Genomic DNA, 44,771 nt, shown 5'->3' with positions numbered 1-44,771 from the left:
GGCCGGGCTCGGCCTGCTCCGCGGTGGCGCCGGCGAGCTGGCCGCCTTCTACGTGGCGCCGGAGCACCAGGGCCGGGGCGTGGGGTCGGCCCTGTGGCAGCGGTCGCTGGCCGAGCTGCGCCTGCGGGGCTGTGCGCGAATGGAGGTGTGGACGCTGGTGCAGGCGAGCGCCCGCCGCTTCTACGAGGCGCGCGGCTGTATCGCCTTCGGCGGGGGCAGATTCACTGTAGGGGGCCATGGGGAGCCCACCGTCGGCTACGCCCTGGACATCTCCGACGAGCCGGTGCGAGCCCTCTCGGAGTCGATCCCCACCCTGTAGCCGATCCGCTGGATCTCCTTGGACGCGGTCGGGTCGGGGAGCGCGTAGCCGTCGAAGAGGGTCGCCGGGATCTCCTGCCAGACCACCCTGCGCTCGGCGCGAGCGCGGTTGAACGAGTGGAGGACGTGGTCGAGACGGAGCAGAACCATGGCGGCGATGGCGCTGACCAGGGGCACGAGCGCGATCTTGAGACCGGCCGCGGTGTACAGCCCGCTGGCTGCGATCGCCACGCCTTCGACGAGCAGGATCACGCGCCGGCTGCCAGCGCGAAGACGTCCCAGGCGGAAAACGAGCGCGCCCTCGAAGACGGCGGCGGCGATCACCCAGAGCGCGGCGCCGCTCCATGTCGCGGCCCCGGGCAGCACGAGATGACCGAGGCCGGGAACAGCGAGGGCGGTGGGGACGGCGGACGAACCGGCGAGAAGCACCAGCCCGACTCCGAAGGTGATCCGGAAGAGCAGGCAGAGTTGAGCGACGCGCACCGCTGCGGGCGGGACGAACCTGCGTCGCGGCGCGCGCGGTGCGCCAAGCGGACGAATAGCCGGTGGGATCGACCTGTTCACTGCATTCGCAGCCTAGATGCACGAACCGCGGCCGTCGTGGCGAGTGTGTGACGTCCGGTTCACGAGACGCCCATCGCGCCCGGCGAACGCCACCGTTTCGTGACCTGCACCACGAGATGTTACGTTGGCCTCGCGATGGCAGAGCAGATGCACGCGGTCAACAGCGCCGGCTTCGCGGCGCCGGCAGGGCTCAATGCTCTCCCGGTGGTCCTTGCACCGGTCGCCGGCACGCTGCACGTGCTCCTGGTCCGGCGCGAAGAGGAGCCGCACGCCGGGATGTGGTCACTTCCCGGCGGCTTCATGAGCGGCGACGAGCGGCCCGAGGAGACAGCGCAGCGCAAGCTCACCGAGAAGACCGGTGTCGGCGCCGTCTACATGGAGCAGCTGCAGACCTACGGGGATCCCGCCCGCGATCCGCGCGGATGGATCCCGTCGGTGGCCTACCTTGGCCTCATCGACGCCGCCGTACTCCGCGAGGAGGAGTCGGCTGCTCGATGGTTTCCCGTCGACGCGCTCCCGCGGCTGGCCTTCGATCACGCCGCCGTGATCGCCGACGGCGTCGAGCGGCTGCGCGGCAAGGTGTGGTGGTCGAACATCGCTGTCGGGCTCCTCCCCGAGCGCTTCACGATGCCCCAGGCGCGGCGGGTGTTCGAAGCGATCAGCGGGGTGACCTACGAACCGTCCAACTTCCGCCGCGGTCTGGAGCAGTCCGGGCTGGTGCGCCCCACCGGCCGCGTCGTCAAGAACGGACCCGGGCGTCCGGCCGCCCTGTACGAGTTCGCCGATCGTCAGCCGGCGTGGAGCACACGTCGCTCGCGCGTCCCGGCCACCGTGCGAACCCGAGGCGGCGCCTGACCAGCGGTTAGGTTTTCGGCCGTTCCTCGAGCGTGGCGTGCAGCGTCAACGTCTGCGTGCCTCGCCGCACCGTGCAGGTGATCGTGTCGCCGACTTTGTGCGGCTGGATGAGCCCGCCGAGGGTCTGGCCCTTGTCCAGGGCGACGCCGTCGATGGCCACGAGGATGTCGTTGGGCTGAAAGGCCGCCTGAGCTGCCGGCGTTCCCGGGCTCACGGTGCGGACGAGGACGCCGGGGCCGCTGAACGGCGTGCCCTGCTCGATCGCCTGGATGCTCGTGTAGTAGCCGACCCCGAGGAAGGGGTGCTGCACCTTCTTGTGCGCGATCAGCGTCTCGGCGACGTATCGCGCCAGGTCGGCGGGGATGCTGAAGCCGATGTTGGTCGCGTTCCCGGCGGTGGCGACGTTGACGCCGACGACGTTGCCGGCGGTGTCGGCGAGCGGGCCGCCGCTGTTGCCGGGGTTGATCGAGGCGTCGGTCTGGAGCACGTCCTCGAGCGTCTCTGACGACGAGCCGGCCTGGCCGCTGGCGGTGATGGTGCGGTGCAGCGCGCTGATCACACCGACGGTCACCGAGCCCTGGTCGCCGAGCGGCGAACCGATGGCGATCACCGGCTGGCCGGCGGTGAGGCTCTGTGAGGTTCCGAACGTCGCCTGGGGCAGCCCGGTGCTCGGCACGCTGACGACCGCGATGTCGTCGAGGCTGTCCGCGCCCACAAGCTTGGCGGCGAACTGCTGGCCGTCGGGCATGACCACGTGCAGGCTGGTGGCCCCGGAGACGACGTGGTTGTTGGTCACGAGGTAGCTCAGCGAGGAATCCTTGGCGATCACGAAGCCGCTGCCGAGTCCCGACGAGCCGGTGAGGGTGGCGATGATGGTGCCCACGGCCGGGCCGAGCCGGTTGGCGACGTCGACGGCAGCGACGGTGGGCACCTTCGCCGGGCTTCCGTTGACCTGCACCTCGGCCACGCTGGCGCCGCCGCGGTCGTGCAGGGCGGCAAAAGCGACCCCTGCGCCGATGAGCAGGCCGACCAGCAGCAGTGCGATCGAGCCGAGCCAGCCGCGGCGGCGCGACGGCGATGCGGTGGGGGGGGCCCCAAACTCGGCCTGGCCGTACGCGTAGGCCGGCGCCTGAGCGCGCCAACCGGAGGGCGGGGGTGGTGGCGCAGGCGGGAACAATCCCTCAATCTCGTCGATGGCGCCTATTGTGGCCCGCGCATGCCGGCCAGCGCCCTCTCGATCGGGACACAATGACCCGCCTCGTGTGCGCGCTCGGACCTGACTCCGCGGGAACACTGCTGCACCGCTTCATCGAGTCGTCGGCGTCGCGGCTCGATGTCGCTGTGTACGAGGCCGGACCGAGCTACGGCTGGATCTTTCCGCGCGCGGTGGAGCGCGGCGTGCGCGTGCGCTTGCTTCTCGACGGCCACACCGGTGCCAACCGCGGATGTCTCGACGCGCTGCGCGCGGCCGCCGAGCGCGGCGTTATCGTTCCCTGCCGGCTGCGCCGCCACCAGGGCATGCGCGAAGCGCACTGGAAGCTGCTCGTCGCCGACAGCGATCGACTCGCCGTCGGCACCGGCAACCTGATCCAGCGGGACGCGCCCGCCGATCGCCATGGCAGGCTGCCCCCGGACGCGGCTCCGCTGGCCGGGACCCGGGAGTGGTGGGTCTTCGTCGACGGAGCTCCCACCCTGGCGGCGACCGCGCGGTCGAGGATCGGCGCGGTCTGGCGAGAGGGGGCGCCCCCCCCGCCGGTCTGGGCGGTCGAGCACGTCGCGGAGGTGCCCCCCGTGGGCACACCACACCCGGCCGTAGCTCCGCTGGAGGTGGAGGTGTCGCCGCGCCGTCTGCAGCTGACCACCGACGCTCGAGCGGTGCGCACCGCCATCGAGAGCCTGCTCGAGCCGCCCAGTCGCAGGTGCCTGATCACCGTCCCCTACGTCCACACCTGGGCCCACGAGGTGCGCCCGCTGCTGCAGCGTTGTATGGAGCTGAGCGCCCAGGGCGCCGACGTGCGGCTGCTCCTTGGGAGCGTGCCGGCGGACGGCGACGTCGCCGCGCTGCGCGATCGCGGCCTGCGCACCCGTGTCATGGACCCGCAGCGGTGCACGACCGGTCACGCCAAGGGGATGGTGGTCGACCGCGCCACCCTGGTGATGTCCTCGAACTGGAGCGCCGCCGGCCTGGGGACGTCTCTCGAAGCCGCGTTGCGCATCGATCACGCTGCCGCCAGCGACTACTTCGCCGACGCCTTCGAACGCGATTGGGCGGTGGCCGATCCCGCCTGGAACGGCCGAGGTTGAAGCCACCGCGCCCGGGTATCCTCGTTTGGTGACCAGCGCTCCTGACCCCGCGCCCGAACAGGAGCAAACCCGGCTCCCTGTCGTGCCCCTGCGCGACAACGTGGTCTTCCCGCACCAGCTGGCCCCCCTGGCCGCCGGCCGGCCCCGCTCAGTCGCAGGGCTGCAGGCCGCGGTCAACGCGGACGCCCGGGTCATCCTGGCCGTCCAGCGGGACGCCGAGCCGGACGATGTGGGCTTCGACGACCTGCACGAGATCGCCGTGGTGGCCACGGTGGGCGCCCTACGTCTCATCCCCGGCGCGGGTGCGCATGCGTTGGTCGAAGGACAGCAACGGGTGCGGCTGCGCAGCTTTGACACCGACGGTGAGCACTGGTCGGCGGCATACGACCTCGTCGAGGACATCGAGGTCACCGGCACGGAAGCGGACGCGCTGGCCGGCAGCGTCCGCCAGCTCTACGCGGATTACGTCACCGCCGGCGGGCAGGTCTCACCGGAGGTCGCCGCGGCGATGGCGCGCGCCACCGAGGCCGCCCGCGTCGCGGACATCGCCTCGGCCGCGCCCGACCTGACCGTCGTGGAGCGCGTCGAGCTGCTCCAGGCGCTGGACGTCGTCGAGCGCCTCCGCCGGCTGGCGCCGTTGCTCGGCAGGCAGGTCGAGGTGGCGTCGATGCGCACCCGCATCCACGAGGATGTGCAGCGCACCATCAACAAGTCGCAGCGCGAGCACATCCTTCGCGAGCAGCTGCGCGCGGTGCGCAAGGAGCTCGCCGAGCTCGACGGTGAGGGCGACGAGGGAGAAGACCTGGTCGCGCGCATCGAGGCGCTGGGCATGCCGGCTGACGTGAAGGCGCGCGCTCTCAAGGAGGTGTCGCGCCTCGAGCAGATCCCCGGCGCGTCGCCGGAGATGGGCATGGTGCGCACCTGGGTCGACTGGCTCCTCGACCTCCCCTGGGGAGAGCGACCCGTCGAGCACATCGACATCGAACGCGCCGCTGCCATCCTCGACGAGGACCACTACGGGCTGGCCAAGGTGAAGGACCGCATCCTCGAGTGGATGGCGGTTCGCGACCGCGCCCAGCGCCGCGCCGCCGCGCTCGCGGCAGCTGCGGAGGTGGACGCGCCGGCGTCCGTCACCAACGATGCTCAGAGAGGGTCCGCTGAGGTGCCGGTGGAGGAGACCGCGGCCGATCCGATGGTCGAGGCCACCACCCGACCGCGGCGGGTCCTACAGACACCGATCCTCTGCCTCGTCGGCCCCCCCGGTGTCGGCAAGACGTCGCTCGGTCGGAGCATCGCTCGCGCCATGGGCCGCCGGTTCGTACGCCTGTCGCTCGGTGGGATCCGCGACGAGGCCGAGATCCGCGGTCACCGCCGCACCTACATCGGCGCCTTGCCGGGCCGCATCATCCAGTCGATGAAGCAGGCCGGCACGGTGAACCCGGTGATCATGCTCGACGAAATTGACAAGGTTGGCACGGACTTCCGAGGCGATCCCTCGGCGGCCCTGCTCGAGGTGCTCGACCCCGAGCAGAACCGCGAGTTCAGCGATCACTACCTCGAGGTGCCGTACGACCTCAGCAACGTGCTCTTCATCACCACCGCCAACATGGTTGACACCATCAGCCCTGCGTTGCGCGATCGTATGGAGCTGATCCGCATCAGCGGCTACACCGAAGCCGAGAAGCTGGGCATCGCCGAGGGCCACCTGCTGCCGCGCCAGCTCGAGCAGCACGGCCTCGAGGACGGCGAGCTGACCATTCCCCACCAGACGCTGGTGGCCATCCTGCATGGCTACACGCGCGAGGCGGGGGTGCGCCAGCTGGACCGCACCATCGCCGAGATCGCGCGCAAGGTGCCACGCCGGCTGGCGGCCGGCGCCGGGTCCGTCGTGGTCGAGCCGGACCAGCTGGGCGAGTTCCTCGGGCCGCAGCGCTTCGACTACGGCGAGGCCCAGGACGTCGACGAGGTCGGCGCGGTGACCGGGGTGGTGGTCAGCGAGGTCGGCGGCGACATCGTGACCGTCGAAGCACTGGCGGTGGAGGCGCGACCCGACCTCTCGCTGACCGGCCAGCTGGGCAGCGTCATGGAGGAGTCGGCGCGGGCGGCGCTCTCCTGGGCGCGCGTCCACGCCGTTGAGTACGGAGCGCCACGCGACTTCTTCGAGACCCACGCGCTCCACATCCACGTTCCCGCGGGTGCCATTCCCAAGGACGGACCGTCAGCGGGCGTCACCATGGTCACAGCGATGGTGAGCGTCGCCTCGGGTCGCAGGGTGCGTCGCGATGTCGCCATGACCGGCGAGGTGACGCTGCGCGGGCGCGTCCTGCCCATCGGCGGCGTCAAGGACAAGCTGCTCGCCGCGCACCGCAGTGGCCTGACCACGTTCATCCTGCCGCGCAAGAACATGCGCGACCTCGAGGAGATCCCCCAGGAGGTGCTCGACGCCGTCGACGTGGTGCCGGTCGACAATGTCGGCGAGGTCCTCGACCGCGCCTTGGTGGACGCGCCGGCCCAGCGACGCGAGCGCACGACCGGGTTCACCCTGCCGCTGCGCACTGATGAGGGCCCGCACCCGCCGATCACGGCCTGATGGCTGAAGCCGTCCGCGACCTGCTCGAGCTGACCGTCGTCGTCGACCCCACCTACGAACAGAACTGCTACGTCCTCCACCGCCGCGACAGCGACGCTGCACTGGTCATCGACCCCGGCCTGCAGCACCGGCGCACCCTCCAACTCCTCGAGGATCGCGGCTGGCGGTGCGAGCGCATCCTGCTGACCCACGGCCACGGTGACCACGTCAACGGTGTCCCCGCCGTGGTCGCGGTGCACCGCTGTCCGGTCGCTCTCCACCCAGACGATCGCGAGCAGCTGGTGAGCATGCGCTTCCTTCCGGGCATCCCCGACGACGTCCCCGACGTGCACATCGACGAGGACCTCGCCGACAGTCAGGTGATCGGCTGGCACGACCTCAGCGTCGGCGTGACCCATACGCCCGGCCACACCCGCGGTTCGGTGTGCTTCCTGGTCGGAACCGACCTGCTCAGCGGCGACACGCTGTTCCACCGCGGGGTGGGGCGCGCCGACCTCCCTGGGGGGAACTGGCAGCAGCTGATGGTCAGCATCGAGGAGCGTCTCTACGTCCTGGCGCCGGACACCGTCGTCCATCCCGGCCACGGCCAGAGCACGACCATCGCGCAGGAGATGGCCGGCAACCCCTTCGTGGTGCACCCACGCTATCGCTGACGGCTCAGTCTGGATCGATCTGCACGCGGCTGATCAGCTCGGCCACGATCGCCGCGGTGACCCCCCAGATGAGGTTGCCATCGAGCTCGTAGAAGTGCACCCGGCGCGACCTGCCCTCATGGGTGAGGGTGCGCACGGTGTGCGGTGCCTCCATGATCGCGTCCAGCTCGAGCCGGAAGAGGCGTGCCACCTCGAACGGGTCCGGACGGAGCTCGATGTCTCGCTGCTGCAGGCCGACCACGGGGGTCAGCCAGTTGTCCGAGGTTGCGGTCAGCAATGGCGGCAACAGTCCGATCACCTCCACGGCGTCGGCGGGGATGCCCGCCTCCTCGCCGGCTTCACGGAGCGCGGTGGCGACGGCGCCGGAGTCGCCGGGCTCCGCGCCTCCACCGGGGAAGCCGATCTGGCCGGCGTGGTGGCGCAGGTGGGCGGTGCGCTCCAGGAAGAGCAATGGCAGGCCGTTGTTCCTGGTGTCGAAGAGCATCAGGACGGCGGCAACGCGCCGGCTCTCCGCAGGTGCTTCGCGGTGGAAGGTGTCGAGAGGGTCGACCGCGCTGCGCAAGCGTTCCTCCAGGCTGCCCATCGAGCCACTGTAGGCGACGCCCGCGGTGGCGCCGGGTCAGGCTGCGGGACGCCTCACGCCAAGGCGAAGGCTGGCATCGAGGCGAGACATGGCGTCCGCGCGGCGCATGGCCTCGGCGACGACGGTGGCCAGGCACTGCTCGCGCAGGTAGCGCTGGGCCGCGTCGTTCTCGCTCGCGTCCGCGAGTGTCTGCGCTGCTGTGGCTGCCATCTCGTGCTCCTGCTGAAGACGTGGCCCCCTTTGGGTGACGGAACCGTACGCTTCGCGCCGATGGCATCGGTCACGTGACGACCAAGCATCAGTAAATGTCGGTGAAGGAGATCTGAGGTCGTGCAACGCAATGTCCCGGCTGCGGGTGGGGATCGGACAGGACCGCCCCCATGCCCACGATGCGGCGCCCCGCTGCGCATGTCGCACCGCGAGTACGCGAGCGCAGGGAGCAGCCGGACGGTGTTGCACTGCGCCGCCTGCGGGCACGCGGTCAGCGGCGCGACTCGCAGGGACGCGGATCGTCCGGTCGCCAACCGCGGCCGATCAAGGCGGCATCGTCCTGTCGACGAGGGACCTCCGACCAACCCTGTGATCGACCCCGAACTGGCACGCCGGCTGCTAGACGAACTCGGCAGCTGATGGCGAAGGGGGACAGGTCCCCCCTTCGGGCAACCCCCCCTTTCAGCGGTGTCAGCTCCGGCGACGTGAAGTCGCCTGCGCCGACGGTTTAACGATTGGCAGCTGCAGCAACCTCGGCTTCGACCAGCCGGGAATGGCTGTCGAACCACTCTTGCACGGCAACGTTGATCTGCTCGCGGTCGACGTCCACGCTCATCCCGTGACCGCTGCGAGGAAACGAGCGCCGGGCGACGTCGCTGCTGCATACCAGGCGGCGCTCGATCTCCGCGGCGTTGGCCGGGGCGATGGTGCGGTCGCGTCCGCCGTGGAGCACGAGCACCGGTGCGCGGATCGTGGCCAGCTCGTCGCGCACCTCCCGCAGCAGGCTGGTGAACTCGTGGATCGCGCGCATCGGCCGTAGCCCGTGCGAGTGCAGCTCGTCGATGGCCTCGAGGTCGTAGAGGTCGACGTCATCGCCCGGCCGGTGCCAGCGCATCACGCGGCGCGCCACCGGGATGGCTCGCCTCGCGATCCCCGACAGCCACACCGGCGCGGCGAGCGTGGCCACCGCCGCGACCCGAAGGTCAGTGGCCGCGAGATGCAATGCGATGGTGCCGCCCATCGACTGCCCGGCGATCATCACCTCGTCGCACTCATCGGCGAGCGCGTCAAGCTCCTCCTGGGCCGATCGGGTCCAGTCGTGTCGCGTGGTTGCCTCGAGCGCTTCGGGCGTCGACGCATGTCCCGCGAGCGCCGGGCCGCGGCAGCGGAAACCGTTGGTGGCGAGGTGCTCGCCAAGGCGGCGGAGCTCGGGCGGAGTGCCGGCAAAACCGTGCAGGAGCAGGACACCGCGACGCCCCTCGCCGAGGCTCCAGGGACGGACCAGGTCGGGGTCGAATGGCGCCAGGCTACGTGCTGTCATGGGCGCCCGAGTATATGTCCGACCCGCGGATGCTACGGTCGCGCAATTGTGAGCGATGAGGTGATGCGCGGCGCGCTGGAGACGATCGTCGGCGGAGGCTGCCTCGACGTCGAAGCAGCGCGTGCGGTCATGGACCTGATCATGGAAGGCAGCGCCACCTCAGCTCAGATCGGCGGCCTGCTCGCCGCGCTGCGCACCCGGGGCGAGACCGTGGACGAGCTCGCCGGGATGGTGATGTCGATGCGCGACCACGCCACGCAGGTGGAGCTGGCGCCAGGCGCCGTCGACACGTGCGGGACCGGTGGCGACGGCACCAACACCTTCAACATCTCCACCGCGGCCGCGCTTGCCGCCGCCGCCGCGGGATGCCGCGTCGCCAAGCATGGCAACCGGGCGCAGTCGTCGCGGTGCGGCAGCGCCGACGTGCTCGAGGAGCTCGGTGTCCAGATCACGCTCGACGCAGCAGGCGTGCGTCGCTGCGTCGAGGAGGCAGGCATCGGCTTCATCTACGCGCCCGCTTTCCACCCGGCCATGCGCCACGCTGCGGCGGCTCGGCGCGAGCTTGGCATCCGCACCGTTTTCAACGTCCTCGGCCCGCTCGCCAACCCCGCGCGTGTGCGCCACCAGGCGCTCGGCGTCGCCGGGAATGCTCCGGTGGCGGTGATGGCGGAGGTGCTCCGACGACTCGGCCATCACCACGCGCTGGTGTTCACCGGACCGGGCGGCATCGACGAGCTGGGGCTCGACGGTGTCACCCGAGGATACGAGGTCACCCAGTCGGGAGTGCGTGAGCTCGAGGTCGACCCGCAGGCGCTCGGACTGCCGTCCGCACCACGCCAGGCGATGGCCGGCGGTGACGCGGCTGCCAACGCCGCGGTGATCCTCGGTGTCCTGGACGGTGAGACCGGTCCACGACGCGACGTCGTCGTGCTCAACGGCGCCGCCGCGCTGGTGGCCGCGGACGTGTGTGCCGACCTTGGCGAGGGCATCGAGAGGTGCGCGGCGGCCATCGACTCCGGCGCGGCTCGCGAGACCCTGCGCCTGCTCGTGGCCACCTCCCGGGCGGCGGCGTGAGGCCCGAACTTCCAGCTCGCCTGCGCAGCGTTGCCTCGCTGTTCCCGGCGGGCGTCCCTGCCGTGGCCGACGTCGGTGCTGGACACGGCATGCTGTGCGCGTCGCTGGCGTGGCGTGGCTTTGCGTGCGTCATCGCCACCGAACTGTCCGCTGGGCCGCTGCGCGAGCTCTCCACAAACCTGCAGGCGTGGGGCGTCAGCGAGCGCGCCGAGGTGGTTGCGTGAGCCGCGGTGGCGACCTCCTCCGGCTCCAGGAGATCGACAGCCGCGTCGGCCACGAACGCGTGCAGCTCGCCGACGTCGAGTCGAGGATCGCGGGCGACCCCGAGCTGGAGAAGCGCCGCCGGCAGGCGCGCCGCCTCCGACGTGAGCAGGCCGCCGCCGACGCCGATCTGAGCGCGCTCGAGAAGGCGGTGGACACCTTGCGGCTGCGCGCGCGCGACCTCGACAGGCACCTTTATGACGGCTCGGTGCGTAACCCGCAGGAGCTGATCGGCATGCAACACGACCTCGAGGCGCTGCGCGCGCGCATCGACGCCCAGGACGAGCAGCTGCTTGCGCTCATGGAACGTGCAGAGGCGGCGGCGGCCGCCGATCGCGACGCCAATGCCGCCATCGTCGACCGCGAGCTCGAGCGCGCCGACCATGCCGGTGAAATTCTCGAGGAGGCAGTCGCCCTACGCGCGTCGGTGGAGCGGGAGGAGCGCGACCGCGCCGAGCTCGCCGCAGCCATCCCTGTGGCAGACCTGGCCCTCTATGAGCGGCTCGCGCGCCGCGTGCCACCGGCGGTGGTGCGCATCGTCGCCGAGAGCTGCGGCGGCTGTCACGTGCCGTTCGCCAACTCCGAAGTGCGGCGCATTCGTGTCGCCGCCGAGGTGGTGCAATGCTCCAACTGCGACCGCATCGTGGTCCCGTGACCAGCACGGTGATCGCGTACACCGACGGGGCGTGCTCCGGAAACCCGGGTGCGGGCGCGTGGGCCTACCGGGTCGAATGGCCGGACGGGTCCGTCGACGAGGCCGCCGCCGCCGAGCCGATGACGACCAACAACCGGGAGGAGCTCAAGGCGGTGCGCGAGGCGCTGCGCGGCATCCGCGCACGCATCGGCGACGACCCGCAGTGGCGGATCGTGGTCCGCACCGACAGCCTCGGTGTCATCAACTGGCTGACCCGGCAGTGGAAGCGCAAGGCGAACCTCGACCTCTTTCCCACCATCGACCCGCTCGTCGACGGCCGTGTGCGCTTCGAGCACGTCCGCGGCCACAGCGGTGAGCCCGGCAACGAGCGGGTCGACGCCCTCGCCGTGGCCGCGGTGGCGCGCCAGCTGGCCGGCGACATCCCGCCCGCGCCACCACAGGGCGAGCTTCAGCTCTAACGCGTAGCGGGTGGCCCGGTGGGGAGCGTGCAAGCCGGCCTATAAGCCGGGTTCTGTCCCCGCCGCTCTGTTCACGACCCTTGCGGGCCGCCGCTCCCCGGCGGCGGGGGACGGCCATCCATCTACGACGCCGGTCGCCCGGCGCCTGCAGCGGCCCGACCCGGGACATGGGGCGAGCAACCCTCGACGGCGAACCGTCCGTCCCTGTTCGGCCTTGCTCCGGGCGGGGTTTACCTGGCCGGCCGGTCACCCGACCGCCGGTGGGCTCTTACCCCACCATTTCACCGTTGCCGCAGCGAACGCCGCGGCTGTGTCATTTCTGTGGCACTCTCCTTCGGGTCACCCCGACTGGGCGTTACCCAGCGCCCTGCTCTGTGGAGCCCGGACTTTCCTCGGACGACGAGCGCCCGCGGCCGTCCGGCCGGCTTGCTCGCCGATTCTATCGCCGGGCCGGCGTGATCGCGGTGCCCCACCATTCCCCACAGGCTGTGTCGTGCGGTGCACACCGCGTTCGTGCGGTCACGGTTCGCAGTCACGGCGCACATCTGTTCGCGTTGACGCGCGGAGTTGAGACTGCTACGGTTCGGCCAGTCAGTGGGGCACAGTGGTGAATAGTGGGGCAAAGAATGTGCGCAGACCAGCGCAGCGAGTCGACGGCCGGAGCTGATCCGTGTTCTACGGGACGTTCCGCCATGCCGTCGACTCCAAAGGTCGCGTCGCACTCCCGGCCCAATTTCGTCGTGACCTCGGTGGCGCGGTCATCGCTCCCGGCGCGGAGAACCGACTCGTGATCCGCCCGTCGGCGGAATGGCAGGACTACGAGCGCCACTTCCGCCTCACCGCCGACAGCTCCAGGGAGCAGCGCCTCTACATGCGTCACCTCTACGCGGGGGCGCGCGAGGTCGAGGTTGACGCCCAGGGACGGATCCTGCTCACCCCCGAGCACCGCAGCTTCGCGCGGATCGCGGACCGAGCGGTCTTCGTGGGAGTCTCCAATGTCGTGGAGGTGGTCGGCGAAGCCGTCTGGGACGGCGAGACCGGCAGCCTCGACCCGGAGTCGTTCACCGAGCTCGGCGACCGTCTCAGCCGTCCCGGTTCGGCCGGTGCGGGCGAGCCGGCGTGAGCAGACCGGTTCCAACCACAAGAGCAACGCAAAAGGGCTTCCATGTCGATCGTGGCCGGCATGGACGACGACAGCATCGCCACGCCTGGTGCCCCGGCGCCTGAGGCGACGGGTCACCGGCCGGTCCTTCTACACCCGCTAATAGAGAGCCTGCAGCCCCGGCCGGGGCTGACGTACATCGACGGCACCCTCGGTGCCGGCGGCTACGTCGCCGCGTTCCTCGAACGCCTTCGTCCCGGCGGGCGCATCCTTGCCATCGACCGCGATCCCGCGGCGGTGGCGTCCGCACGGCGGCGCTTTAGAGCCGACGCGGGGACGGTGATCGTCGAACACGGTGACTTCGCCGACATGGCGTCGATCGCCGCGGCGCACAACGTCACTGCCGTCGACGGCGTGGTGCTCGACCTCGGCATCTCCTCTTTGCAGCTTGACGACCCGGCGCGCGGATTCAGCTTCCGCTTCGACGGTCCGCTCGACATGCGCATGGACGGCAACAGCGATGTGCCGGCGAGCGACCTCGTGCAGCAATGGTCCCAGGCGGACCTGACGGCGTTGATCCGAACGTACGGCGAGGAGCGCTTCGCACCGTCCATCGCCGCCGCCATCGTTCGCAGACGCTCCGAGGAACCGATCACCACCACAGCGCAGCTCCGTGAGATCGTCGAGCGGACCATTCCGCGGCGCTTCTGGCCGAAGCGGATCCACCCGGCGACGCGCACCTTTCAAGCGCTGCGCATCGAGGTGAACCACGAGCTGGCCAGCCTGACCCTGGGACTGCAGGCAGCAATACGAATCCTCCGGCCCGGTGGGCGTCTTGGGGTTGTCTCCTTCCACTCCCTCGAGGACACCATTGTCAAGAACGCACTCCACGTCTCAGCACAGAACTGTCTATGTCCGCCCCAACAGACCCACTGCACCTGCGCTCACCGGGCCTCTCTTCTCCTCCTCAGTCGCAAGGCGATCAAGGCCGACGCGGCTGAGCTCGCGAGCAACCCGCGAGCTCGCTCCGCCCGGCTCCGTGTCGCCGAGAAGCTCGACGACGTGCGCTAGGGCACATCACCCAACACCGACACCGCCATCGCCCGTTCCCGTTTCACCTCTACGTCCCTGCCCACACGGAGACCCGGGCTGTGCCCAGAACCTCACGTCATCAACTTCCGGCTGACGACCTCGCCGGCGTGCCGCTCGACGAGGCGCCGACGCGCCGGACCCGTCTGCGCCGCGGTGGTCCGCGCACGCCGCTGCCCCTGCTGCCGCTGATCGCGGCGCTGGCCGGGGTGGGTGTGGCGTACGTCAGCCAGAGCGCCCATTCGACGCAGGCGACCTACCAGGCCGCGGCCCAAGCCCAGCAGAACCAGCAGCTGCGCGCCCAGGCGGGGCAGCTCGGCGATGACCTCGCGCGGCTGGAGAGTGCCGAACGAATCGTGGCCGCCGCGCAGAAGCTGGGCATGCGCCCCGCGGGGCACTGGTCGTACGTGGACGCGCAGCTCAAGACGGTCGTCGACCTTCCCGCGCCGGTGGTGGCCACGCAGGCGGGCTCGGCGGACCCACTCCAGCAGTTCGTTGCCGGCGTGGGCGCCGCGTTCGGTGTTCACGGCACGCGTGGCGGGTCGCCGTGAGCCGGCGCCGCGCGCCCGCGACACCGCCGCGGGTGCGCGGCTGGTTCGTCGCCGATTCGCCTGACTTCCGGCATCGCGGCGTCTGGCTGGCCCTGGCCTTTGCGGCGATGGCGATCACGCTGTGCGCGCGCCTGTTCGACGTCCAGATGTTGCAGCACACCACCCTGGCCGCGCGGGCGGCGGCGCTGCACCAGAAGTCGGTGACCATAGCAGCCACTCGCGGCCGGATCCTCGACAGCAGCGGGCGGGTCCTCGTGAGCAACCGCACGGTGTACGACGTCTACGCCGATCCCGGGCTGATCGCTGCCTCTACCCGGGAAGACGCGGCCCGCCAGCTCGGCCCCGTTCTCTCCATGGACGCCACGGCAGTCGCCTCGCTCATCTCGGAGCCGACCCGCTTCGTGTACCTGGCCAAGGCCGTGTCACAGGACATCAGCGACCGGCTCAACGCGCTCAACCTTGCCGGTGTCGTGGTGGTGCCGGCCCAGCAGCGCGTCTACGAACCCTCGCCGGTGACGGGGACGTCATTCGCCGCCAACCTTCTCGGCTACGTCGATCACAGCGGCACCGGCCAGTACGGCATCGAGTCGTACTACAACACCGTGCTGCACGGCACCGACGGCCACCAGTCGACCGTCCGTGACGTCGCCGGCAACTCGATCACGCTGAGCAATGACCCGCAGTCCGAGGCGCACAACGGCCAGGACCTCCAGCTCGGGCTGGACTCCGAGGTGCAGTACTGGGCCGAGCAGGCGATCGCGCAGGGCGTGGCCACGGCGCAGGCGGCGTCCGGCACCCTGATCATGATGGACACCAAGACCGGCGTCATCCGCGCCTGGGCACAGGCGCCGACGTACGACGCCAACTCGTACTGGACCTCGCAGATCGCCAGCTTCCGCGACCTCGCGGTGGCCAATGTCTATGAGCCGGGATCGGTGGAGAAGGTGGTCACCTTCGCGGGAGGCTTGAACTCCGGCGCGATCACGCCCGGCTACACGTTCAATGAGGCACCCACCACCATCGACGGATACACCATCCGCGACTGGGACGGCCGCGCCCACGGCACCATCTCCATGCAGACGGTGCTCGACGAGTCGCTCAACAACGGCGCCATCAAAGTCGGCCAGCTGATGGGGGCCAACAACTTCTACAGCAACCTGCTGGCCTTCGGCATGGGCGCGCCCACCGGGGTCGACCTCTTCGGCGAGCAGAACGTGCCCCTGCCGCCGCAGAACAAGTTGAGCGCCCTGGACCTGGCCGAGGCTGCCTTCGGGCAGCGCGTGCAGGTGACCCCGATCGAGGTCCTAGCCGCCTTCAACGCGGTCGCCAACGGCGGCGTCTGGGTGCAGCCGCACGCGGTGCAATCGGTGATCGACAGGACAACCGGCACGACGGCGTCGGTGGTGCCGACGACGCGGCGGATCATCTCGCCCCAGGCGGCGGCGACGCTCGCTCAGATGATGACCGGGGTCGTCGAGGACCGTGGCGGAGAGGGTTCGCTGGCGCGCATCCCCGCGTTCAAGAGGCAGGTGGCCGGCAAGACCGGAACGGCGAGCGTCGCGACGCACGGACAGTACGGCAACGACGTGGTTGTGTCCTTCGGCGGTTTCCTCCCCGCCAAGAACCCGCGCTTCACCATGCTGGTGGTGCTCAACTACCCGCACGAGACCGGCGTCGTGCGCTTCGGCGCCACCCTCGCCGCGCCGGTCTGGAAGCAGGTCGCACAGGTCGCCATCGACCAGTGGCGCATCACCCCGTGAAGCACGCCGCCCTCGTCGGACTGCTGGCATTTGTCGCAGGGGTCGCAGGGTACCCGTGGCTCACCACGCAGCTGGCCAGACGTGGAGCCGGACAGCGCGTGCAGTCCTACAGCCCGCAGTCACACATGATCAAGATGGGCACGCCGACCATGGGAGGGCTGCTCTTCTGCGCGATCACGCTGGCTGCATGTCTGGTCTTCGATCGCACCCGCATTGGTTTCGTGGTGGTGTTCGCGCTGTGCGCAGGTGCGCTGGTCGGCGTCCTCGACGACCGTGACAATGTGCGTGGACGGGGTGTGTTCGGGCTCGGTGCATACCAGAAGATCGGCTTCCAGGCATTCGTCGGGCTGCTCGTCGGCATCGGGCTCGACATCGTCGGGGCCACGCGCCAGCTGTTCCCCGGTCTCGGGGCGCCCGACCTGCACGGCGCCGGGATCATCCTGGTGAGCATCCTGGCGGTGATCGCGGTGAGCAACGCGGTCAACCTCACCGACGGGGTCGACGGACTCGCGGCGGGCTGTTCGCTGGTGGTGTTCGCCGGCCTCCTGGCTGTCGCTCTCCACCAGCACGCGCTCCCTGTCGTCATCGTCAGCGCCGCGCTGGTGGGGGCCCTGGCGGCCTTCCTCGTCTTCAACTGGTTCCCGGCGCGCATCTTCATGGGCGACACGGGCTCGCTGGCGCTCGGCTGTGCGCTGGTGGCGGCCGCCGCCGAGCTGCACCTTCTCTGGTTTCTGCCGCTCATGGGGATCGTCTTCGTCGCCGAGACCTTGAGCGTCATCATCAATGTGACCGTCATCCGCCGCTTCCACCGCAGGCTGCTGCGCGCCAGCCCGCTGCATCACCACTTCGAAGAGCTTGGACTCCGCGAGCGACGCCTGGTCGCCTGCTTCGTCGCGGCGGCGGCCGCCGGCACGCTGCTCACGGTGCTGTACGCGCGCTCGCGCGGCGCGGTGGCGTGACCGAGCGCGCCGTGGTGATCGGCCTCGGCCGCAGCGGGCTCGCCTGCGCACGCGTTCTCGCCGGCGATGGCTACGAGGTGCTGGTGGTGGATGGTCGCGACGACGCGCTCCTGCGCGAGGTCGCCGCTGCGCTGCCGGGCACCGTCCAGGCCCAGCTCGGCGGCTACGACCCGGACGTGGTTCGTGGTGCCGCGATCGTCTGCCCCTCCCCGGGGGTGCCGTGGACGGCGCCTGAGCTCGACCTCGCGCGCACGCTCGGCATCCCGGTGCGCAGCGAGATGTCACTGGTGTTCGAACGGTGCCGCGGCCGGATCGTCGGCATCACCGGCACCAACGGCAAGACCACCACCACCAGCCTGTGCGCGGCGGTGATCGCTCGCGACGGGCGCCGCGTCCACCTCGGCGGCAACATCGGCGACACCATCCTCGACCGGCTCGACGACGTCGGCAGCGGCGACTGGGTGGTGCTCGAGCTCTCCTCCTTCCAGCTGGAATCGGTGGACCAGCCGCGCTGTGAGATCGCCGCGGTTCTCAACATCAGCCCTGATCACCTCGATCGCCATAGCACCCTGGCGGCGTACATCGCCGCCAAGCAGCGCATCGTCGAGCACGCGGTGTCGTGCACGGTGCTCGGCTGGGACGACCCGGTGACCCGCGCCATGGCCGCGGCCAGCAGCGCACCGGTGCGCTTCTTCGGCTCGGCGTTGGAGGGCGTCGACGGGGCCACCGTCGACGGTGACACCGTCACCATCGTGGAGGCAGGTGCGACGGAGCCGGTGATCCCGGTTGCCGACATCCCGCTGTTCGGCGCCCACAACGTGCTCAACGTCCTCGCCGCCACCGCCGTCGGGCAGGCGGCCGGGGTGGCCAAGTCGGACATCGCCGCCGCTGTGCGCGAGTTCACGGCGGTGCCGCACCGCCTGCAGGTGGTGCTCGACTCGGGCGGTGTGCTCTGGATCAACGACAGCAAGGCGACCAACGTCGACGCCGCCACCCGCGCGCTGCAGTCGTTCGACCGCCCGATCATCTGGATCGGTGGCGGTCACACCAAGGGCGTAGCACCCGACGAGCTCGCCGACGCGGTGGCCCACGCCGCGCGCTTCGCGATTCTCAACGGTGACACCGCAGCCGAGCTCGACGCTGCGCTGGCGCAACGCGGCTACGGTGAGCGCGCGGTCGTCGCCGACCAGCACTCCGCTGTTGCCCTGGCCGCGCAGATGGCGCGTCCCGGTGACGTGGTCCTCCTCGCGCCCGGCTACTCGAGCTTCGACCAGTTCCGCAACTTCGACGAACGCGGCAGCGCCTTCGCCGAAACGGTCCGCGCCATTGCCGCCGGCAGGGCGCGCTGATGGCTGCACGCAGCCGCCCGCTCGCCGTCCCGGCACTGCGCCTGCGCGAGACGCTGACCGGCGGCCGCACCCTGAGCCTCGGCGGCGTCGACGGATGGCTGCTCACCGACATCGCGGCGCTCTGCGCGTTCGGGCTGGTCATGGTCTACAGCGCCAGCGAGGCCCTCGGCTTCCTCTGGTTCGAGAACGCCAACTACTTCTTCGAGCGGCAGCTGGTGGGCATGGGGCTCGGTGTCGCCGCCCTGGTGATCCTCGCGCGCATGGACTACCACCGCCTCCGCCGCCTGGCCCCGGTGCTCGCGCTCTGCCTGGTGGCGATGCTCATCCTCGTCCTGCTGCCGCATTTCGGGACCGCGGCCAACGGGGCGAGACGCTGGTTCACGGTGGGTCCGCTCTCGGTGCAGCCCTCGGCGATCGCCATCCTCGTCTCGGTGCTGTTTTTCTCGAAGTGGCTGGTCGACCGCGCGCCGGCGGTGCGCAGCGTCCGTGGCGTGCGCGACTACGGGTTACTGGTCGGCGTGCTGCTCGCGCTGGTGCTGCTGGAGCGCGACCTGGGCAGCAGCATCATCATCGCCGGAACCGCGCTCGTGCTTCTCGCTCTCGCCGGCGTTCGCAAGCGACACATGCTGGTGCTGCTCGGCGTGGTTCTGGTGGGCGGGTACCTCCTGATCATGCTGGTCGCCTACCGGTCGAGCCGGCTCAGCACCTTCACGCATCCCTGCGACGACGCTTTGAACACCGGCTTCCAGGCCTGCCAGGCTCTCTACGCGCTGGGCAGCGGCGGCCTGGGGGGCGTGGGCCTGGGCAATTCGGTGCAGAAATACCAGTGGCTTCCCGAGGCGCACACGGACTTCATCTTCGCGATCATCGGCGAGGAGCTCGGGCTGCTTGGAACCGTCTCGGTGATCCTGGCGTTCACACTCCTGCTGTGGCGAGGAGTGCGGGCCTCGCTGCGCGCGCCCGACGCTTATGGGGCACTTCTCGCCGGAGGCATCACTGCGTGGATCGGCATCGAGGCGTTCGTCAACATCGGAGCCGTCACCGGTGTGATCCCGACCACGGGCATCCCGCTGCCCTTCATCAGCTACGGGGGTACCTCGCTGGCGATGACGCTGGCGGGTGTCGGCATCCTCTGCAACGTCTCGGCGCAGGGCCGCAGACAGGGGGTGACCGTTCGTGCGCACGTTGATCGCCGGCGGCGGGACGGGTGGCCACCTGACGCCGGTCCTGGCGATGGCCCAGGAGCTGCGCCGCGCTGATCCGACCGGCGAGGTGCTCATCGTCGGACGTCATGGCGGCGTCGCCGAGGACCTGGTGACCGCCGCCGGGTTCCGGCTCGAGACCCTGCGCATCTCCGGCCTGGACGTTGGCAACGCCGTCAGCGTCGCCCGCTTCGCCGCGCTGCTTCCCGCGGCGGTGCGTGCGGCGCGACGGATCATCCGCGACTTCCGCGCCGACGTGGTCATCGGCGGAGCGGGCTACGTCAGCGTGCCCGTCGTGCTGGCGGCTCGCTCGCTGCGCATCCCCGTCGCGCTGCTCGAGCAGAACGCGATCCCCGGCCGGGCCACGCGCCTGCTGGCACGCCGCGGCACGCTCGTGGCGGCTGCCTTCGCGGAGACTGCGGTCTCACTCCCGCACGCGCGCGTCGTGCACACCGGCAATCCGATCAGGGCCGAGGTGCTCGCCACCCCGCTGCGCGAGCTCGGCGAGACCTGCGAACGGCTGCTGGTGATGGGCGGCTCGCAGGGGGCGCGGCGCATCAACCGCGCGGTCGCCGGCTGCGTCGAGCGCCTGCTGGCCCGGCACCCGACGCTGCAGGTCACCCATCAGACCGGTGCGCTGGACGCCGACGAGATTGAGGCGGTGGCGGCTGGTCTGCCCGCCGAGCTGCGCCGGCGCTGGACGAGGGCGCCATTCATCCAGGACGTCGGCGCCGCCATCATGTGGTCCGACCTGGTGCTGATGAGGGCGGGAGGTTCGTCGGTCGCCGAATGCTCCGCCCTGGGTCGGCCGATGATCCTGGTGCCCTACCCACACGCCGGAGACCACCAGCGTTTCAACGCGGCGCCTTTCGTCCAGGCGGGCGCGGCGCGGGTCATCCCGGATGACGAGTGCGATCCGCAGCGCGCGGCCGCCGAGGTGGAGGCGCTGGTCGACGACCCGGATGCCTGGCGGCACATGGCGGTGCACAGCGCCCAGCTCGGTCGGCGCGACGCGGCCCCGCGGGTGCTCGAGCTGATGCGCCGGCTGACGGCCCCTCCGGCGAGAATCCCACGGTGACCGAACACGTGCACTTCCTGGGGATCTGCGGGTACGCGGTGAGCGGCGCGGCGCTGCTGGCGCGCGAGCAGGGCTGGCGCGTCTCGGGGTCGGACGACCAGGCGTACCCGCCGACCACTGACAGCCTCACCGCCGCCGGCGTCGACTGGGTGGACGGCAGCGACCCCGCCAATCTGGAACGGTGGGGCGTCCCCGACCTGGTGGTGGTCGGCAACCAGACCCGTGCGAGTAACCCGGAGTGGCTGGCGGCGCGCGAGCGCGGCTTGGCCACCCTCAGTGAGATCGAGTTCTACCTCCGCCTTACCTCTGACCGGGTGCGCATCGCCGTGTGCGGGACGCACGGCAAGACAACCACGTCCTCCCTGCTCGCCCACATGCTCGACGCCTGCGGGATGGACCCGGGGTTCAGGCTGGGCTCGACCTCGCTTGACCTCGGCGGAACCGCGCGGCTCGGCAGCGGGCCGTTCGTGTTCGAGGGCGACGAGTACAGCACCGCCCCCTGGGACCGGCGCCCAAAGTTCCTCCACATCCACCCGCAGGCGGCATGCGTCACGCGGCTCGAGCTCGACCATCCCGACATCTACCCGACCCTGGACGCGTACCGGGCGCCATTCGTCGAGCTGGCGCAGACCATGCCTGAGGGCGGCCTGCTGGTGTTGTGCGCCGACGACCCGGAATGCGTTGCCCTGGCGCGGCACGCGTCCTGCCGGGTGACCACGTATGGGCGCGCGGAGACAGCCGACTGGCGTGTGGAGCTCGGCGGCGACGCCGGCAACATCCAGCACTTCACGATCATCCATGGCGACGAGGTGCACGCCACAGCACTCACCTTTCCGGGCACGCATAGCGCGCTCAACGCCACGGCCGCGCTGCTTCTGGCTGTCGCGGGAGGCGCCCCGCTGCAGCGATGCATCGACGCATGCGCCGGGTTTCGCGGCCCGGCGCGCCGTTTCGAGGTGCTCGGCGCGGTGGGCGGGATCACGGTGGTCGACGACTACGCGCACCATCCGACCGAGGTCGAGGTGACGATTGCAGCGGCGCGTCAGCGCTACCCGGGGCGGCGCATCGTCGCGATCCACACGCCGCACACCTACTCGCGCACGTACACGCTTCTCGACGACTACGCGCGCAGCTTCACGGGTGCCGACGTCGTCGTCCTCGGGCCCATCGAGGAGGCCCGTGAGCGCGGCATGGCTGCCACCGTGAGCAGCCACGACGTCGCCGCCAAGGCCGGCGACGGCAGGCCCGTGCACGTGGTCGCGTCGTCGGCGGAGGCCGTCGAGCTGATCACGCGCCTCGCCCGCTCCGGTGACGTGCTGCTCGTCCTCTCGCTGGGCGGTTTCGACAAGATCGCCCAGCGACTGGTGGCCGCGCTGGAGGTCGCTCATGTCCACTGACTGGCTCCAGCGCTGGCCCGGGTTGCGCCGCGACGAGCCGCTGGCGCGCCACAGCCAGTTCGGCATTGGCGGGCCGGCGGACATGTTCCTGCGTCTCGATGAGCTGGCGGTCGTCGCCGAGCTGGTGGCACGCTGCACGGAGAGCGGCGTGCCGCTCACCATCCTGGGCGCGGGAAGCAACGCGCTCGTCCTCGACGGTGGCGTTCGTGGCCTGGCGCTGCGGCTGATGACCAAGGACCTCGCCGTCGCGGACGGCGTGGCGACGTTCGCAGCGGGGACCATGCTGCCGCGCGCCGCACTCGACCTGGCGGCCGCCGGGTGGACGGGGATGGAGTGGGGCATCGGCGTTCCCGGCAGCTGCGGCGCGTCTATCTGGGGGAACGCGGGCGCGTTCGGCGGCGACGTCGAGGGCAGCCTCGTCGAATGCGAGGTGGTCGCACCCGACGGCACCACGCGCTGGATCGCTGGCGCCGACTGTGCATTCGGCTACCGCGACTCGCGCTTCAAGCACGACCTCTCCGGCCACGTCGTGCTGCACGGCCGCTTCACTGTCGTCGCCGATGACATCGCCACGGTGCGTGCGCGCACGCACGCGGTGCAGTCGGAACGCAAGCGCACCCAGCCATACGGCGTGCGCAGCCTGGGCAGCACGTTCAAGAACCCACCCGGCGACTTCGCCGGCCGGCTCCTCGAGGCGGCCGGGCTTGCTGGTCGCAGCCACGGCGGAGCCCGGATCTCGCCCAAGCACGCCAACTTCATCCTCAACGTCGACCACGCCAGCGCAGCCGACGTGCTCGCCCTCGTCCACTGCGCGCGCGACGAGGTCGCGTCTCGGTTTGACGTCGTGCTGGAACGCGAGATCGTACTGCTCGGGGAGCCGGCGTCCGATGCCGTCGCCGCGCAGACCGCGCCATGAGCACGATCGGAGTCATCTTCGGCAGCCGCTCGGTGGAGCACGAGGTGTCGGTGATCACCGCGCACCAGGCGATGGCGGCGCTGTCGCAGGCGCATCGGGCGCTTCCCGTGTACATCGCCAAGGATGGCCGCTGGTTCACCGGCGAGGCGTTGACCCAGCTGAGCAGGTTCGCCAACGCAGATGCGCTGCTCGCCGACTGCACGGCGGTGACGCCCGGCATTGACCCGGCGCGACACGGTCTTGCGCTGCTGCCGGTGGAGGGGCCGCGGCGCGGCCTGTTCGGGCGCGGCGCCGGCGACCCGCTCGACATCGACGTAGCGATGCCGCTGGTGCACGGCAGCTTCGGCGAGGACGGCACGCTCCAGGGCCTTCTCGAGATGGCGTCGATCCCCTACACCGGCAGCGGCGTGGCCGCGTCGGCCGTGGCCATGGACAAGCGACTGGCCAAGACGGTCCTCCGCGGCGCCGGGCTCCCCGTCCTCGATGACGTGGTCATCGGCAGGGACGATTGGCACGCGGACAGCACCGCCGGCGTCGCCGCGGCCGAGGCCCTGGCGCCGTACCCCCTGTACGTCAAACCGGTGAGCCTCGGCTCCAGCATCGGCGTCTCTCGGGCGTCCGACGCCGCCGCACTCCGTGAGGCGGTCGAGGTCGCGCTCACCTACGACACGCGCTGCCTAGTCGAGCCGGCGCAGGAGCGGATCATCGAGATCAACTGCGCGGTGATCGGCGACCACTCAGTGGCCCGGCCCTCGCTCCTCGAACAACCAACCAAGCGAGGCCTCCTCAGCTACGACGACAAGTACCGCGCCGGCGGATCGAAGTCGGGGGCAGCGAAGTCGACCGGGATGAAGAGCGCGCAGCGAATCGTGCCGGCGCCTCTGGACGACGCGCTAGGAGCGCGGATCACGGAGGCTGCGCTGGCCGCCTTCGCGGCGGTCGGTGCCTCGGGCGTGGCGCGCATCGACTTCATGGTCGACACCGAACACTCGTCGTTCGTGGTCAATGAGCTGAACCCGATCCCGGGATCGCTCTCCTTCTATCTCTTCGAGCCCGCAGGGCTCTCATTCCCCGCGCTCATCGACGAGCTCATCGACATCGCGCGCCGGCGGCACGCCGCTCATCTCGCCAGCACCGTGGTGTTCGAGCCCTGGATGCTCGGCGGCGGCGGCTCCAAGACCTCACGGTGACGACCGCCACGGCCGAGGCGCCCGCCGCCGCGGTCCTCGACTCCGGCGCCGGACCCGCTGTGCTCCTTCTCCACGGCTGGGGGGCGACCAAGGAGCTGATGAACCCGGTCGCGGTGCGGCTGCAGGGATATCGCGTCGTCATCCCCGACCTCCCCGGCTTCGGTGCCACCCCGGCACCGCCACAGGCGTGGGGCGTCGACGAGTACGCCGCGTGGGTCATCGCGCTCCTCGCCAGGCTCGGCATCGAGCGCGCCCACGTCGTCGGCCACTCCAACGGCGGCCGGATCGCCATCGCGCTCGCTGCGGCACACCCCGAACGCGTCGACAGGCTGGTGCTCACCAACAGCGCCGGGATCCGGCCGCGCCACGGGGTGCGGGATTGGCTGCGCGTGCGCACCTTCAAGCTGCTGCGCGCCGCCTCGCGGTGGGGTTGGCTGCCCGCCGGCGTGCGCAGGGAGGCGGAACGCCGCGCAGCGCAACGCGGCAGCGCGGACTACCGCACCGCGTCGGGCACGCTGCGGTCCAGCATGGTGCGCCTGGTCAATGCCGACATGCGCCCGCAACTGGCTCGGCTGTCCGCATCCACGCTGATCATCTGGGGTGACCAGGACCGGGAGACGCCGCTTCCCGACGCGCGCACCATGGAGGCGCTGATCCCCGACGCGGGCCTGGTGGTGTTCGAGGGGGCGGGCCATTTCGCGTACGCGGAGCAACCGGACCGCTTCTGCCGCATCGTCGACGTCTTCCTGCGCGGGGAAGGGCGGTGACCGACGGGCTCCAGGGAGCGCTCGTCGCGCTCGCCGGCGCGGGCTGGCTGGCGCTGCTCGCGCGAGCGGTGCTGGTCGCCGCGCGCATGTTCCAGATCGAGGAGTACGAGGCACCACGGCTCTTCGACTGGGGCGGCACGCGCGCGTGGTCGCTGCACACATCGGCGCTGGCCGCGGCTGCACCGGTGGCGGTGGCGACGCTGTTCAGCGTGGCCGACCTCGCGCGACCGGGACTGCGCCTGGCTCTGGCCGCGAGCTGGCTCGTGGGGGTGGCCGCAGCGCAGGCGGTGTGGCGATGGTTGCCCCCCAAGAAGGAGCTCGTGTTCACGCCGCGGATGCGCCGGCTCCTGGCCACCACGGCGCTGCTTGCCGCGCTGCTCGGTGCCCTGGTCTGCATCGCTGTAGAGCTGGCCCCGCCCTGGCTGGGGGGTGCCGCCGCGGCCGTCATCGGGATCGGTGTCACCACGCTGGCGCTGGTCCTGCCGGCGACGGCCAACATCATCAACGCGCCTGTCGAGGCACAGGTTCGCCGCGGCTTCCTGCGCCACGCCCGCCGCCGGCTCGAGGCCGTCCATCCCCTGGTGATCGCCGTCGCCGGAAGCTACGGCAAGACCTCCACCAAGCACATCCTCGCGGAGATGCTCGAGCGCTACGGACCCACCCTGGCGACGCCGAAGAGCTTCAACACACTGATGGGCGTCTCCAAGACGATCAACCAGAACCTCGAGGACCGTCACCGTACGTTCGTTGTGGAGATGGATGCGTACGGACCCCGTGAAATCGCCTCCATCTGCGCGCTGGTGCATCCCACGCACGCCCTGCTGACGTCTGTCGGGCCGCAGCACCTCGAGCGCTTCGGCACCATCGAGCGCATCGGCGACGCGCTCTACGAGACCATCGACGCGCTGCCCACCGACGGCTTCGCGGTGGTCTACGCGGGCGACCAGCAGACGGCTGGCCTGGCCGCGCGCGCCCGTGCGGCGGGTCACGAGGTGATTCGCTACGGGATCGAAGACGGTTCCGCAGACGTCGATGTTGTGGCCGCGAATGTCCAGATCACGGGGACCGGTTCGCGGTTCACGTGGCGCTGGACAGCCGCCGGCCTCGAGCACGACATCGCCGTCCCGCTTCTCGGCCGCCACCAGGTGCTCAATGTCAGCGCGGCTCTCGCCACCGTTCACAGGCTCGGCCTGCCGCTCGAACCCGCGTTGGACGCGGTGGCATCGCTGCGGCCGGTCGATCACCGCCTCCAGCCGGTGGCCACGGGCAACGCGATCACGGTCATTGACGACAGCTACAACGCCAACCCCGTCGGCGTGCACAACGGGCTCGAGGTGCTGGCCGAGATGGATGCCCGGCAGCGCATCCTGGTCACCCCTGGCCTGGTCGAGCTGGGCTCGGTGGAGGACGCCGAGAACCGCCGCTACGGAGAGCACGCCGCGCAGGTATGCGACCACGTCATCGTCATGGACGCGCGCCCGGCGCGAGCGCTCCGTGAGGGGCTGCACGCCGGCGGAATGCCCGACGACCACGTGCACCTGGTGCGGTCGCTCGTGCAGGCCACCGAGGTGATCGGCGGCATCGCCGGTCCGGGAGACGCGGTGCTGTTCGCCAACGACCTTCCGGACACCTACCTGGGCGCCGCCTGACCTCCGTCTTCCCAGTCGCGCAAAGCAGTCGTGACCGCAGATTCGGTCCCATAATGTGCGGACCGGCGCCCCGGGCGCATTCGTCCCTGCTCACGTCTTCCACCCATGCCCCAGAACCTCATCGAGCGCCCCTCCGCGAGCACTCCTCTTGACGCGGCGGACGCGCGCCGTGCGCAGCTCCGCGCCATGGCGGCCGCCCTGGTGGATGGGCCGCGCATGGGCCGGCGCTTCCACATCCCCGCGGGAGTGCCGCTGGAGCCGTCGCCGCGGCGACGGCACCACGGGCCGCGCCTCCGGCCGCCCGCGGTCGTACGCCGTCGCGGGCCGATGGTGCGGCGGTTCGTCGCGGGAGCGTTCCTGCTGGGGCAGGTCGGCCTGCTGGCGGCTCTGCTCACCGCACCCACCTTTACTGTGCACACCGTCGAGGTCACCGGCGACCACCTGCTCAGCCGCGACACCGTCCTCGCCGCCGCGCATGTCCCGCAATCGAGCCTCTTCACCGTCGACGGCGACGCCATCCGCGCGCGGATCACCAAGCTTCCCTGGGTGCGCACGGCGACGGTCACAACCCAGCTGCCGTCCACCGTGCGGATCATCGTCACCGAATGGCAACCCGACCTGCTGCTCCGCCACGGGACGCAGACCACCTTCGTCGCGGCCAACGGCGCGAGCGTGCCGTTCACCCAGTCGACCGCGGCGGCGCGCAAGGACGTTCCACTCCTCCTCGACTACCGTCCCGGCAGGCAGCAGCCGCTGCTGAGCGGGCTGGCCGGCCTCCTCGCCAGCGCGTCCCAGCGGTGGCCGTCGGTATTCGGCTGCAGGGTCAGCGTCTTCGTGATGAGCAACAGCAACGTGCTCTCTGTGTGGTCGAGCACCGGCTGGCAGGCGATCCTCGGCCCGCTCGACAGCAACGACGCCCTGGCCGCCATCCCTGGCCAGCTCTCCGTGCTTGCCGCCCTGAAGGGACGGCTCGACTTCAGCCGACCCACCTTCGGCTACGTCGACCTCGAGAACGCTGCGACACCGGCGATCGGAGGCCATCCAGGTCTGCCCACCAGCCTGCGCGACGACATCGCCGGCAGCGCGCTGCCCACCTCCAACCCCGGGGTGGCCGTGGCGCCGTCGACGTCGCCCGCCGCCGCCGGTGCCACACCGACACCGGCGCCGACGGCAACCCCGGCCCCCACCCCGCGTCCGACGCCGAGCCCGCTGGTCCTGAGCCTGCCGCCGCCGCCGACACGGCACGGCTAGAAGCTCCGCGTCTCCCAAGGGCGCGCGATCCGCAGCGCGGTGAGGATGGCGCGAGTCGCCGGCGACCGGTTGAGGGTGATGAAGTGGATCCCCGGCGCGCCACCGCGCAACAGCTCGCTGCACTGCAGCGTCGCCCACGCCACGCCGAGCTGGAGCACCGCCGCGGCATCGTCGACGCGGGTCTGCAGCGCCTCGCGCAAGGGCGCCGGGATCGACGCCCCGATCTTGGCCGTGAACCGGTACACCTGGTCGACGTTGGTGATCGGCATGATGCCCGGCACGATGGGCACGGTCACGCCCGCCGCGCGCGCCCGCGCCAGGAAGTCGAAGTACACACGATTATCGAAGAACAGCTGCGTGATCAGGAGGCTGGCGCCCGCCTGCACCTTCTGCACCGCCGCGGCGACGTCCTGCTCCAGCGAGTGCGACTCGACGTGCTTCTCCGGTGAGCACGCCGCGACGACGCAGAGGTCGGCCTTGTCATGCAGCAGTCGCACCAGCTCGCTGCCGAAACGGAGGCCACCCGCGCGGGCGACGAACGCACCCTCGCCGTTCGGTGGGTCGCCGCGGATGGCCAGCACGTTCTCGATCCCGACCGCCTGGTACTGGCGAATCTCGTCGAGAAGGTCGTCGACCGTGGAATCCCGGCAGGTGAGGTGCGCCATCGGCAGCAGGCCGGTCTCCTCACGAATCCTTTTGACGAAACGGACGGTGCGATCGTCGCGTGCGCTGCCCCCGGCACCGTGGGTCACCGAGACGAAAGCGGGTTCGAGCTCGCGCAGCGCGGAGATGGTGGCGAACAGGCGATCGGCGCCCTCATCGTCTCGCGGAGGGAAGAACTCGAACGAGAAAAGCGGTTCCCCACGCGCGAAGAGGCTGTCGATGCGCATCCTCGGATGGTAAGCGCACACCCGGCGATCGGCCGCTGTGATGCTACCGTTGGCGGCCGTGCTCGCAGCTCGCGCGGCCCGATTCGGCGGGGACGATCCCCTCGCCAACCTCGAGCTCGTCGAGGTTCCGGACCCGTCGCCCGGTCCCGGCGAGGTTCTGATCGCGGTCGGCGCGGCATCGCTCAACCACCACGACCTGTGGACACTGCGCGGTGTCGGTTCACGGCCGCTGACCGAGCCGCAGGTGCTCGGCTGCGACGCCGCGGGGACGGTGATCGCGTACGGTGAGGGCGCCACGCCGCCAGGCGCACCGCCGGTCGGCTCGGAGGTGGTGGTGCACAGCGTGATGACCTGCGGTCATTGCCCCGCGTGCCGGTCGGGCGACGAGCTGCACTGCCCGCGGGTCGGCCTGCTCAGCGAACCGCCGTACCCGGGGGCTCTCGCGGAGCTGCTCGTCGTCCCTATCGGCAACCTCCTGCCGCTGCCGCCCACCGTCGACCTGGTCAACGCCGCGTGCCTGCCGACGGCGTACCTGACCGCGTACCGGATGCTGTTCGTGCGCGGCGCTCTCAAACCCGGACAGCGCGTGCTCGTTCACGGGGTCACCGGCGGCGTCGCCAGCGCGGCCATTCTGCTGGGCGCAGCCGCGGGGCTCACCGTCTACGCCACCTCGCGTGAGGAGGCCAAGCGAGCCGCTGCGCTGGAGCTGGGGGCCTGCGCCGCCTTCAACACCGACCGTGACGCGGTCAAGCAGGTGGTCGCGGCGAGCCAGGGTGGTGTGGATGCGGTGCTCGACACCGTGGGCGAGGCGACGTGGGACTTCTCGGTGCGCGCGGTCAGGCCCGGCGGGACGGTGGTGGTCTCAGGAGCGACCAGCGGCCCCAACCCCCCGGCGCAGCTCAACCGCATCTTCTGGCGCCAGCTGACCGTGGCCGGCAGCAGCATGGGAACCCGCGACGAGCTGGCGCGCGTGGTGGAGCTGTGTGCCACCGGCACCCTGCGGCCGCTGCTCGACTCGGTGCGCCCGCTCGCCGCGGTGGCTTCGGGATTCGCCGCGCTGGCGGCCGGCGAGCGCCGCGGCAAGCTGGTGCTCCGGCCCCGGGCCTGAGCCGGGTATACAGAGCCGCCCGCCGGTGGGATGATGGCCGGCGCTACGCGGCCCGACAGGGGCCCGCGGCCGGCAGGGTCTCGTCCCAAAGGTGCAGTTGGACGGGGCCCTGTTGGATTTAACGGGCGCGTCGCGGGCCCCTGATTGACGCCGTAGCTACGTTTGGAGCTAAGCCGCCGCAGGCAACATCTTGTGGCATACTCCGGCGGCAAACTCAGCATCTTGCGGTTTTGCCCCTAACAACCCCTTTCGGAGGGGGAGGGCTCCGGCTATACTCAGAGGCCAGTGTGACCCGTTCTCGCCGCGTCTTTGCACTCGATCTAGGAACGACGAAGGTCTGCTGCGCCATCGCTGAGCTGGACAGCACCGGGTTGCGTGTCATCGGTGTGGGCGAGGCCGTGTCCCGTGGGATCCGTAAGGGCGCGATCATCGAGATCGATCGCGCCGCCGAGGCGGTGGCCGAGGCGGTCGACCTGGCCGAACAGATGAGCGGTGTGCCGGTGGACTCCGCAGTGGTCGGCCTGGCCGGCACCAGCATCACCTCGCAGAACTCGCGCGGGGTCGTGGCCGTGTCCGCGGGACACCGTGAGGTGCGTGACGCCGACGTCACCCGCGCCGTCGAGGCGGCGCGCGCGGTCAGCGTTCCCTCGGACCGAAAGATCCTCCATGTGCTGCCTCAGCAGTTCACCATCGACGGCCAAGAGGGCGTGCGCGACGCGCTCGGCATGGCCGGTACGCGCCTCGAGGTCGACGCACACATCATCACCGGCACCAACACCGCCATCCAGAACGTCATCAAGGTGGTGCACAAGGCGGGGCTCGACGTCGACGACCTCGTGCTCCAGGTGCTCGCCTCCGCAGAGGCGGTGATCGGCGAGGACGAGCTCGACCGCGGCGTGATCGTCGCCGACATCGGCGGTGGCACCACCGACCTTGCAGTTTTTGCCAAAGGCAGCATCATCCACACCGCGGTCATCCCCGTCGGTGGCAACCACGTCAGCGGCGACCTCGCGGTGGGGCTGCGCTGCGACCTCGAGACCGCCGAGGCGACCAAGCGGGCGTACGGGCACTGCCTGCAGTTGACACTGCCCGCCGACGCAGAGGTGAAGCTGACCCCGATGGGCTACGACGAGCCCGTCAACGTGCCGCAGCGTTTCCTCGCCGAGATCATCGGTCCGCGCGCGCGTGAGATGGCCCAGCTCATCGCCGAGCAGGTGGAGCAGGCGGGGCCGCCCAGCAGCTTCCCGGGCGGGATCGTGCTCACCGGTGGCGGCGCGCTCCTGCGCGGCTTCGTCGAGGTGGTCCAGCAGGTGACGGACCTACCCGCGCGGGTCGCCGCACCCATGGGCGTGCACGGCATGAACGACGAGATCAGCGGGCCACACCACGCCACTGTAGTGGGGCTGCTGCGCTGGGGCGCGCGCGGGCGACTGGGCCGCAGCGTGGACCTGACCGGCAGGGTGCAGAACGGCAACGGACATCACGTTGGCAGTGGATTTGGACGGTGGTTGCGTGAACTTTTCTGAACGGATGAAGTTGTATGGGCTCGACGACGGCGAGACGCCGCCGGAAAAGCCCGTCAGTCGTGGCAACGATGATGAAACGACGCGTGCGGGGAAGTTTTCGCTGCGTCCGAAGAGTAGGCAGCGTGAGGAGACGCACATGAACGATCTGGACCGGACGTTGGAAGGTAACGCACGCATCAAGGTGGTGGGCGTAGGCGGTGGCGGCAGCAACGCCGTCAACCGCATGATCCAGAGCCGCCTCAAGGGCGTCGAGTTCATCGCCGTCAACACGGATCACCAGGCGCTGCAGCTGAGCAACGCGCACAAGAAGGTGCGCATCGGTTCCAAGCTGACCCGCGGCCTCGGCGCCGGCGGCGATCCTCTGCGCGGCGCTGAGGCGGCCGAGGAGACTCGCGAGGAGCTCACCAAGCTGCTCGAGGACTGCGACATGGTGTTCGTCACCGCGGGCATGGGCGGCGGCACGGGCACGGGCGCCGCCCCGGCGATCGCCGAGATCGCGCGCGAACAAGGCGCGCTCACCATCGGCGTGGTCACCAAGCCGTTCAAGTTCGAAGGCCTCAAGCGGCAGCGCGCCGCCGACGACGGCATCGCCAACCTGCAGGGACGCGTCGATACGCTCATCACCATCCCCAACGAGAGGCTCATGCAGGTGGTCGACAAGCGGACGCCGATCACCGAAGCGTTCAAGCTCGCGGACGACGTGCTCCGCCAGGGTGTCCAGGGGATCAGCGACCTGATCGTCTTCCCCGGCCTCATCAACCTCGACTTTGCGGACGTCAAGGCGATCATGTCGGGCCAGGGCGCCGCACTGATGGGGATCGGATTCGGCAACGGCGATACCCGGGCTGCCGACGCGGCGCGCGACGCCGTGGCCAGCCCGCTGCTCGAGACCACCATCGCCGGTGCCAAGGGGATCCTCCTCAACGTCACGGGCGGCCCCGACCTCACCCTCTACGAGGTCAACGAGGCGGCGCAGCTGGTCAGCGAGTCGGCCGATCCCGACGCCCAGATCATCTTCGGCACCGTCATCGACGAGCAGATGAAGGGTGAGGTGAAGATCACGGTCATCGCCACCGGGTTCACGGGCCACATCGACGTGCTCGGGACGCTCGCATACGAGCCGGTGGCGCGCCCGGTGGCCGCCTCGACGCCGGCGTTCACCATCGGTGGCCGCTCCGCAACACCGCCGAACGCGGATGACCTCGACATCCCCGCGTTCCTGCGGGATCGGCGCTAGAGGGCCAGCAGCCGTCGCAGCCGCCCCCCGCGGTTCGGGGGGCGGCCCGCCTACCCCATGAAGTGCCCCTACTGCTCGCAGCCGGAATCCAAGGTCGTCGATTCGCGCGATTCGGAGACCGGGGAGGCGATCCGCCGCCGCCGCGAATGCCTAGGCTGCGGCAAGCGTTTCACCACATACGAGCGCGTCGAGGCGGTGCCGCTCTGGGTGGTGAAGAAGGACGGCCGGCGCGAGGAGTTCAACCGCCGGAAGCTGCTTGGTGGCCTGGTCAACGCCTCCACCAAGCGTGACATCGCCTCAGCGCAGCTCGAGACCATCGTCGAGGACATCGAAAACGCGCTGCGCGGCCGCAACGTCACCGAGGTGCGCAGCCGAGAGGTGGGCGAGATGGTGATGCAGCGCCTGCGCAGCCTCGACGAGATCGCCTACGTGCGGTTTGCGTCCGTGTACCGCTCGTTCCGTGACGTCGAGCAGATGCGCGCCACCATCGAGGACGTGCTCGCCAATCCACCCGGGACCAGGCCGCCCGATGCGCCACGCCGGCGCCGCCGCGGCGCCGACGACGGCCGTGAGCTGCCTCTCGACATGGGGAAGTGAGCCCGCTCTTCGCGACGACAGCGCAGCACGGCCGGTGAGCGAGCCGAGCGCAGCCGAGGTCGCCGAACGACTCGAGAAGGTCCGCGACCGGGTGCGCCGCGCCGCGGCGGCTGCCGGCCGAGACCCCGCAGGTATCCGCCTGCTCGCGGTCACCAAGGGCCACAGTGTCGACGCGGTCGCGACGGCGGCGTCGCTCGGGTTGCGCGATATCGGCGAGAGCCGCGTGCAGGAGGCGCAGGGGAAGCGGTCCGCTTTCGCTGGTGGCGATGTGACCTGGCACATGATCGGCCACCTGCAGCGCAACAAGGCCCGCGCCGCGGCCACGTTGTTCGACGTCGTCCACTCGGTGGACGGCATCGCGCTCGCCGCGGCCCTGGCTCGGCATCGGACTGGCGCGCCGACCCCCCTGCGCGTGTTCGTGGAGGTGGAACTGACCGGCATCGCCGGCCGCACGGGCGCGACGCCCGACGAGACGCCCGCCCTGCTCGACGAGCTGTGCGCGCTCGCCGAGCTCGAGGTGGCTGGCCTGATGACCATCGCACCCCCGGGGGCACCGGAGCTCGCCGATGACTGCTTCGCACGGCTGCGTGATCTGCGCGATGCGCTCCGTGATCGCCAGGGCATGACACTCGACGGTCTCAGCATGGGGATGAGCGACGACTTCGAGATCGCCATCGCCCACGGAGCCACGGTGATCAGGCTCGGCCGTGTGCTCTTCGGAAACGGCCTGGTGGCGGGGAGATGAGCGCATCGGCGGCTATCCTGAGACGACCATGATCGACGACGCGGCGCCTGCGGCCCACCACTCCGCTGTCGTGGCTGAGGTGAGACCGCCCGGCCGCCGCCGCCAGCTCACCGTCCTGCTCGGCACCGCCGTGGTGGTGTTCCTCGTCGATCATGTGACCAAGTGGCTGGTGACCCAGAACATTGCGCTCGGCGACCAGGTGCCCGGCAGCGGGCCGATCACCATCCACCACATCGAGAACCGCGGCGCCGCGTTCGGGCTGTTCCCGCAGATGCAGTTCATTTTCCTGGCCGTCGCCGTCGCGGTGGCCGCCTATATCCTCGTCGCGGGGCGACGCTTCGGCCCCGGGGTGTTCCCGCAGGTGCTGCTCGGCATGGTTCTCGGCGGAGCGCTCGCCAACGCGGTGGACCGAGTCGTGCAGGGCTACGTCGTCGACTTCATCGACCTGCAGCGATGGCCGGTCTTCAACGTGGCTGACATGGCCATCGTTCTCGGCATTCTGGTCGGCGTCCTGACCCTGCGGATGGTGCCGGTGCCGGCGGTCCGCGGCGACAGCGATCCCTCGACGTGAGCGGCGTGACCGAAGCGCAGCCAGCATCGGTGCGGCTCGATGTGCGCGTGATGCAGCAGGCGGGGGTGAGCCGCAGCGCGGCCCAATCGCTCATCGCCGGCGGCCACGTACGCGTCAACGAGGGACCGGCCAAGGCGGGACAGCGAGTTCGACCGGCCGACGAGGTGGTGGTGACCATCCCCGATGCGCCGCCGGCACCCACCGAGGCCCCCGGACCGGCGGTGCACCTTACGGTGGTCTACGAGGACGAGGCCCTGGCGGTGATTGACAAGCCCGCCGGCATGGTGGTGCATCCTGCGCCCGGGCACGCAGCCGGCACGCTTGCCGACGGCCTCCGGCAACGCGGATCCACCTGGTCGCAACTGGGCGGCGAGCAGCGTCCCGGCATCGTCCACCGGCTTGACCGCGACACCAGCGGCCTGCTTGTCGTGGCCAAGTCGGAGGCAGCCCACCGCTCGCTGTCGCTGCAGCTGCAGCGGCGCACGCTGGGGCGCGTGTACTGGGCGCTGGTACACGGCTCGTTCCGTGAGGCGACCGGGCGCATCGACGCGCCCATCGGTCGTGACCCCGGCCACCGCCAGCGCATGGCGGTCGTCGACGAGGGGCGCGCGGCGGTCACCGACTTCGTGGTGATGGAGCGCATGCGTCGCTTCAGCCGCCTCGAGGTGCGCCTGCACACCGGTCGGACGCATCAGATCCGCGTTCACCTGGCGTCGATCAGCCACCCCATCGCCGGCGACCCGGTGTACGGACGGCGCGGCGACACGATCATCGATCGTCCCGCCCTGCACGCCCAGCGCATCAGCTTTATCCATCCGGTCAGCGGGGAGCAATGCGAGTTCGAGTCCGCGCCGCCTGACGACCTGCTCGCGGCGCTGGCCGAGGCGGAGCTCGCTTGATGGCGCGTGCTCCGCGGGTTACCACCCAGCCGGGACGGCTGATCGTGCTGTCGGGACCGAGCGGGGTGGGTAAGGACACCGTGCTTCACGAGCTGCGCAAGCTCGACGCGTCACTGCGTTACAGCGTCTCCTACACCACTCGGGAACCGAGACTCGGCGAGGAGGACGGCGTGGCCTACTCGTTCATCGACGAGGACATCTTCCGAGCCATGGCGGAGCGCGGTGAGTTCCTGGAGTGGGCGGAGGTCCACGGAAACCGCTACGGGACCTCCGAGGCGCGCGTGAAAGCGGCGCTCGAGCGTGGTGAGGACATCGTGCTGAAGATCGACGTGCAAGGCGCCGCCTGGATCCGTCCCCGGGTTGACGGCGCGGTCTTCATCTTCCTTCTGCCCCCGTCTGAGGAGGAGCTGCGCCGTCGCCTGGTCGCGCGTGACACCGAGGACGAGGCATCGCTGGACCTGCGCTTCCGCAACGCCGTCGCGGAGCTTGCCGACGGGGCGGCGTACGATCACCGCGTGGTGAACGACGACGTGCGCCGGGCTGCCGGGGAGATCCTCGACATTGTGCGCCGCCGTCGTGCGGAGAGGCGAGCGTGACCCCCGCCTCCGCAGCGCCTCGACGGGTCGCGATCCATGTGTGCGGCAGCGTTGCCGCGTACAAGGCCTGCGCGGTGATCACCGCACTGCGCAAGCAGGGATGTGAGGTGCGCGTGGCCATGACCAGGAGCGCGCGCCATTTCGTCACCGAGACGACGCTGCAGAGCCTCAGCGGGCACCCGGTGGCGCGCACCATCTGGCAGGGCGGGGACGCCGGCCACGGCATGGGCCACATCGACATCGGTGCCTGGGCGCAGACGCACGCGGTGGTCGCGGCCTCCGCGAACCTGATGGCACGGCTGGCGCATGGGTTTGCGGACGATGCGGTCACCGCCGCCCTGCTCGCCACCCGCGCCCGGCTGATCGTCGCGCCGGCGATGGAGTCGGCCATGTGGGAGCACCCCGCAACGCAGGCCAACGTGGCCACGCTGCGAAGTCGCGGGGTCAGCTTTGTCGGGCCTGTGCGCGGACGGCTGGCGAGCGGGGCCGAGGGCGACGGACGGATGGCGGAGGTGGATGACGTGGTGGCCGCGGTTCTCAGCTCGCTTGGGGACGCGGCGCCCACCTGAGGCGCTGAGCTGTCGCAGTTGTCTCGCACGGGCTCGTCGCGGCTCGCCGGCCGCATCGTCGTGGTCACAGCCGGGGGAACACGGGAACCGATCGACCCGGTTCGCTATCTCGGCAACCGCAGCAGCGGCAAGATGGGCCACGCCATCGCGGTTGCGGCCGCGGACCGCGGCGCCCAGGTCAGGTTGATCACCACGGTCACGGCCCCGGACGACGAGCGCATCGCGACGGTGAAGGTGGACACGGCAGCTGAGATGAACACCGCCGTCCGCGCCGCGCTGCCCGGCGCAATGCTGCTGGTCATGGCCGCAGCGGTCGCCGACTACCGGGTGGCTGAGGTCGCTGCAAAAAAGATGAAGAAACGCGACGCTCTGACGCTCGACCTGGTCCCGACGGTCGACATCCTGCGCTCCCTCGCCGGCGACCCCTTGGGCGAATCCGTACTGGTGGTGGGCTTCGCCGCCGAGACCGACAACATCGAGGAGAACGCGGTGCGCAAGCTCGCTGAGAAACGCTTGGACCTCGTCGTTCTCAACGACGTCTCGCGCGCGGACATCGGCTTGGGCAGCCACGACAATGAGGTTCGGGTTTTCGACTCCGGTGGCCTGGTCGCGCACCTTGAGAAGCGCGCCAAGCCATTGGTCGCCAGTGCGCTGCTCGACCTCATCGAGAAGCGCCTGAGCTGAGTCAGTCCCGGTACCGGGCAGGCAACTCCGCCGCGCGGGTGGCTCCCATCACGGCTCCCAGGGAAGCGTCCAGATTGGCCAACATGCTCGGGTCATCGAGCCCGGGGACCGAGAGCACCACGCCCTCGTGGAGGTCGCGGAGGCTGGCGTGCACGATCGCCTCGGGTTCCATCCTCGGGGCCGAGCTCAGGTCCATTCCCTGCCGAGTGTGGAACTCGGTGCGCACGATGCCGGGGCAACACACCTGGACGCGGATGCCCTGGTCGCGCACTTCGCTGCTGAGGACCTGGCTGAAGGTGACAAGGAAGGATTTGGCAGCCGCGTAGACGGCGCGGGCCGGCATGAATGGACCGGTCCAGGTGCCGCTGAACGCGAGCAGTGACGAGATGTTGATGACTGCGCCGCTGCGCCGGGACTGCATGCCGGGAAGCACCGCTCGGGCGAGTCGGACCGGGGCCAGGACGTCGAGGTTCACCAGGTCGAGGAGTGTCGGCACTGGGAGGTCGGTGAACGGCATGTACTCGCCCAGCCCTGCGTTGTTGACGAGCATCTCGACGGGAAGCTCGCTGACCCGATCGGCGAGGCGCTCGAGCTGATCGGGGCGAGAGAGGTCCGCTTCAGCCACGGTCACCGCAATCCGATGCTCCGAGCCCAGGCGCGCGGACAGCTGGTCGAGTCGATCCTTGCGCCGCGCCACGACGAGGAGGTCCCACCCGTCGGCGGCGAGAACCTCGGCGTAGGCGGCTCCGATCCCGGACGATGCGCCCGTCACCAGCGCGAGTCGACTCATCTCACCTCCACCGGTCCGTCACGTGGAAGGGTAGGGCTTGCCGGCGCCGGCTGTCCCAACCGCTCGGCTGCCAGACTTCGCGCGTGACGGCGCACAGGATCGAGGCCACCACCGCAGCGCCCGCCGTGGCCACCGGCCCGGCTCACGTCGCCGTCACGCCGGACACTGGCGCGATCCTTCCCAAGGACACGTACACCTACGCGGTCCCCGACCACCTGGTCTCGCTCGCCGTCCCGGGCGCGCGGGTCATGGTGCCGTTCGGCTCGCGCGAGGTGCTCGGCTATGTCGTCGGGGTCGACGTCGCGCTGGCGGGCGTCGAGGTCAGGCAGGTCGCCGACGTCCTCGACGAGCCGCCCATCCTCGGCGCACCCGCCCTGCAGCTGGCGCGCTGGATCGCCGCGCGCTATTGCGCGCCGCTCGGTGAGGTGATCCGGGCGATGCTTCCGAAGGGGGTGCGGTCCGCCCGGCCGGGAGGTCGCAAGCGCGGACCGCGGACGACGTCGGCCGCGGTGGAGGCGACGCGTGCGCACGACGGCGCCGTCGCCGAGGCTGCGCTCCCCCTCACCTCCGCGCAGCAGGCCGCCGCCGCTCCATTGCTCGAGGCGGTCGCTGCGCGCAGCCATCGCCGCGTCCTCCTCCATGGCGTCACCGGGGCGGGCAAGACCGAGGTGTACCTGGTCGCCATCGCTGCGGCGCTGGCCGCCGGACGGCAGGCGATCGTCATGGTCCCGGAGATCGCGTTGACGCCGCAGACGATCCGCCGCTTCGCCGCGCGCTTCCCCGGGCGGGTCGCCGTGCTCCATTCCGCGCTGACCGAGTCCGAGCGCGCGCGCGAGTGGCGCCGGCTGCGCGACGGCGAGCTCGACGTGGTGGTGGGTTCGCGCAGCGCGGTGTTCGCTCCTCTGCCGCGGCTCGGCATCATCGTCATCGACGAGGAAGACGCCTCGGCGTACAAGCAGGACCGCATCCCGCGCTACCACGCGGTCGACGTCGCCCTGGAGCGTGGCCGGCTCGAGGACGTCCCGGTCGTGCTCGGCAGCGCGACGCCGCGCGTCGAGACCTACTACGCCGCCCACACCGGCGGATTCGAGCTTGTCCGGCTCGACGAACGCATCAGCGGCCGCCCGCTGCCGCCCATCGAGGTCGTCGACCTTCGTGAGGAGCTGCACGCCGGCAATCGCAGCCCACTCTCGCTCGACCTGGAGCGCGCCCTGCGCGAGTGTCACGATGGGGGAGGGCAATCCATCCTCTTCCTCAACCGGCGTGGCACCGCCACGGTGGTGGTGTGTCGCAACTGCGGCGAGGCGGTGACCTGCGACAGCTGCAGCGTCTCGCTCGTCTACCACGCCGACAGGCGCCGCTGCGACTGTCACTATTGTGGCGCGTCGCGACCGCTTCCCGACATCTGTCCGAGCTGCGGCTCGACCGCCATCCGCGGACTCGGCATGGGCACGGAGCGGCTCGAGGTGGAGGTGCACGAGCGCTTTCCCACGCTGCGCCTGCTGCGCATGGACCGCGACACGACAGCCAGCCGCGACGCGTACTTCACCATCTACGACCGCTTCGCAAACCACGAGGCTGACTGCCTGATCGGGACGCAGATGGTGGCCAAGGGCTGGGATCTCGGCAACGTCCGCCTTGTTGGCATAGTCAACGCCGATGTCTCCCTGCACTTCCCCGACTACCGCAGCGGCGAGACGACGTTCTCGCTTCTGACCCAGGTTGCCGGCCGCGCCGGCCGCGGCGACGAACCCGCTCGCGTCATCCTGCAGACGTATAGCCCGCAGCATTACGCGGTGCGTCATGCCGTCACCCACAACTACCTCTCCTTCGCGCGCGAGGAGATCCGCGTGCGTCGCGCACTGCGTTTTCCGCCGTACACGCGCTTGGTGGTGTGCACGGTCAACCATCGCGAGGATGCTCGCGCCGAGATCGAGGCACGGCGGGCTTTCGCGGAGGTGTCTGATAAACTCGGCGCCGGATCGGGCCTGGACGTCCTCGGGCCGACTCCCGCCTTTCTCCACCGCCTGCGCGGGGAATATCGCTGGCAGATCACGGTTCGAGGCGAGGCGATCGAGAGGGCCTTCCCGCACCTGCCGCACGGACGCGGCTGGAGCATCGACGTCGATCCCGGACCGTGAGGTGAACCGTGGCAGTGCTCCCCATCGTCCTCGCCGCTGACGAGGACCCCATCCTGGTCACCAGGGCCAACCGGGTCCCGCGCGTCGACGACACGATTCGCAAGCTGATGGACGACATGGTCGAGACCATGATCGAGGCGCACGGCGCCGGCCTGGCGGCACCGCAGGTGGGCGTCCCCCTGCGCGTCATCGTGCTCAAGGTCGACAACCAGCTGTACCAGCTGGCCAACCCGGAGATGGTGCGCTGCGAGGGCGAGCAGACCGGCGTCGAGGGGTGCCTCTCCGTGCCCGGCCTGATCGGCGACGTCACCCGCTGTCAGCGCGTCGTCGCCAGGGGACTGAACCGCCACGGCAAGGAGATCCGCGTCAAGGGCGACGGCCTGCTCGCGCGAGCCATCCAGCACGAGGTGGACCACCTTGATGGGATCCTATTCACCACCAAGGTGATCGAGGGCACGCTGCGCAGCTGGAACGCGGCGGACGTGGACGCCGAGGAGCTCGAGGGAGAGCTGGTCGGCTGACAGCGGCCGCGGCGGCCTCGCCGGCACTGTGATGCGCATCGTCTTCTGTGGCACGGCTCACTTCGCGGTCCCTTCGCTCCGCGCCCTTGTGCCCGAGCACGAGGTCGTGGCAGTGGTCACGCAGCCGGATCGCAGCGGCTCGCGCGGACGCCCGGCGCCGCGCCCGGTTGGTGAGACGGCGGCGCGGCTCGGCCTGCCGATGCTGCGCCCCGAGCGCATCCGCGCGCCGGAGAGCGTGGCAGAGATCCTCAGCCTCGCGCCCGATGCGCTGGTTGTAGCCGCTTATGGCCAAATCATTCCGGCCTTGCTCCTCGATGCGTCGTTGCACGGCGGCGTCAACGTGCACGGCTCACTGCTGCCGCGCTGGCGAGGGGCGGCGCCGGTTGCGGCGGCGATCCTGGCCGGCGACACGCGCACCGGCGTGTCGATCATGCGCATGGACGCTGGCCTGGACACCGGCCCCGTCTACGCTACCAGCGAGACGGAGATCGGCGCCGACCAGACGGCGCCGTCGCTGACCGGCAGGCTCGCCGACGCGGGCGCGCGCCTGCTCCTCGAGGTCCTCTCGGGCCTCGAGGACGGCAGCGTGGCGGCGGTGGCCCAGGACGACTCGCAGGCGACGTACGCGCCGCGGCTGCGTCGTGAGGACGGCAACCTCGAGTGGAGCTCGATCGGCGCAGTCGACCTCGACCGGCGAGTGCGGGCCCTGCAACCGTGGCCAGGGGTGACGGCGCCTCTCGGCGGGCAGCCGGTGCGCATCCTCGAAGGAGCTCCGGCCGGATCCACGGATGCAACGGGGGCACCCGGCGAGGTGCTCGGGCTGAGCGGCGAGGCGGCCGACGTGGCCACCATGTCGGGGGTGTACCGGCTGGCCCGCGTGCAGCCTGCGGGCAGCCGTCCGATGACGGCGGCGGCGTACCTGCGCGGCCGTCGCGTGCAGCTGGCGCCGCGATGACACGCGCAGCGACGACGGCCAACCCGGTCCTGGCGCGCAATCGCCAGGCGACCCACGAGTACTCCATCCTCGAGACGTTCGAGGCGGGGATCGAGCTGACCGGGACCGAGGTCAAGGCGTTGCGTGATGGTCGCACCCAGCTTCGCGAAGGGTATGTGCGAGTGGAGAACGGAGAGGCGTGGCTGCTCGGTGTGAACATCGCGGAGTACGCGCAGGGAAACCGCTGCAACCACGACCCGCAACGCCGCCGCCGACTGCTCCTCCACAAGCGCGAGATCGAGTACCTCGGCGCCAAGGTCGCCCAGCAGGGTCTGACCCTGATCCCGCTGCGCATCTACCTCAAGGGCAACCGCATCAAGCTCGAGTTCGGCCTGGCCAAGGGCAAGAAGCTATGGGACAAGCGCCAGGCGATCGCCGAACGCGACGCCCGCCGGGACGCCGAACGCATCACCGCGCGAGCGCAGCGCCTCTGACCCCTGGGGACGCAGCAGCCGTGCGCAGCGCGCGGATCATCATCATCAGCAGCGCGGCGGCCAGCACCGCGGGCAGCGAGCACGCCTGAAGGAACAGCCACCAGGCCGGGCTGGTGGCGACGGCGCCGATGCTCGAAACGGTCAACGCGGCGATCGCCGCCCCGCCGACGACCCCCACACCGACCAGCGCGGCGGTGCTCGAGCCCACCAGCGCCCGATCGGGGCGGCCGCGCCCACAAGCCAGGCCGAGCGCGGCGGCGATGGCGATCAGCAGGTGGACGTAGACGGGATACCAGGCGATGCTGCCCACGAGCAGCATCACGGTCACCCCGCACGCGAACTCCGCACCACGCTCCGCGCGCGTGCGCTGGCGGCTGCTCACCGCAAACCACAGCGCCGCGACTGTCAAGACTGAGAGCGCGGTGGCGAGGCCGTGCAGCCACATCGACGGTGCGTCGACTGTCAACACAGAGTGCTGCGCCAGGCGGTTGACCACGCCGTTCCACGTCTGGTTGTAGATCCAGCCGTTGTCGCGGTTGAGAACAGGCAGCACCGAGGTGAGGTAGTGGCGGGTCAAGGGCCAACCCAAGGCACCGATGCCGATCGAGACCGTGGCTGCGCCCGTGGTAACCCCGGCCAGCGCGGCGCGCCACCACCCGCGGCGCACCAGGACAAGCAGCAGCACCACCGGGGCGATCTTGATGCCGGCTGCGAGGCCGAGGATGACGGCACAGCGTGTGCGATGACCCGACAGGTAATCGGAGAGAGCCAGTGCGAGCAGCAGGAAGATGACGGTGTTCATCTGCCCATGCCAGAGGTTGTACGTGGCCGGCGGGAAGGTCAGCGCCACGAACACGGCGATGCGGACGCGCGGCCACGTGGCCGGCAGCAGCGCTCGCGCGGTCATCACGGCGCCGCCCAGGAGCGCCCCGAGCGCGATCCAGAGCCAGACCAGCTCCTGCCCGCGCACCGACAGGAACGCCAGCGGGCGGAGCACCACCGCGGCGAACGGCGGGTAGTCGAACCCGGCCATGACGATGGGGGCGCCGCCAAACGATGCATACGGGCTCGTGCCGGTAGCGACGGCGTGGGCGGCCCCTGAGTAGGCGCCGAAATCCTCGAACGGCCCGGGGAACGAACCGGCGAGTGGCAAGACGATGAACGTGTAGGCGCTACCGATCGCGGCAGCCACAGCGCCGACCGTGAGCAGCAGCTCGACAAGGGACCGCCAATCGCGGCTGGATCGCTTGGCTCGCGGCGCCGACCGCCGCCGGGTCATCACCGACACGCCCGCAAGTGTCGGCGGTCGGTGGCCGTCGATTCCCGCGAGAGCTTGACCGTTACTCAGACGCGACGGCGCCGACGGCGTGAGGAACTCGGGGTGGGCTGCATCGCTCCGGTCGCGATGCTCGCGGGCGCTTCGGAGCTAACTCGGCTGCGCCGAGTGGATCTCCTCGCTGCTGCGCACGATGCCGCCCACCCGGAGTTCTTGTCGAGACGGTGCCATCAGGAAGCAGCGCGGCGGGCTGCTCGGACGGGCGTCTCGTCGAGCTCGGGCACCGGCTCCTCGACAGCGTGCGCGGCGATGATTGGGCGGTTGGCTCGGGTGTCCGGGACGACGTGCGCGACGAGCTCGTCGATGGCGGTACGCAGGTCGCGCAGGCCGGTTCCTTTGGCTGCGGAGATGAGCACCGGCTCCATGCCGGCGATGGCGCCGAGGCGCTGGGCGACCTCGTTTGCCTCTGCGGAATCGAGGCGGTCGATCTTGTTCACCGCGAGGATGGCCGGTTGGTTGCAGCCCATCTCATCCAGCGTCTCGAGGACGGTCTCGAGCTGTCCCTCGGCGTCCGGGTGCGACGCGTCGACAACGACGGTGAGCAGGTGGGCCTCGCGAACCTCTTCGAGCGTGGCGCTGAAGGCTTCGACTAGCTCGTGCGGGAGCGACTGGATGAAGCCGACGGTGTCGGTGACGATGACGCGGCGCCCGCTGGAGAGGCCGAGCAGGCGTGAGGTGGGATCGAGCGTGGCGAACAGCAGGTTATCGGCGAGGACAGTTGAGTTGGTGAGGCGGTTGAGAAGGGTCGACTTGCCGGCGTTGGTGTAGCCGACCAGCGAGATGCGAAAGGTTTCGTTGCGCTCGCGAGCGCGCCGCTGCGTGTGGCGTTGGCGCTTGACCTTCTCGAGCTGCTTCTTGATGCCCTTGAGGCGCTCGCCGATCATGCGCCGGTCGAGCTCGATCTGCGCCTCGCCCGGGCCGCCACGGTTGCCAATGCCGCCGCGCTGGCGTTCGAGGTGGCTCCAGCGCCGCACGAGCCGCGTCGACAAATATTGCAAGCGCGCCAGCTCGACCTGCAGCTTGCCTT

At 70.5% G+C, this 44,771-nt stretch carries 46 protein-coding genes and 1 other RNA gene; 37 read left to right on the top strand and 10 right to left on the bottom strand.

Annotated elements, in window-relative coordinates; genetic code table 11:
- Positions 1–319: GNAT family N-acetyltransferase (locus JF886_RS15560; RefSeq protein WP_337314087.1), on the top strand; the 319-nt coding region annotated here is incomplete at its 5' end.
- Here the strand turns inward: JF886_RS15560 and JF886_RS15555 are convergent.
- Complete coding sequence (locus JF886_RS15555; protein ID WP_337314084.1) at positions 256–882, bottom strand: hypothetical protein; 627 nt, start codon at positions 880–882, stop codon at positions 256–258. The two genes, JF886_RS15560 and JF886_RS15555, sit on opposite strands and share 64 nt — an antisense overlap.
- A gap of 135 nt (positions 883–1,017) precedes the next feature.
- On the opposite strand from JF886_RS15555, the gene JF886_RS15550 reads away from it, so the two are divergent.
- Complete coding sequence (locus JF886_RS15550; protein ID WP_337314082.1) at positions 1,018–1,737, top strand: NUDIX hydrolase; 720 nt, start codon at positions 1,018–1,020, stop codon at positions 1,735–1,737.
- A 7-nt stretch (positions 1,738–1,744) separates the two neighbouring features.
- Here JF886_RS15550 and JF886_RS15545 read toward each other — a convergent pair whose 3' ends face one another.
- Entirely contained in the window at positions 1,745–2,914 is a 1,170-nt protein-coding gene (locus JF886_RS15545; protein WP_337314079.1) for a S1C family serine protease, read from the bottom strand.
- Between the two features lie 71 nt (positions 2,915–2,985).
- On the opposite strand from JF886_RS15545, the gene JF886_RS15540 reads away from it, so the two are divergent.
- From JF886_RS15540 to JF886_RS15530, 3 genes are read left to right on the top strand one after another with little or no spacing between them, the layout of a single operon-like run.
- Positions 2,986–4,041: a phospholipase D-like domain-containing protein gene (locus JF886_RS15540; protein ID WP_337314077.1), complete on the top strand. Its 1,056-nt coding sequence runs from the start codon at positions 2,986–2,988 to the stop codon at positions 4,039–4,041.
- A gap of 28 nt (positions 4,042–4,069) precedes the next feature.
- On the top strand, positions 4,070–6,631 hold the full coding sequence (gene lon / locus JF886_RS15535; protein ID WP_337314075.1) for an endopeptidase La: 2,562 nt from the start codon (positions 4,070–4,072) through the stop codon (positions 6,629–6,631).
- Complete coding sequence (locus JF886_RS15530; protein WP_337314074.1) at positions 6,631–7,284, top strand: MBL fold metallo-hydrolase; 654 nt, start codon at positions 6,631–6,633, stop codon at positions 7,282–7,284. Before lon ends, JF886_RS15530 begins: the two co-directional genes overlap by 1 nt.
- A gap of 4 nt (positions 7,285–7,288) precedes the next feature.
- Here the strand turns inward: JF886_RS15530 and JF886_RS15525 are convergent, their stop codons facing one another.
- The 3 genes from JF886_RS15525 to JF886_RS15515 all read right to left on the bottom strand — a co-directional run bounded on the left by JF886_RS15525 (position 7,289) and on the right by JF886_RS15515 (position 9,398).
- Entirely contained in the window at positions 7,289–7,867 is a 579-nt protein-coding gene (locus JF886_RS15525) for an NUDIX hydrolase (protein WP_337314072.1), read from the bottom strand.
- A 36-nt stretch (positions 7,868–7,903) separates the two neighbouring features.
- Positions 7,904–8,077 carry a hypothetical protein gene (locus tag JF886_RS15520; protein ID WP_337314070.1) on the bottom strand — a complete coding sequence of 58 codons (174 nt, stop codon included), beginning with the start codon at positions 8,075–8,077 and terminating at the stop codon, positions 7,904–7,906.
- Positions 8,078–8,585: 508 nt separating this feature from the next.
- A complete protein-coding gene (locus JF886_RS15515; RefSeq protein WP_337314068.1) occupies positions 8,586–9,398 on the bottom strand; it encodes an alpha/beta hydrolase in 813 nt (270 codons plus the stop codon).
- A 63-nt stretch (positions 9,399–9,461) separates the two neighbouring features.
- Here JF886_RS15515 and trpD point away from each other — a divergent pair, with 63 nt between their 5' ends.
- The 4 genes from trpD to JF886_RS15495 are packed head-to-tail and all read left to right on the top strand — an operon-like array spanning position 9,462 to position 11,846.
- A complete protein-coding gene (gene trpD / locus JF886_RS15510; RefSeq protein WP_337314091.1) occupies positions 9,462–10,472 on the top strand; it encodes an anthranilate phosphoribosyltransferase in 1,011 nt (336 codons plus the stop codon).
- Positions 10,469–10,696, top strand: a complete 228-nt coding sequence (locus JF886_RS15505) for an SAM-dependent methyltransferase (RefSeq protein WP_337314066.1) — start codon at positions 10,469–10,471, stop codon at positions 10,694–10,696. Before trpD ends, JF886_RS15505 begins: the two co-directional genes overlap by 4 nt.
- The gene (locus tag JF886_RS15500; protein WP_337314064.1) at positions 10,693–11,388 is read left to right on the top strand and encodes a zinc ribbon domain-containing protein; all 696 of its coding nucleotides are present in this window, start codon (positions 10,693–10,695) and stop codon (positions 11,386–11,388) included. The genes JF886_RS15505 and JF886_RS15500 overlap by 4 nt, the downstream gene beginning before the upstream one ends.
- Positions 11,385–11,846 carry a ribonuclease H family protein gene (locus JF886_RS15495; RefSeq protein ID WP_337314062.1) on the top strand — a complete coding sequence of 154 codons (462 nt, stop codon included), beginning with the start codon at positions 11,385–11,387 and terminating at the stop codon, positions 11,844–11,846. The genes JF886_RS15500 and JF886_RS15495 overlap by 4 nt, the downstream gene beginning before the upstream one ends.
- 26 nt (positions 11,847–11,872) lie before the next feature.
- Here JF886_RS15495 and rnpB read toward each other — a convergent pair.
- An RNA gene (rnpB, locus tag JF886_RS15490) (RNase P RNA component class A) lies at positions 11,873–12,275 on the bottom strand.
- A 241-nt stretch (positions 12,276–12,516) separates the two neighbouring features.
- Between rnpB and JF886_RS15485 the strand changes: the two genes are divergently transcribed.
- From JF886_RS15485 to JF886_RS15420, 14 genes are all read left to right on the top strand, one after another.
- On the top strand, positions 12,517–12,969 hold the full coding sequence (locus JF886_RS15485) for a division/cell wall cluster transcriptional repressor MraZ (RefSeq protein WP_337314061.1): 453 nt from the start codon (positions 12,517–12,519) through the stop codon (positions 12,967–12,969).
- Between the two features lie 42 nt (positions 12,970–13,011).
- The gene (gene rsmH / locus JF886_RS15480) at positions 13,012–14,019 is read left to right on the top strand and encodes a 16S rRNA (cytosine(1402)-N(4))-methyltransferase RsmH (RefSeq protein ID WP_337314059.1); all 1,008 of its coding nucleotides are present in this window, start codon (positions 13,012–13,014) and stop codon (positions 14,017–14,019) included.
- 80 nt (positions 14,020–14,099) lie between these two features.
- Positions 14,100–14,588 (top strand): hypothetical protein, encoded by a 489-nt coding sequence (locus JF886_RS15475; protein WP_337314057.1) that lies wholly within the window; start codon positions 14,100–14,102, stop codon positions 14,586–14,588.
- Positions 14,585–16,348, top strand: coding sequence for a peptidoglycan D,D-transpeptidase FtsI family protein (locus JF886_RS15470; protein WP_337314055.1), 1,764 nt, complete (start codon positions 14,585–14,587; stop codon positions 16,346–16,348). Before JF886_RS15475 ends, JF886_RS15470 begins: the two co-directional genes overlap by 4 nt.
- Complete coding sequence (gene mraY / locus JF886_RS15465) at positions 16,345–17,307, top strand: phospho-N-acetylmuramoyl-pentapeptide-transferase (RefSeq protein ID WP_337314053.1); 963 nt, start codon at positions 16,345–16,347, stop codon at positions 17,305–17,307. The genes JF886_RS15470 and mraY overlap by 4 nt, the downstream gene beginning before the upstream one ends.
- Positions 17,304–18,656 (top strand): UDP-N-acetylmuramoyl-L-alanine--D-glutamate ligase, encoded by a 1,353-nt coding sequence (gene murD / locus JF886_RS15460; RefSeq protein ID WP_337314051.1) that lies wholly within the window; start codon positions 17,304–17,306, stop codon positions 18,654–18,656. Before mraY ends, murD begins: the two co-directional genes overlap by 4 nt.
- The gene (ftsW, locus tag JF886_RS15455) at positions 18,656–19,915 is read left to right on the top strand and encodes a putative lipid II flippase FtsW (RefSeq protein WP_337314049.1); all 1,260 of its coding nucleotides are present in this window, start codon (positions 18,656–18,658) and stop codon (positions 19,913–19,915) included. Before murD ends, ftsW begins: the two co-directional genes overlap by 1 nt.
- A complete protein-coding gene (gene murG / locus JF886_RS15450) occupies positions 19,833–20,936 on the top strand; it encodes an undecaprenyldiphospho-muramoylpentapeptide beta-N-acetylglucosaminyltransferase (protein ID WP_337314047.1) in 1,104 nt (367 codons plus the stop codon). Before ftsW ends, murG begins: the two co-directional genes overlap by 83 nt.
- Entirely contained in the window at positions 20,933–22,333 is a 1,401-nt protein-coding gene (murC, locus tag JF886_RS15445; protein WP_337314045.1) for a UDP-N-acetylmuramate--L-alanine ligase, read from the top strand. Before murG ends, murC begins: the two co-directional genes overlap by 4 nt.
- On the top strand, positions 22,323–23,249 hold the full coding sequence (gene murB, locus JF886_RS15440; protein ID WP_337314043.1) for a UDP-N-acetylmuramate dehydrogenase: 927 nt from the start codon (positions 22,323–22,325) through the stop codon (positions 23,247–23,249). The genes murC and murB overlap by 11 nt, the downstream gene beginning before the upstream one ends.
- Positions 23,246–24,439, top strand: a complete 1,194-nt coding sequence (locus tag JF886_RS15435; RefSeq protein WP_337314041.1) for a D-alanine--D-alanine ligase — start codon at positions 23,246–23,248, stop codon at positions 24,437–24,439. Before murB ends, JF886_RS15435 begins: the two co-directional genes overlap by 4 nt.
- The gene (locus JF886_RS15430; RefSeq protein WP_337314039.1) at positions 24,436–25,206 is read left to right on the top strand and encodes an alpha/beta fold hydrolase; all 771 of its coding nucleotides are present in this window, start codon (positions 24,436–24,438) and stop codon (positions 25,204–25,206) included. The genes JF886_RS15435 and JF886_RS15430 overlap by 4 nt, the downstream gene beginning before the upstream one ends.
- Positions 25,203–26,855 (top strand): Mur ligase family protein, encoded by a 1,653-nt coding sequence (locus tag JF886_RS15425; RefSeq protein ID WP_337314037.1) that lies wholly within the window; start codon positions 25,203–25,205, stop codon positions 26,853–26,855. The genes JF886_RS15430 and JF886_RS15425 overlap by 4 nt, the downstream gene beginning before the upstream one ends.
- A gap of 105 nt (positions 26,856–26,960) precedes the next feature.
- The gene (locus tag JF886_RS15420) at positions 26,961–28,106 is read left to right on the top strand and encodes a cell division protein FtsQ/DivIB (protein WP_337314035.1); all 1,146 of its coding nucleotides are present in this window, start codon (positions 26,961–26,963) and stop codon (positions 28,104–28,106) included.
- On the opposite strand, the gene metF is transcribed toward JF886_RS15420, so the two are convergent.
- The gene (metF, locus tag JF886_RS15415; protein WP_337314033.1) at positions 28,103–28,996 is read right to left on the bottom strand and encodes a methylenetetrahydrofolate reductase [NAD(P)H]; all 894 of its coding nucleotides are present in this window, start codon (positions 28,994–28,996) and stop codon (positions 28,103–28,105) included. The genes JF886_RS15420 and metF overlap by 4 nt on opposite strands.
- A 58-nt stretch (positions 28,997–29,054) precedes the next feature.
- Between metF and JF886_RS15410 the strand changes: the two genes are divergently transcribed.
- From JF886_RS15410 to JF886_RS15365, 10 genes are all read left to right on the top strand, one after another.
- Positions 29,055–30,104: a zinc-binding dehydrogenase gene (locus JF886_RS15410; protein WP_337314031.1), complete on the top strand. Its 1,050-nt coding sequence runs from the start codon at positions 29,055–29,057 to the stop codon at positions 30,102–30,104.
- A gap of 287 nt (positions 30,105–30,391) precedes the next feature.
- Positions 30,392–31,630 carry a cell division protein FtsA gene (gene ftsA, locus JF886_RS15405; protein WP_337314028.1) on the top strand — a complete coding sequence of 413 codons (1,239 nt, stop codon included), beginning with the start codon at positions 30,392–30,394 and terminating at the stop codon, positions 31,628–31,630.
- 136 nt (positions 31,631–31,766) lie between these two features.
- On the top strand, positions 31,767–32,867 hold the full coding sequence (gene ftsZ, locus JF886_RS15400) for a cell division protein FtsZ (protein WP_337314026.1): 1,101 nt from the start codon (positions 31,767–31,769) through the stop codon (positions 32,865–32,867).
- A 57-nt stretch (positions 32,868–32,924) separates the two neighbouring features.
- Complete coding sequence (nrdR, locus tag JF886_RS15395) at positions 32,925–33,464, top strand: transcriptional regulator NrdR (protein ID WP_337314024.1); 540 nt, start codon at positions 32,925–32,927, stop codon at positions 33,462–33,464.
- Between the two features lie 34 nt (positions 33,465–33,498).
- Positions 33,499–34,209: a YggS family pyridoxal phosphate-dependent enzyme gene (locus JF886_RS15390; protein WP_337314022.1), complete on the top strand. Its 711-nt coding sequence runs from the start codon at positions 33,499–33,501 to the stop codon at positions 34,207–34,209.
- A 28-nt stretch (positions 34,210–34,237) separates the two neighbouring features.
- Positions 34,238–34,780, top strand: a complete 543-nt coding sequence (gene lspA / locus JF886_RS15385; protein WP_337314020.1) for a signal peptidase II — start codon at positions 34,238–34,240, stop codon at positions 34,778–34,780.
- 5 nt (positions 34,781–34,785) lie between these two features.
- The gene (locus JF886_RS15380; RefSeq protein WP_337314018.1) at positions 34,786–35,679 is read left to right on the top strand and encodes an RluA family pseudouridine synthase; all 894 of its coding nucleotides are present in this window, start codon (positions 34,786–34,788) and stop codon (positions 35,677–35,679) included.
- The gene (gene gmk / locus JF886_RS15375; RefSeq protein ID WP_337314016.1) at positions 35,679–36,275 is read left to right on the top strand and encodes a guanylate kinase; all 597 of its coding nucleotides are present in this window, start codon (positions 35,679–35,681) and stop codon (positions 36,273–36,275) included. The genes JF886_RS15380 and gmk overlap by 1 nt, the downstream gene beginning before the upstream one ends.
- Complete coding sequence (locus JF886_RS15370) at positions 36,272–36,844, top strand: flavoprotein (protein ID WP_337314014.1); 573 nt, start codon at positions 36,272–36,274, stop codon at positions 36,842–36,844. The genes gmk and JF886_RS15370 overlap by 4 nt, the downstream gene beginning before the upstream one ends.
- Before the next feature lie 18 nt (positions 36,845–36,862).
- Positions 36,863–37,528 (top strand): phosphopantothenoylcysteine decarboxylase domain-containing protein, encoded by a 666-nt coding sequence (locus JF886_RS15365; protein ID WP_337314012.1) that lies wholly within the window; start codon positions 36,863–36,865, stop codon positions 37,526–37,528.
- A 1-nt stretch (position 37,529) separates the two neighbouring features.
- Here the strand turns inward: JF886_RS15365 and JF886_RS15360 are convergent, their stop codons facing one another.
- On the bottom strand, positions 37,530–38,318 hold the full coding sequence (locus JF886_RS15360) for an SDR family NAD(P)-dependent oxidoreductase (RefSeq protein WP_337314010.1): 789 nt from the start codon (positions 38,316–38,318) through the stop codon (positions 37,530–37,532).
- An 83-nt stretch (positions 38,319–38,401) separates the two neighbouring features.
- Between JF886_RS15360 and priA the strand changes: the two genes are divergently transcribed.
- The 4 genes from priA to smpB are packed head-to-tail and all read left to right on the top strand — an operon-like array spanning position 38,402 to position 42,408.
- Positions 38,402–40,459, top strand: coding sequence for a replication restart helicase PriA (priA, locus tag JF886_RS15355; protein ID WP_337314009.1), 2,058 nt, complete (start codon positions 38,402–38,404; stop codon positions 40,457–40,459).
- Between the two features lie 8 nt (positions 40,460–40,467).
- Complete coding sequence (gene def / locus JF886_RS15350) at positions 40,468–40,980, top strand: peptide deformylase (RefSeq protein WP_337314008.1); 513 nt, start codon at positions 40,468–40,470, stop codon at positions 40,978–40,980.
- Between the two features lie 31 nt (positions 40,981–41,011).
- Entirely contained in the window at positions 41,012–41,935 is a 924-nt protein-coding gene (fmt, locus tag JF886_RS15345) for a methionyl-tRNA formyltransferase (RefSeq protein WP_337314006.1), read from the top strand.
- A complete protein-coding gene (gene smpB / locus JF886_RS15340; RefSeq protein ID WP_337314004.1) occupies positions 41,932–42,408 on the top strand; it encodes an SsrA-binding protein SmpB in 477 nt (158 codons plus the stop codon). Before fmt ends, smpB begins: the two co-directional genes overlap by 4 nt.
- On the opposite strand, the gene JF886_RS15335 is transcribed toward smpB, so the two are convergent.
- Both JF886_RS15335 and hflX read right to left on the bottom strand, forming a co-directional pair.
- Positions 42,383–43,687, bottom strand: a complete 1,305-nt coding sequence (locus JF886_RS15335) for a glycosyltransferase family 87 protein (RefSeq protein ID WP_337314089.1) — start codon at positions 43,685–43,687, stop codon at positions 42,383–42,385. The genes smpB and JF886_RS15335 overlap by 26 nt on opposite strands.
- 227 nt (positions 43,688–43,914) lie before the next feature.
- Positions 43,915–44,771, bottom strand: an 857-nt coding sequence (gene hflX, locus JF886_RS15330) for a GTPase HflX (protein ID WP_337314002.1), incomplete at its 5' end; no start/stop codon positions are given.

This window comes from Candidatus Aeolococcus gillhamiae (assembly GCF_016464765.1).
GTDB classification, from domain to species: Bacteria; Chloroflexota; Dormibacteria; order Aeolococcales; family Aeolococcaceae; genus Aeolococcus; species Aeolococcus gillhamiae.
This window is presented reverse-complemented; position numbering and strand designations above follow the sequence as displayed.

What these genes read in the sequence shown, in the direction of transcription:
- JF886_RS15550 (WP_337314082.1), top strand. Translation starts at nt 1,018, where the DNA reads ATGGCAGAGCAGATGCACGCGGTCAACAGCGCCGGCTTCGCGGCGCCG.
- JF886_RS15540 (WP_337314077.1), top strand. Translation starts at nt 2,986, where the DNA reads ATGACCCGCCTCGTGTGCGCGCTCGGACCTGACTCCGCGGGAACACTG.
- JF886_RS15530 (WP_337314074.1), top strand. Translation starts at nt 6,631, where the DNA reads ATGGCTGAAGCCGTCCGCGACCTGCTCGAGCTGACCGTCGTCGTCGAC.
- JF886_RS15525 (WP_337314072.1), bottom strand. Translation starts at nt 7,867, where the DNA reads ATGGGCAGCCTGGAGGAACGCTTGCGCAGCGCGGTCGACCCTCTCGAC.
- JF886_RS15520 (WP_337314070.1), bottom strand. Translation starts at nt 8,077, where the DNA reads ATGGCAGCCACAGCAGCGCAGACACTCGCGGACGCGAGCGAGAACGAC.
- JF886_RS15515 (WP_337314068.1), bottom strand. Translation starts at nt 9,398, where the DNA reads ATGACAGCACGTAGCCTGGCGCCATTCGACCCCGACCTGGTCCGTCCC.
- trpD (WP_337314091.1), top strand. Translation starts at nt 9,462, where the DNA reads ATGCGCGGCGCGCTGGAGACGATCGTCGGCGGAGGCTGCCTCGACGTC.
- rsmH (WP_337314059.1), top strand. Translation starts at nt 13,012, where the DNA reads ATGTCGATCGTGGCCGGCATGGACGACGACAGCATCGCCACGCCTGGT.
- ftsW (WP_337314049.1), top strand. Translation starts at nt 18,656, where the DNA reads ATGGCTGCACGCAGCCGCCCGCTCGCCGTCCCGGCACTGCGCCTGCGC.
- murB (WP_337314043.1), top strand. Translation starts at nt 22,323, where the DNA reads ATGTCCACTGACTGGCTCCAGCGCTGGCCCGGGTTGCGCCGCGACGAG.
- JF886_RS15435 (WP_337314041.1), top strand. Translation starts at nt 23,246, where the DNA reads ATGAGCACGATCGGAGTCATCTTCGGCAGCCGCTCGGTGGAGCACGAG.
- JF886_RS15420 (WP_337314035.1), top strand. Translation starts at nt 26,961, where the DNA reads ATGCCCCAGAACCTCATCGAGCGCCCCTCCGCGAGCACTCCTCTTGAC.
- metF (WP_337314033.1), bottom strand. Translation starts at nt 28,996, where the DNA reads ATGCGCATCGACAGCCTCTTCGCGCGTGGGGAACCGCTTTTCTCGTTC.
- ftsZ (WP_337314026.1), top strand. Translation starts at nt 31,767, where the DNA reads ATGAACGATCTGGACCGGACGTTGGAAGGTAACGCACGCATCAAGGTG.
- nrdR (WP_337314024.1), top strand. Translation starts at nt 32,925, where the DNA reads ATGAAGTGCCCCTACTGCTCGCAGCCGGAATCCAAGGTCGTCGATTCG.
- lspA (WP_337314020.1), top strand. Translation starts at nt 34,238, where the DNA reads ATGATCGACGACGCGGCGCCTGCGGCCCACCACTCCGCTGTCGTGGCT.
- gmk (WP_337314016.1), top strand. Translation starts at nt 35,679, where the DNA reads ATGGCGCGTGCTCCGCGGGTTACCACCCAGCCGGGACGGCTGATCGTG.
- JF886_RS15360 (WP_337314010.1), bottom strand. Translation starts at nt 38,318, where the DNA reads ATGAGTCGACTCGCGCTGGTGACGGGCGCATCGTCCGGGATCGGAGCC.
- fmt (WP_337314006.1), top strand. Translation starts at nt 41,012, where the DNA reads ATGCGCATCGTCTTCTGTGGCACGGCTCACTTCGCGGTCCCTTCGCTC.
- smpB (WP_337314004.1), top strand. Translation starts at nt 41,932, where the DNA reads ATGACACGCGCAGCGACGACGGCCAACCCGGTCCTGGCGCGCAATCGC.
- JF886_RS15335 (WP_337314089.1), bottom strand. Translation starts at nt 43,687, where the DNA reads ATGACCCGGCGGCGGTCGGCGCCGCGAGCCAAGCGATCCAGCCGCGAT.